Source organism: Nocardiopsis sp. NPDC006198, from assembly GCF_040613895.1.
Classification (GTDB): Bacteria; Actinomycetota; Actinomycetes; order Streptosporangiales; family Streptosporangiaceae; genus Nocardiopsis; species Nocardiopsis tropica.
This window is the reverse complement of the sequence record NZ_JBEXSY010000027.1, coordinates 1-57,409: the sequence shown is the minus strand read 5'-3', so window position 1 is coordinate 57,409 and position 57,409 is coordinate 1. Positions and strand designations below refer to the sequence as shown.

The following is a 57,409-nucleotide window of genomic DNA, read 5'->3' as shown; positions in this document are numbered from 1 at the left end:
GACCGCGACCCAGGCGGCGATCTGGCACTTCAGCAACGGCCTCGACCTGGAGGAGGTCCACCAGGGACCCGAACTGGAGGCCGGGGTCGTCGAGGGCGACGTCGTCCGGCTCTACGACCACCTCGTGGAGCACGCGGAGGAGACGCCCGACGAGCCGGGGTCGGCGCTGACCGTCAGCCCCGACCGCGGCTCCGGGCTGGCCGGCGGGACCGTCGGCGAGTTCACCGTGGAGACCAGCGCCGAGGAGGTCCCGGTGACCGTGGACGCCCCCGAGGGCGTGGAGCTGGTGGACCTCGGGAGCGGGGAGCCGGTGACCGGGGTCGGCGACGGCTCCACGGTCGGTTTCGCCGTTCCCGCGGACGCCGGGGCGGGCGAGGCGACCTTCACCCTGGAGGCCGAGGCGACCGTCCGGACCGGGCGCCTGTTCAGGGGCGAGTCGGACGAGCCCACCCAGACCCTGATCACCGCCCAGGACAGCGAGATCACCGTGTCGGACTCCGCCTCCGCGGCCTGGGACGCGCAGGGCGGGACCCCGCCTCCGATCGAGACCTCCGAGAGCCCCGCCGGGGCGGCCGGCGGCACGGACCCCGGGGACCGCGACGAGCGGCCGCTGGCCCTGACCGGCGGCGCGGTCGCCGCCCTGGTCGCGGCCGGTGCGCTCGTCCTGGGGGTCGGGGCGGTGCTCCTCCTCCTGGCCCGCAGGCGCAGGGCGGCGGCGGGGACGGGAACCGCCGACTAGGGCCGCGCGGCCGGAGCCGGAGACGCGTGTGCCCGCCGCCCCCGGGAGGGGCGGCGGGCACACGGGGCGCTGCCGTCCGGCCGCTAGGCGACCGCGTACGGGCTGCGGGCGATCAGGGCGCCGTCGCGCTCGGTGAGGGCGCGCTCGACGGCCGAGGCCACCCGGTAGGTCCGGTCGTCGGCCAGCGGCGGAGCCATGATCTGGAAGCCGACGGGCAGGCCGTCCTCGGGGGCCAGGCCGCACGGGACCGACAGCGACGCGTTCCCGGCCAGGTTGGACGGGATCGTGCACAGGTCGGCCAGGTACATGGCCATCGGGTCCTCGGAGCGCTCTCCGATCGGGAACGCCGTGGTCGGCGTGGTCGGCGAGACCAGCACGTCGACGCTCTCGAACGCGGCGTCGAAGTCGCGCTTGATCAGCGTGCGCACCTGCTGGGCGCTGCCGTAGTAGGCGTCGTAGTAGCCGCTCGACAGGGCGTAGGTGCCCAGCATGATGCGGCGCTTGACCTCGGGGCCGAAGCCCTGGGCCCGGGTCAGCGACATGACCTCCTCGGCGCTGCGCGTGCCGTCGTCGCCCACCCGCAGGCCGTACCGCATCGCGTCGAAGCGGGCGAGGTTGGACGAGCACTCGCTCGGGGCGATGAGGTAGTACGCCGAGAGGGCGGCGTCGAAGCTCGGGCAGGACAGCTCCACGATCTTCGCGCCCAGGGACTCCAGGAGCTCCAGGGTCTCGTGGAAGCGCCGGCGCACACCCGGCTGGAAGCCGTCGCTGTCCAGCTCCTTGACCACGCCGACGCGCAGGCCGTCGACGTCGCCCAGGCGGGCGGCGTCCACGACCGGCGGGACCGGGGCGTCGATCGAGGTGGAGTCGCGGGGGTCGTGGCCGGAGAACGCCTCGTGGAGGAGGGCGGCGTCGAGCACGTTGCGCGCGAACGGGCCGGGGGTGTCCAGGGACGAGGCGAACGCGATCATCCCGTAGCGGGACGCGCCCCCGTAGGTGGGCTTGGCCCCGACCAGTCCGCACACGGCGGCGGGCTGGCGGATGGAGCCGCCGGTGTCGGTCCCGGTGGCCAGGGGCGCCTCGAACGCGGCGACGGCCGCGGAGGAGCCGCCGGAGGAGCCGCCCGGGATGCGGTCGGTGTCCCACGGGTTGCGGGTGACCTTGTAGGCGGAGTTCTCCGTGGAGGAGCCCATCGCGAACTCGTCCATGTTGGTCTTGCCCAGGATGACCAGGCCGGCCTCGCGCAGGCGCGCGGTGACGGTGGCGTCGTAGGGCGGCTGCCAGCCCTCCAGGATCCTGGAGGCGGCCGTGGTGGGCATGTCCTTGGTGGTGAACACGTCCTTGTGGGCGACGGGCACGCCCGCGAGCGGTCCCAGTTCCTCGCCGGCGGCGCGGCGGGCGTCCACCGCGCGGGCCTGGTCGAGGGCGGTCTCGCGGCGCACGTGCAGGAAGGCGTTGATCTCGCCGTCGACCGCCTCGATGCGGTCCAGGTAGGCGGTGGTGGCCTCCTCGGAGGACACCTCGCCCCCCTTGATGGCCGAGCCGAGTTCGGCCGCGGTCAGGCTGATGACGTCGCTCATCGGCTACTCACCCTCTCCGAGGATCCGCGGGACCCGGAACCGCTGTTCCTCCACCGCCGGGGCCCCGGCCAGGGCCTGCTCGGGGGTGAGGCCGGGCCTGGCCTCGTCGGGGCGGTAGACGTTGGTCAGCGGCAGGGCGTGCGAGCTGGGCGGGATGTCGCCCTGGGCGACCTCCTGCACCTTGGCCACGGCGGTGAGGATGTCACCGAGCTGGGCGGCGAGCGTGTCGAGCTCGCCCTCGTCGAGCGCCAGCCGCGACAACCGGGCGAGGTGTGCGACCTCATCGCGGGTGATGGCGGTCATGAATGCGAACCGTTTCTTCGGCGGAAGGACTATCGGGTCAATCCTATGGCGTTTTCCGGGGGCGCCGCCCTCGGTGTCAGACGCGGCTGTCGGCCGGGGCCCCGCCCTCGTGGGCGGCCACCCAGGCGACGACCTCGCGGGCGGCCAGCGGGGGCGAGTAGTGGCTCCCCTGCGCGGCGTGGCACCCGGTGGACCGGGCCGCGAGGGCGAGGGCCCGGCTGCGCACGCCCCCGGCGGTCGCGCGCATGCCCAGAGCCCTGACCAGGGCGATGGCGGCCCGCACGACGGTGTGGCCGTTGTCGGGCCCGTCCACGAGGCGTGTGGTGAAGGACTCGTGGATCTTCACCTCGTCGAGGGGGAGCCCGGCGAGCTGGGCCAGGGTGAAGTGGCCGGTACCGAAGTCGTCGAGGGCCAGGCCGACGCCGAGCGCGCGGAGCCGGTGGACGGCGGCCGTGGCGGCGTCGGCGTCGGTGATGAGGGCGTGCTCGCCGATCTCCAGGACGAGCTGCTCGGGCGGCACCCCGTGCTCGCGCAGCGCGGCGGCCACGGTGGACGGGAGTTCGGGGTCGAGGAGTTCGCGGACCCCGAGGTTGACGGAGACGGGCAGGCGGATCCCCTCCCCGCGCCACTGGGCGACGCGGGCCAACGTGATGTCGAGGACCTGGCCGGTGAAGGCGCGGAACAGGTTGGACTGCTCGACCACCGGCATGAACTCCTCGGGGGCGAGCAGCCCCCGGGTGGGGTGGCGCCAGCGGGCGAGGGCCTCCAGGCCCACGGGCCGCTCGTCGTCGAGGGACACCTTGGGCTGGTAGTGCATCTCCAGCGCTCCCTCCGCCAGGCCCCGCCGGAGCTCGCTGTAGAGGCTGAGCCTGGCCGTGGAGTTGCGGTCCTTGCCGGGGTCGTAGCACTCGACCCCGGTGCGGGCGGCCTTGGCGACGTACATGGCGACGTCCGCGCGCTGCATGAGGAGCGGGAAGTCGGGCGCGTCCCGGGGGAAGAGCGCGATCCCGATGCTGGCCTCCAGGTCGAAGTCCATGCCGTCGAGGCGGACGGGCTCGGCGAGGGCGCCGCGCAGGCGGGCGGCGACCTCGCGGGCGGCGGAGGTGTCGCCGACCTGGGGCAGGAGCACCGCGAACTCGTCGCCGCCGAGCCGGGCCACGAGGTCGCCGGGGCGGACGCTGTGGGTGAGCCGGTAGGCGACGGTCTGGAGGAGGCGGTCGCCGGTGGGGTGGCCGAGGGTGTCGTTGACCTCCTTGAACCGGTCGAGGTCGAGCAGGAGGAGGCCGACCCCGCCTTCCCGCTGGTGGGCGTGGGCGATCTCCTGGCGGGACCGGTGGGTGAGGAGCTTGCGGTTGGCCAGCCCGGTGAGCTCGTCGTGGTTGGCCTGGTGGTCGCGCTTCACCGACAGCATGGCGCTGGTGTAGAGGGCTCCGAGAGGGAAGGCGAAGAGGGGGACGTAGAGAACCGAGTGCGCGGTGGCGACGACGACGAGCGGGGCGAGGCTGATGAGGACGCCGCTGACGTAGAACTGCTGGCCGATCCCCTTGAACATGACCTGTCTGAGCGGGACGCGTTCGTGCATGGCCACCGCGCAGACGACCAGGACGCGGTTGACGGCGAAGTAGGCGGCCCCGGCGAGGGCGACGGCCACGAGTTCCCCCGCCGCGGGGGCGGGGCCGTCGGCGACGAGGCCGGGCAGGGCGAGGCGCAGGACGGCGTCGGCGACCCCGAGGGAGAGCGTGTACTGGGCGGCGTTGAAGGCGGTGCGGTGGGGGGCGTGGCCGCGCGCGAAGCCGGCCACGGTCGTGGCGGCCGCCTGGACGAGGGCGGCGACGGGCAGGCCGAGGAGGAGGACGAGCGCGAAGGAGAACGGCAGCGACGTGGGGGCGCCGCTGCCGGGGGCCTGCCCGGGCATGGAGATGGGCCGCAGTTCGCCGAGGACGATCATGCAGAGCAGGACCCAGGTGAGGGGTTCGACCGCGAGGCCGCGGAGCTCGCCGAGGCCCAGGCCGAGGCTGGAGACGACGAGCAGGCCCGCGCCGGCGACCGTGGTGCCCAGCATGTAGAGCCAGAGCGGTGTCCCGGCACGGGGACCGATGTCCCTGGTGCTGATGGGGTCCTTCATCCGTGGTCCTCGCGAGGGGCCGTGGGCCGGCGGCGGCGCGGCGCCACCGGTCCCGCGCTCGGGGTTCCCGCGGTCCGGCCCCCCTCATGACCGAATCGCGGTTTTAGATGCGTCCACATCCAACGTGTCCGTGTCCAGCTTACGCGGCTTCGTCACCAACTGTCGCTTGCCCGGAACTATCAGTTAACCAAGGTGTGGGCCGCACGGGGTGGGGGACGCACAAAATGGAACCCGGACCCTCCGCGACCCCGGGTCGTGACCAGCCGGTTCACGGGGCCCGGACACGGGTTCGCCCCGGTCCGGCCTGCCCCCGCCGCCCCACCGCACGCGGGGGCGCGGGGCCGCTTTCCGGACCGGGGCGCGGAGCGCCGCCGCTAGGCGTCGGCCCCCTCCGCGGCGGGGGCCTCCGCCGCGTCGGCGGCGCCGTCCTCCGGCGAGCGGTTGATCCGCACGCCGACGGCGGCGTCGGCGCCCTCGTCCAGCAGCACCCGGAACCCCTGCTCGTCCAGCACGGGCACACCCAGCTTGACGGCCTTGTCGTACTTGGACCCGGGGCTGTCCCCCACCACCACGAAACCGGTCTTCTTGGACACCGACGCGGTCGCACGGCCGCCGCGCTCGGCGATCGCCTCCTTGGCGCCGTCGCGCGTGAACCCCTCCAGGGAGCCGGTCACCACGACGGTGACGCCCTCGAGGAAGCGCGAGCCGAACTCCGGCTCGTCGTCCTCCATGCGCACGCCCGCCTCCGCCCACTTGCGGACGATCTCGGTGTGCCAGTCCACGGAGAACCACTCGCGGATCGACGCGGCGATGGTCGGGCCGACGCCGTCGACCGAGGCCAGCTCCTCCTCGGTGGCCCCGCGGATGGCGTCCATGGAACGGAAGTGGCGGGCCAGGTCCTCGGCCGCGCGCGGGCCGACGTGCCGGATCGACAGTGCCACGAGGACCCGCCACAGCGGTTTGGCCTTGGCCTCCTCCAGCTGCTCGAACAGCTTCTCGACCGTCTTCTTGGGCTCGCCCCTGAGGTTGGCGAAGAAGGACACCACCTTGGGGTCGCCGGTCTTCGGGTCGGTCTTGGGCTCGGTGGTGTCCGGGTCGAGCACGTGGGTGCGGATGGGCAGCAGCTGGTCGACGGTCAGGTCGAACAGGTCCCCCTCGTCCCGCAGCGGGGCCTGTGCGGGCTCCAGCGGCTGCGTCAGGGCGGTGGCCGCCACGTAGCCGAGCGCCTCGATGTCCAGGGCCTTGCGGCTGGCGATGAAGGCGACCCGCTCCCGGAGCTGTCCGGGGCAGGAGCGGGCGTTGGGGCACCGCAGGTCGACGTCGCCCTCCTTCTGCTGGCCGAGCGGGGTGTCGCACTCGGGGCAGCGCTCGGGCATGACGAACTCGCGCTCGCTGCCGTCGCGGCGCTCCAGGACGGGGCCGACGATCTCGGGGATGACGTCGCCCGCCTTGCGCAGCACCACGGTGTCGCCGATGCGCACGCCCTTGCGGGCGACCTCCTGGGAGTTGTGCAGGGTGGCGAACTCGACCTCGGACCCGGCCACGACCACCGGCTCCATGACGCCGTACGGGGTGACGCGCCCGGTCCGGCCCACGCCCACCTTGATGTCGACGAGCCGGGTGGTGACCTCCTCCGGCGGGTACTTGTAGGCGATCGCCCAGCGCGGGGCGCGGCTCGTGGAGCCGAGCCTGCGCTGGAGCGCGAAGTCGTCGACCTTGACGACGATGCCGTCGATCTCGTAGGCGGGCTCGTGGCGGTGCGCCGCGTAGTACGCGACGTACTCACGGACCTCCTCCATGGTCCCCACGACCTTGTAGCGGTCGCTCAGCGGCAGGCCCCACTCCCCCAGCAGGGCGTAGGCCTGCGACTGGCTGGTGAAGGCGACGTCCTTCCCGCCGCCCGCGGGGGCGTACGCGCCCACCCCGTGCACGATCATCGACAGGGGGCGGGTCGCGGTGACCCGGGGGTCCTTCTGGCGCAGCGAGCCGGCGGCGGCGTTGCGGGGGTTGGCGAAGGGGGTGTGCTCGCCGGTCTCGGTGATGCGCTTGTTGAGGGCCTCGAAGTCCTCCACGGGGAGGAAGACCTCTCCGCGCACCTCCAGCAGCTCGGGTGCGGGGCGCACGTCCTCGCGCAGCCGCTCGGGGACGACCCCGATGGTGCGGACGTTGAGGGTGATGTCCTCGCCCACGCGGCCGTCGCCGCGGGTGGCGGCGCGCACGAGGCGGCCCTTCTCGTAGACCAGGTCGACCGCGAGGCCGTCGATCTTGAGCTCGCAGAGGTAGGCGCCGACCGGGACCTCGGCCGCGGAGCGCTCGCCCCAGGCGTTGAGCTCCCCGGTGTCGAACGCGTTGCCCAGGCTCTCCATCCGCACCAGGTGCTTGACCTCGGCGAAGTCGACGCTGATGGGGGCGCCGACCTTCTGGGTGGGCGAGTCCTGCGTGGCGAGGACGGGGTACCGGTCCTCGATGCCGCGCAGCTCGCCCATGAGGGTGTCGTACTCGGCGTCGGAGATGATCGGGTTGCCCAGGTAGTAGCGGTAGCTGTGGTCGTCCAGCTCCCGGCACAGCTCCTCGTGGCGGGCGCGTACCTCGTCGGGGATGTCGGTGGTGTTGTCGAGCGCGCTCACTCGCTGCCTTTCTGCTGCTCTCGTGCTCACCTGTCGCGGTCACGGACTTCTAGGACGCCTGTCTGCGGGGCTCGTCCCGCAGGACCCTGGCGCCGGCGCGCGCCGCCGTGAGGGCCGCGCGCGCGTGTCCCGGGGAGGCGCCCGCCAGTCCGCACGTGGGCGTGGTGACCACCGCGCGGGAGAGCAGGTCAGGGGTGATTCCCAACCGGTTCCAGAGGTCGCGAACAGGATCGACGGTAGCGGCGGGGTCGGACATTCGGGCGGTCTGCGCCGGGGTGGCGTCGGTCGTCGGGACCACCCCCAGGAGCAGCCCCGTGCCCGCCTCCACGGCCGTCCCGACCATCTCGTCGTGGTCGCGCGTGAGGAGGAGCGCGTCGAGGCTCAGGGCCTCGGCGCCGCTGCGCCGCAGGAGGTCCAGGGGCGCGCCGGGGTCGCAGCAGTGCGCCGCGGGGACGGCTCCGGCCCCGGAGATCCCGGAGAACAGGTTTCGCAGGACGTCCTCCGCGCGCACCCTGTCCACGGGTCGCAGGCGGCTGAGCCCGCTGGCGGTGGGCAGGGAGCCGAGCAGGACGGCGGGCAGGGAGGGTTCGTCGACCTGGACGAGGAGCCGCGCGCCGGGGACGCCCCCGCGGACCCGGTCGATGTGCGCGAGGACGCCTTCGAGGTGGGACTCGGCGAGATCGCGGCAGGCGCCGGGGTCGGAGACCAGGCGCTGGCCGTTGCGCAGCTCGACCGACGCGGCGAGGGTCCAGGGGCCGGCGACCTGGATCTTGAGTGTGCCGGTGAACGCGTGGGCGTGCTCGGTGAGGGCGTCGAGGTCGTAGGACATGAAGCCGGTCGCGCGGGCGAGGTCGCGCCCCGGGGTGTCGGCGACACGCCATCCGCTGGGCTGCACCTCGACGGGGAGGTCGACCAGGAGCCCGGCGGTGCGGCCGACCATGTCGGCCCCCACACCGCGTTCGGGGAGCTCGGGGAGGTGGGGGAGGGCGGGGAGTTCGCCGAGGATCGTGCGGACGGCCTCGTCGGGATCGTCTCCGGGCCAGGAGCCGACCCCGGTGGAGGAGGCGTTCGGCCAGGGGTAGGACTGCTGTTCGCTCACGTTGCCCAAGGTTAGGGCAACGGGAGGCGGGGGGTGTTACCGCCGACCCGCACGGGCGTGGTGCGGGTCGGCGGCCGGCACGGCGGTCACCGTCCGCCCCCGTGGTCCGGCGGGGACCCCCGGCGGGGGCTCCGTCCTTCCGCGGGGCGCGGTGGCGCGGTCATCGGTTGCCGCCGGGGCGGAAGTGCCGGCGGGGCCGGGGCGCCGGGCTCGGCCCGGGACGGTTCCGGTTCCGGTGGTCGGTCCTGGCGCCGGGGAGGCCCCGTCCGGCCGGACCGGGCCTCCCCCCGCCGGCGGGGGGCGCGGTGAGGGCGCCGAGCGGCAGGGGCGGAACGGCCACGGCGGGGGTGGCGGGGGTGGTGGTACGGGCTCGCACAGGTCTCCCTCTCGTACAGCTTTGTCTGTAGTACTCCAGCTGAAGTGCTTCGAATGTAGTACTACAGGCGGAGTGGTGTCAACGCCTTGGACGCGGGAACCGCCCGGACACGGCGAAAGGGGCCCGACCGCGCAGGTCGGGCCCCCGGGGAGGAGCTGTCGGGAGGGAGAGGCCTCAGGAGGGCCGTGCGGCGACGGCCTGCGCCGGGTCGGCGTCCTGCCCGTCGCGCGCGCCGGCGGCGTCCGGAGCGGTCCCGGAGACAGGGAGACCGTCGGCTCCCCCGTCCTCCGCCCCGCCCCCCGGGCGGGCGCGGGCACGGCGGCCCCGCACGACGAGGAGGGCCACCAGGGCGCAGGCGGCGGCCACGACGCCCAGGGCGGTCCACGGCGAGCTCAGGAAGAGCTCCAGCCAGGTGCCGACCACGCCGCCGATGATGACGCCCCACAGGCCCGCCCAGACGAGGCAGCCGACGAACATCGCCGCGAGGTAGCGCGGGAAGCGCATGCGCATGGCCCCTGCGGAGAGGTTGACGGCGGTCTGCACGCCCACGGTGCAGAAGCTCAGCGTCACCACGGGCGCGCCGTAGCGGTCGATGCGGCGCCGCGCCGCCTCCAGCCGCGGGCCGAGCGCGGCGCCCATGCGGCTCCGCGTCACGCCCGCCCCGAGCCCGCGGCCGATCCAGTACGTGGCCTGGGCGCGGCACAGGATCACGCCGAGCAGCGTGAAGTAGACGATCCAGAAGGGCTGGCCGTCGAGGAAACCGAATTCTGGCATGGGCGAGCTCCCTAACCTCGGCCAGTAACTATGCTATGCCTAACCTAACTTCGGCAAGGGGTCGCAGGTCACCCGTCGGGGCTCCGTCCCGCTCCGGCCGGGCGGGACCCTTCCGGGGCCGCCTCAGACGGAGGCCGCGGCCCGGGAGGTGGAGGAGATCGTCGCCGAGCCGAGCACGGTGTCCCCCTCGTAGACCACCACGGCCTGCCCCGTGGCCACGCCCGTGGCGGGCTCGGCCAGCCGGACGACCAGCTCAGCGCCCTCGGCCCCCTCGCGCTGCCACACCGTCGCCGGGTAGACCTCGCCGTGGGCGCGCAGCTGCACACGGCACTCGATCGGCTCCGCCGGAGGCAGGCTGCCGCTCCAGACGGGCCGCACCCCGGTCATCCCGTCGACGCGCAGGGACGCGCGCGGCCCCACCGTGACGGTGTTGCCCACCGGCTCGATCGAGAGCACGTAGCGCGGGTCGGGCGCGCCGCCCAGCCCCAGGCCCTTGCGCTGGCCGATCGTGAACGTGTGGGAGCCGTTGTGCGTGCCCACGACGTTGCCGTCCTCGTCCTGGATCGGGCCCGGCCTCTCGCCGATGCGCCGGTTGAGGAACCCCGCCGTGTCGCCGTCGGCGATGAAGCAGATGTCGTGGCTGTCGGGCTTGTCCGCCACGGACAGCCCCCGCCGCTCCGCCTCGGCCCGCACCTCGTCCTTGGTGCAGTCCCCGAGGGGGAACATCGCGTGCTCCAGCTGGCCGGCGTCGAGCACGCCCAGCACGTACGACTGGTCCTTGGCCCGGTCGACGCTGCGCACCAGGCGGCCGTCGACCTTGCGGACGTGGTGGCCGGTCGCCACGGCGTCGAAGCCCAGCGCGACCGCCCGGTCCAGCACCGCCTCGAACTTGATCTTCTCGTTGCAGCGCAGGCACGGGTTGGGCGTGTTGCCCGCCTCGTACTCGGCGACGAAGTCCTGCACGACCTCCCGGTCGAACTCCTCCGACATGTCCCACACGTAGAAGGGGATGCCGATGACGTCCGCCGCGCGGCGGGCGTCGTGGGAGTCCTCCACGGTGCAGCAGCCGCGCGCACCCGTTCGGTAGGACTGTGGGTTCTTGGAGAGCGCCAGGTGAACGCCGGTGACGTCGTGGCCCGCCTCGGCCACCCGGGCCGCGGCGACCGCGGAATCGACCCCGCCGGACATGGCGGCCAGTACACGCAAAGTCATAGTGGCTCCAGCGTATGCGCCCGCCGGGGGTCGCGGCCACGGGCGCCGGGGGACACCGGCCGCGCCGGGCGCGCGGCCCGCGGCGCCCGGCGGGCCCGGGCAGCACGCGGCGGGGCGCCGCCGGGGACGCGCCCGCCGGCGAGGGCGAGGGTGGTCGCCCGGTTCTGCGAAAATCGTGACATGGCTCTGTTCCGTCGTCGCCGCTCCGCCGACTCCACCACGTCCGTCACCGCGTTCTGGGACGCGTGGCCCTCCGTACGCGACGCCCTCGCGGGCGCGGCCGACGCGGACCGGCCCGCCCCTTCCGAGGTCTCCGAGCGCGTCACCGCGCTGGTCCGCGCGATCCACCCCGACCTGGACTGGGAGGTGGGCCCCGCGCCCAAACGGCAGGGGGGCCTGGACGACCTCGACCTGTCGGCGGACACCGACCCCGACAAGCTCCTGGAGCAGCTGGCGGCCCTGGACGACCCGTCCAAGCTGACCGACGGCCCCGCCCACGCCCTCACCCTGCGCCCCGGCGCGTCCGAGGAGGCGCGCATCCTGTCCGAGCGCTGGGCCCGGTCGGCCCCCGAGGACGCCGAGTGGCTGTTCCGGCCGGTGCGCCCCGCCGACCACGAGCGGCTGTCCTCCGTGGTCCGCTGGGACGACCACGAACTGGACCTGTCGCACGTGTCGGTGTCCATGCGCGTGAACCAGGGGACCGGGCGGATCGAGGTGGGCGTCTACCACCCGGACAACATGTTCCTGTCCCAGGAGACGCGCGAGGGCGTCGCCGAGCACGTGGCCCTGCTGGCGCTCGGCGAGGACGACCTGGTGCGGTGGATCGGCCTGACGGCGCCGCTGGACGAGCCTCCCCTGGACCCGCTGCCCCCCACGTCGATGCCTTCCGTGGTCCGGCAGATGGCCGACCTGCTCGGCGGCTCCGGCGGCTGGGCGACCCTGCACGGGCGCATCCCCATCCAGGGCGCGGTGGAGATCATGCTCCGCCACCCGCTGACCCGCCGCGACTTCCCGGCGTTCTCCCTGTTCGTGCAGGTCGTCGTGCCGTACACCCACGCGGACGAGGACAAGCTGCCCACCGGCGCCTCGGCCTCCGCCCTGGCCGACCTGGAGGCCCGTGTCTCGGACGTGCTCGGGGACAACGGGGCGCTGTTCATGCAGCAGACCGTCGGCGGCCGGCGCGACTACCGCTACTACCTGGACCCGGACTCGGGGGTGCTCCCGGACTTCGAGGCCGTCCTGAAGGACTGGCCGGAGGGCGAGGTGAAGCTGCGCAGCCAGCTGGACCCGTCCTGGTCCCAGTTCAACGCCGCGCGCCGGCCGTTCCGCCGCCAGCTCGGGGAGTAGGCCCCGCCGCGGGGAGGGGCCCGGCGCCCTCCCCGCGGCCGGGCGGCCCGGGAAGTGCGTCCCGCGGGGCCGGACCGCGCCCGCCGCGCCACTACCCTGGTTCGCCACGGCTCCCGAGGGTCTAGGGACGACTTTGACCGACTCCCCGTACGTACGCGCCAACGCCGGCCCCGACGCGCACCGCTGGCAGACCTTCGCCGACACGCCCGTGGTGCTGGCCCTGGCCCGCACGTTCACCTCCGCGGTGCGGGTCCTGGAGGGCCTCGCCGTGTTCCGCGGCGACACCCGGGTGCGGGTCGTGTTCGCGTTCGACGGCGGATCCGCGTTCAGCGCGGGCACAGAGCGCCTCCTGGCCGGCGCCGAGGTGGGCCTCGTCCCCTGGGAGTCGCGCCTGGACGTGCGGCCGCGCCTGGTGGTCACCGCCACCGAGAACGTCGACCTCGCCGAGTTCACGTGCCCCGTGGTCGTCCTCCCCCACGGCATCGGCTTCCAGAAGTACGTGCCCGACCACCGCACCGGCGGGGTACGCCTGTCCGGAGTGCCCCGCCACGAGTTCCACGACGCGCGGAACGTCCATCTCGTCCTGTCCCACCCCGCCCAGAGGGAACAGCTCCGGGCGGCCCGCGTCCCCCTGGCCGAACACGCACGGGTCGTCGGCGACCCCGCACGCGACCGGCTCGAGGCGGGGCGCCGGATGCGCGAGCGCTACCGGGCCGGGCTCGGCGTGGGCGCCGACCAGCGCCTGGTCGTCGCCACCTCCACCTGGGGCCCCGAGGGCCTGATCGGCAGCCGCCCCCGGCTGCCCGGCCGGCTCCTGGGCGCCCTCCCCCACGACGACTACCGGGTCGCCGCCGTCCTGCACCCCAACATCTGGTTCTCGCACAGCCCCTGGCAGGTGCGGCACATGCTCGCCGACGCCCTGGACTCCGGGCTCCTCCTCATCCCCCCGCACGCCGGGTGGGGCGCAGCGCTGGTCGCGGCGGACTGCGTCATCGGCGACCACGGGAGCGTGACGCTGTACGGCGCCGCGCTCGACCACCCCCTCCTGCTCGCCGCCCCCGGCGCCGAGTCCGTCCCCGGCACGGCCGTCGCCGAGCTCGCCCGGACCGCACCCCGGCTGGCCGACGAGGGCCTGCGTCCGCAGGTGGAGGCCGCCATCGACGGCCACCGCCCCGGCCGGCACAGCGGCGCCGCGGAACTGGCCTTCGCCCACCCGGGGGAGGGCGGGCGCCGCCTGGCGGAACTCCTCTACGGGCTGCTCGGACTCCGGCCCCAGGCCGGGGACGGCACCGACCGGGCCCTGCCCGCGCCCGAGCCCGACCCGGCGGGCCGCCCGCCGCGCTCCTTCGAGGTCCACGGGAGCGCCGAGGGGAACGGGGAGGTCTCCCTCGAACGCTTTCCGAGCGCCACCCGCCACGTGCCCGGCTCCCGGCCGGGAGCCGTCCGCCACCTCTCCGCCTACGAGACGGAGGAACGCCACGCCCTGGTCAACGCGGCGTCCGTGGTCTGCCGGGACCCGGCTTCCCGGAGCGACCCCGAACGGTGGTCGCGGACGGCGCTGGAGCAGCAGCCCGGGGCGCTCATGGCGGCGGCGGACACCGAGGAGGGCACCCGGGTGGCCGTCCGGGACGGCCGCAGGCTCCTGGTGCGCGCGGACCCGCGCCTCGATCCGGTCCTGGCCGCGGGCGCGGTGTACACGCTGCTCGCGTGCTCCCTCCCGGCCACCGGCCACCACAAGGTCAGGGCCGGTCCGGTGCCGCGCGACTGCGTGATCGAGGCCGCCGGCCCCCCGTGAGCCCCGGCGCCGCCGGGCCCGCGGCCGGTCCGGGCGGTCCTCAGTCCCCGGGCCCGGCGGGTTCCCGCGCGCGGTCGCGCTCCCCGGACGCACGCTCCTCCACGGCCTGGGCTCGGGGGCTGCCGACCTCCCGGAACAGCCGGAGCGCCTCCGCCCTGTGCCGCCGGGCGTCGCCCGCCGCGCCGAGCCCGTCCAGCACCTCGGCCAGGGCCTCGTGCGCCTCCGCCTCGTAGTAGCCGAGGTGCGCCGTGAGCGCGGAGAACCCCTCCACGGCCAGGTTCAGGGCCGCCACGGCCTCCCGGTCGCGCCCCGCCGCGTGGTAGGCGCGCCCCAGCGCCGTCCTGGCGCGGGCCGCCATCCGGTCGTCCGGCCCCTCCGGCAGGGCGAGCAGCCGCCCCACCGCGTCCTCGAGGTCGGCCACCGCCTCCTCCGGGCGCCGGGCCGCGAGCCGCGCAGCGCCCCGGAACAGGATCGCCAGCGCCGTGCCACGCACCGCGTGCGGGCTCCCGCTGGCCCGGTTGTGCCGGACCGACCGGTCGTAGGCCTCGATCGCGCCCGCCGGGTCGTCCTTCTCCAGGAAGCGGCCGTAGAACTCCCACACGGACCCGCGCAGCAGCTCGTCCTCCACGTCCTCGACCAGCTCGACGGCCCTGAGGATCCTCTCGCGGGCCAGGTCCTCCTTGTGGAGGTCACGCAGCGGCCGGGAGACGAGGGCGCCGAGCCGGGCCTCGGCCGCGGCGTTCCCGACCATCCTGGCGGCGTCCGCGCCCGCCGTGCCGGTGGCCTCCCAGTCGTGCAGGTACCGTTCCTCCAGGTACAGCGCGGTCGCGAGTTCGGCGAAGCGCCACGTGTGCTCGTGCAGTCCGGCGTCCGCGCAGCCGAGCACCACGGCCACCAGGGTGGGGCGCTCGCGGGACAGCCAGCCGCGCGCCAGCTCCGCGTCTCCCCCGAAGGGGTCCTCCTCGCCCTCCAGCAGCCGGTCCAGGTCCACCACCCTCAGCCTCTCCCCGCGGACGAGCCGTTCCGCGAAACCCAGAGAGGCCAGGTACGCGTCGAGCATGAGGCGCAGCCTCTCCCGGCGCCCGCGCTCGGGCTCCTCCTCCGCGAGCTCCCCCGCGTGGACGCGGAGGAGGTCGTGCTCGAAGCCCAGGCCGTCGCCGTCCTCCTTGACCAGGCGCGCCGTGACGAGTTCGCGAAGCGCCCCGGCGTCCCCCACCCGGGCCGCGATCCGGCGGTCGAACCGGGAGCCCGGCCAGGTGCCCAGGGCGCGGTACAGGGCCGCCGCCCGGGGTGACAGCCCCTCGTAGGCGGTCCGGAAGAACACGTCGAGGTTCCCCTGGTCGTCACCGATCGCCCTCAGCATCCGGCGGGCCCCGTCGACGCGCGCGACCAGGGCGGCCGCGCTCCCCGGCCCTCCCGCGTCGAGTTGGCCGCTGACCAGGACCAGCGCCAGCGGCAGCCCTCCGCACACCTCCAGCAGCCGCTCCAGGGCCCCGGGGTCCTCTTCGGCCAGGGGGTGCGCCACCAGCCGCTCCATGAGGACGAGGGACGCCGCGCGGTCGAGGGGCCGCAGGTCGGTCGTCCTCGCGTGGTCGGCCCACTTCAGCTCACGGAGGTCGGCGCCGTCGTTGGAGACGAGGACCAGGCTCCCGCGCCCGCTCGGGACCAGGGCGCGCACCTGCGCGGGCTCCCACGCCCCCTCGACCACGACGAGGAGCCGCCTGTCGTGGGTGTGCGTGCGGTACGCGCCCGGCCAGAGCCCGGGGTCCTCGGGCAGGGCCGACCTGTGCACCCCCAGGACCTGGAGGAACTGGGCGAGCGCCGCGGCGCCGTCCTCCTGCCTTCCCCGCGCGTACCTGAAGGTCAGCTGGCCGCCGGTGAAGTAGTCACCGGTGGTGTAGGAGATCATGCGCAGGAGTTCGGTCTTGCCGATCCCGCGGGGTCCCCCGTACACGACGACCTTGGGCGGCGCGTCGGGGTCCATGTGCCCGCGCGTCCAGCTCTGGCACTCCTCGTGGTTCACGAAGTACGGTGTCGGGGGCTCGACCTGCCGGGGCACCGGGGCCCGGTCCGGCGCGGAGTGGAAGTGCACCCCGCCGCCGATGCTGCCCGCCTGGACGGTCTGGCCGCGGTTGTCCCGTTGGGAGTTACGCGTCTCGTGAGGCCCGGGGGCGTCGGCGCTCATTCGTCTCCTGCGTGGGCGTGGTCACCGGTCGTGCGTCACCCTACCCAGCCGGACCCCGCCGCCACGCCCCGATGACCGCCTCCGGCCGCGCCGGGCGCCGCGCGGCCCGGGCGGGGGCCGGGGCGCGGACAGGGCACGGTCCGGCCGGAGGGCGGGCCCGGCCGCCTAGAGCCCCGGGGCGGGCTGCGCGGCGCCGCCCTCCCGGCCGAGGGGCTGTTCCGGGACGGGACCGCCGTCGCGCTCGACCAGCATCCGGTTGAGCCGCTCCACCTGCTGCCCCAGCTCCGTCAGACGGGCCATGACGGCCTCGTGCTGGACCTCCTCCATCTCCTGGTCCTCGACCCAGCGGCTCTCGTTCACCTCCTGCTCCATGGAGGTGACGATCACGCCGATCACCAGGTTCAGCATGATGAACGCCGTCAGCACGATGTACAGGACGAAGAAGATCCACGCCATCGGGTGCTCCTCCAGCACCGCGTCGGAGACGTCCGGCCAGTTCTCCGTCGTCATCAGCAGGAACATCGTGTAGAGCGACGTGCCGAGGTTCCCGAAGAACTCCGGCACCTCCTCGCCGAACAGCTGCTGGGCGATGATCCCCGAGGTGTAGATGACCACCAGGAGCAGGCCTATGACCGTCCCCATCCCCGGCACGGCCTTGAACAGGGCGGTGATGATGATCCGCATCTGCGGCACAGCGGTGATCACGCGGAGGATCCTGAGGACCCGCAGGATCCGGAGCACCGCGAACGGCCCGGTCGTCGGAACGAGGGAGACCGCGACGACGAAGAAGTCGAACCAGTTCCAGGGGTCGCGGAAGAAGTCACCCCTCCAGGCGTAGACCTTGAGGGTCATCTCGACGACGAACACGCCGATGACGACGCGCTCGGCGATGAGGAGATACGGAAGTGCGGAACTCCCATAAGTGGCCCATCCCAAAATCACGGCATTGATCAGGATCACCACGAGCATCACATTGGAGAACCACCGGCTCTCGACCATCCGGGTGACCTGATCACGCCGCAACGTCACTTCCCCCTCCGCAATTCCACCCCGAATTCGGACACTGAAGACCTGAATATATCGAAGTGGACTCGACAGTTTTCCCGCGCACCCTCCCGCGGGGCGGCGCCACCGAAGACGGTACGCCCCGAGGCGGCACGGAGCCCGCAACGGAGCACCGGCGGGGGTCGCGTGGAACATCCCACACACCGGACCGCGCCGCCGACCGCCCCGGAGGGCGCGCGACCGGGATCCCTTCCCCGGAGGGGGCTCCCGCTCCGTGCGGACGTCCCCTCCTGCCCGGCGGGGCGCCGGAGGGCCGGTGGTGATTCGGGGGGAGCGGCCGACCGCTGATATCTTCACAGCCGGCCACGGCAGGAGTCCGAGCCGTCGACGGCCCCGGCGCCCGCGACCCAGGAAGAGACATGGCGGAGCTGAAGTACTTCACCGGTTCGATGAACTCGGGCAAGAGCACGATGGCCCTCCAGGAGCACCACTCACGTGGTGGCGAAGGGGTGCTCTACACCAAGCAGGACCGGGCCGGAGCGGGCATCATCTCCTCCCGGCTCGGGCTGGAGTCCCCCGCGGTCGAGGTCGGGGACCACCTGGACCTGTACGACGACGTCGCCGACCGCAAGGCCCCGTACGTCATCTGCGACGAGGCCCAGTTCCTGTCCCACAAGCAGGTGGGCCAGCTGGCCGGCGTCGTGGACGGCATGGGGATCGACGTCTACTGCTACGGGATCCTCACCGACTTCCAGGGGCAGCTGTTCCCGGGCTCGAAGCGCCTGGTCGAGCTCGCCGACAAGATAGAGGTCCTGCCGGTCTCCGCCCGGTGCTGGTGCGGCGGCCGGGCCACCCACAACGCGCGCGTGGTGGACGGGGTCATGGTCTACGAGGGCGCCCAGGTGCACATCGGCGGCAACGAGTCCTACGCGACCCTGTGCCGCCACCACTTCATGGCCGGCGTCGCCTGACCGGTCGGCACCAGGATAGACACCTGGTCACGGGGTTGCCGGAACCCTACCTTGGAATCAGGTTTTGGAGGGCAATATCGAGATGACTTTCAAACTTTTCGACCTCATGCGAAAACTCAGCGGGAGTATTTTCATCCGCCGAGGACATGGAAAACTCAAGAACTGCACTCCTTTTGCGAGCCACAGCGACATATTCAGCACCGCCACCGACAGAAGCACCATAGACATAGTATGAACGGTCGAGAATATTTAGGTCACCGCCCTCCTGAAAGTTTCCCACTGATTCTTCAGCGCCACTCCTCCACGCATCCACTTCAGCATCTGCCATCTCATCCCTACTCCCTTCGGGAGCAAAAATGATCGCACGGTAGGAAAAGTTAAACTCCCAAGGAGTCGAGGTGGAAGCTGCCGGGTTCAGCACACCGGAACACTCACCCGAGCGAACGAGATCACCGTCTCTCGGATTCCCACCGTCAACCGCGGTATCGACCGGGGCGTCCATACCATCCTCAAGGATGAGACCCACACCCGAAATTGTGGGCAGTGAGATACGACAAAGGTCGAACTTGTCCGATTCAAACTCGTCTCTGGGCGAAGTCGTCTGTGCTGCACCCGCACCGATCTCTGCGTCACTCTGCTCCGGGCCGCCGATGCCGGACGACACAGTCGAGAGAAACGTACTGAGGAGGGCCACAACGACACCGAAGACCCCGAAAGCCGCCAGGCTTCCGCACCCGAACACCGCGGCGGCGGCCCTCCACCCGTGCAATCCCTGCTTCGCGGGCGGTGCCTTCTCGTCAACCACGGTTATCCTGCGCCTCCAACTGGGCTCTCACATCCGGGTGCTCGAGCGGCCGGGTGAATCCCACGATGTCCGAACGATTGGGGTCATCGTACTCGCGCACCGCGATCGGTCCACAGTTCGTGCACCAGGCCTCGACCATCAGCCCGTCGCCGATGACCATCGCCATATGCCCCGGTCCCGGCGGCTCCCCCGCGCGGGTCACGTCGAAGAAGACCAGGTCGCCGGGCTGCTCCTCCCCCATTGGGATCTCGGGCCCGAAGTTCCACTGGTCCTGAGAGACGCGGGGAATGGTGACGCCGATGCTCTCGTAGGCCTTCATGGTCAGTCCTGAGCAGTCGTAGCCGTCGGGACCGGTCCCGCCCCAGATGTAGGGCTTCCCCCGCTGGTCCAGGGCCCAGTCGACGACCGCCTGGGTCAGCTCGTCCGGGGCGCTTCCGATGAACTGCCCGTCCTGGTCCAGCTCGCACAGGACGGCTGTCCGGATGGAGCCGCTCGTGTCGAACTCCCCTCCCGCGTACTGCTCGGCCCACTCCAGCACGTCTTCCACGTACCACCAGGCGTGGTTGTAGCCGAAGATCGCCTGCCGGACGTCCTCCTCCAGGCCGTGTGCGATCAGGTAGTCGGCGGCGGCGGGGATGGCGTCCGCCGGGTCGTAGACGTTGACGATCCCGTCCCCGTTGCCGTCGACGCCGTACCCGTTCTCCGGGCGCTCCTCCACGGCCTGGACGGGTTCTCCCCCCCAGCTGTTTCCCGCCGCCGACCCGTCGAGGGAACCGAACTGCATCGGTCCGGCCGCCCCCCAGTCGTTGTGCCCCTCGGTGATCCCGGGCCCCTCCCAGCGCCCGTGGTGGGACTCCACCTGGCCGACCCCGGCGAGGATGTTCCAGGGGATGCCCTTCTCCTCCCCGACCTCCTGGTAGATCTCCAGGTAGTTCTCCGGGATGGAGTCCATGGCGTAGCCGCTCGCGTCGGGCTGCTCCGCGTCCGCGTTCGGCGTGCAGACGAGCCCGCTCGCCAGCAGGGAGCCGACCTGCTGGGTGGACGTCGTGATGACCGGGATCACGAACATCGCCAGCATGACCGTCAGTGCCACCGCGACCACCGCGGTCACGCCCACCCAGAGGCCGGCCGCGCCCCGGTCGGACCGGGCGGACGGAGAGGACTTGAAGAGGGGGGACACGTGGGCTACTCCTCCCCGAACTGGCCCGCGTCCGCGGGCTGGAAGTCGAAGACCTGCCAGGCGCCGCCCCCGCGGACGACGGTGATCGCGAACTCCCCGAGCTCCTCGTCGAACTCGGCGTCGGCGGTCTCGGTGATGGACTGGGCCGTCACGACGAAGGTGATGGAGTCGCTGCCGTAGGTGCGCACGGAGTCGACCTCCGCCCTGCCCTGCGCGACGGCCTCCACCTCGGACATCTCCTCCCAGAACGCCCCCGCCCTGCTCGCGTCCACGAGCACCCGGGCGTACTCGTCGGTCGCCAGGGCCTCCATCGAGGCGTAGTAGGACTCGGGGGAGCCCGTGTAGTCGATGGTCCCGTAGGCCTCGGCGAACGTCCGCGCCGTCGCCCCCGCCGCCCTCAGCTCCTCCTCGGTGAAGGGGAACCAGTCGAGGACGTCCACGTCCTCCTCGGCCGTGGTGTCGATGGGGCTGGGCTCCACCGTCGACAGCCCGCCGGGGGCCGCCGGATCGGTCGCTCCGCTCGGGGACGCCCCCGGCTCCTCCGGGGCGGCGGCGGGGCCCTCCTCGTCACCGCCCCCGAAACCGCCGAGGCTGAGGTACAGCCCGAACACGACCAGCACCGCTATCAGACCGATGAAGACAGCACGCTGAGCGCGTTCAGAGAGAGGGTTGGGCATGGTTCGGGGCCTTTGTCCGTCAGTCGTCGTTCAGCCAGAAGGGGACGTCGCGTTTGCGGTCCCGCGTGCCGGAACCCCGGCTCTCCCCCCAGAACGGGGTGATGGGCGCGTTGTCGCGGCGCTTGTCCGAACCGGTCAGCCAGCCGCCGTCGCCGTCCCCCCGGCCGCGCCCCTCGTTGGAGGGTGCGGGGCGCGCCGGACGCTGCGGCGCCTGCCGCTCGCGCCTCTCCCTGGGAGCGCCCCAACGGGATCCGCGCGCGTCCAGGCCGCCACGGGCCGGGGTGTCCTCGCGTCCGGCGAAGATGCCCCGGCCGGTGCTCGGCTCGGGCCGGTCGGAGCCGGCCGCCCGGCTGTTCCCGGAGACGGGGGAACCGCCGCCGAGAACGGAGCCTCCGCCACCGCCGCCGTCACGCCGGTCGGAGCCGCCCCGGCTGCCGTTCCCGGTGCCGAACACGCCCGCCCACCCGCTGTCGCCGGTGCCGGTGTAGCCGCCGCTCGGGCGGGGCGGGATCGATCCGGACCGCGCGCCGTCGAGGCTCGGCGCCTGGTTCCCGTCGCGCGCCCCGCCGGAGGGGCGCGGTCCCACCCCGCCGCTGTTGCTCCTGTTGACGTTCAGCGGCGGGGCGTCCCCGTCGCCCCGGACCCGCCCGTATCCGCCGCCGCGTGCTCGGACCCCGTCCGCACGCACCGGGACCCCGTCGGCCGGGACCTCGTCGCCGACGCCCGTCTCTGCGACGGCGGGGGGGACGCCCCCTCCGCCCGCGGGGACGCCGGCCGCTCCCGCGGCGATCTGCGGGGCCCGGCGCAGACCCCACGCCTGCGTCTTCAGGTTGGCGATCGGCGGGAGGACGACGGCGCTCCTGCTGAGCGCCTGACTCTGGGCGGCGTCGCTCACGATCCTCGAGGTGAACGTGTTCGCGTTGACCGAGGCGAAGAGGTAGACGAAGGGCTTGCGGTAGACGAACAGCGCCACGGTGAAGAGGGCGAGGAGGATCATCTGCAGTCCCCAGCCGAGGCTGGTGGACATGACCATCCCGTAGCACATGACCAGCAGGGAGATCAGGAGCACGACGAAGATCTGTTTGAGCAGGAACCCGATCATCAGCTCCACCCAGCGCAGCAGGACCATGCGCCCGTACCCGGGATGGATTCCGATGAGCAGGAACACCGGAGCGAACAGGAAGAGGATGAGGAAGGCGATCTTCAGGACGATGAGGGCCACGGAACCCGCGAGGATCAGCCCGCCGGCGAAGACCGACGCGAAGAGCGCGAGTGTCGCCACCCCCAGTCGGCTGCCCTGATCCTGGCCTGAGAAGAGCGGGTAGACGCTGGGGTAGTACTCCTGAACGTCTGCGGCGATCGCCTCGTAGGCCTCCTGCTTCTCCTCGACCAATGCGTTGGCGTCGATCTCTTCGTCTGTTATCTGCTGCTGCTCTATCCTGCTGACCCCCTGAGCAGCCATGAGATCGGTCGCATGGAACGACGCCGCAACCTCGCCCATGTCATTGTTACCGAACTGTCCCGCGACCCACGGCTGGCAGACCAGGCTCGACCAGAGCATGTCGGCGTTGCGCCGGACCTGGAAGTCCGACTCGGACTCCCAGTCGGCCCGTTCGGGCGCCTCTGCTCCCGGCGGACACGTCCCCGACCCTCCCCCGTAGGGCACCTGCCCCACGGTGCTGGTCACCAGCTGGCTGCCGGAGTTCACCAGTCCGCCGGCCATGCTCATGATCTGGGCCGGGTTGATCATGATCCACAGCCCGAGGGCCGTGGCCCCGATCATCCAGATCGTCGACTCGATGGTGAGGGTCATCCGCTTGCGGATGAGACCGAACCACCCGAGCCACAGTGCGCCCAGGATGACGACGGTGGGGATGAGGGGGCGCCAGATCCCCTCCCTGAGGGTGACGACCACGTTCTCGACGAGTTCGTTGAAGCTCGCGAGGAGACCGTCCGAGGTCGCCGCCTGGTAGACGGTGATCGTCGACTGGTTGATGGTCTTCGACAGGTCCCACGCGGTGTTGGCGAGCGTGGCCTGGGCCCCGTTGCTGATCCCGTCGACGCACGATTCGGTGATCATGTGCCACTGCTGGCCGGCGGTGCCGTACTGCCCGTACATGCTGGCGTCGGGCGGCAGCCCGTCGGGGGCCCCCGCGATGGCGGACTGCGATTGCGGGGGTACCAGGAGCCCGTCGGATCCGCTGCCTGCGGACTCGGGCAGCGGCGCGGGCTCCCCGGGGCAGAGCGGGTTGGCCTGGGCGCTGGTGAGCGGTAGCAGCAGGAAGCCGGAGAGCATCAGGAACGTCATCAGGAGGCGTCGCCATCCCCGCCGTCGGACGTTCTGATGCGTCATCTGCTGGCTCCTGCGTCGTGTGTTCGTGCGGGGACGATGGCAGACACAGGGTCCTGCCGGTGGTCGCACACGCACGCGTGCACAGCTCCGCGCGCGGCCGTGCGCGACCGCAGGACCCCCGCATGTCTTTACCCCATCTTCTATGGTGCGCCATCACCGGGCCGGGGGATGGGTACAACGCGACTGGATTTCCGATTCCCACCCTCCCGACACCCAGACCAGCGTGTACAAAAGTCACCATTCCGCATGTTTCCGCAGGTAGAAGACATGAACGGCCTTCCGAAACTCCCAAAAACCGCAAGGCCACAATTTTCTCTCCACCAGGCGACTATGAGGGGCATCACACTCGGCTTCTCGACCAGAAGTGGACACCCTGCCACCAATCGGACTGGCACCCGGTTCCACTCCGGTCTTCTGCGGGCCCCCGAGCCGTCATTGGCGCCCGGCCGAAACCACGCGCCCCACCGAACCGCCGAACCGGTCCACGGCTCCGCCGCCGGACGAATCCGCACCGACACGCACGGAGGACGCAGCATGACCGCTCCGCCACCAGGCCCGGCCGACCCGACCCGCGGCCCCGGAGGGCCCGCGGGACCGCCCCTCCCGGCGGGGAGCTCCGCCGTGCTCCTCGTGTGCGCCGTCCTGTACCCGCCGGCCGCCACGGGGGTCCTCCTCGTGGTGGGCGCCTTCGCCCTCTTCACGGCCACCACCGGCGCGGCGGCGTCCGCCGCCTGGGCCGGGGCCGGGATCGCGGGGCTCGCCGCGGCCCACGCCGCCCTGTACGCGGTGCTGCGCGGCACGGGGCTCCCCCGCCCCGGCGCCACCGCCGTCCTGCTGACGGCGTCCGTGGCGCTGGCGCTGGCCCAGACCGCTCTCATGTACCCCTGGTTCGGCGTCGGCCCGGTCTGGGGGCCGCCGCTCGCCGCCGCGGCCCAGGGGGCGGCCGCCGCACTCGTCCTGGTCTCCGTCCGCGGTCGCGCGGTCGCGTGGGCGGCGGCCGCCCTGTGCGCGGTGGCCCTGCTGCGCCTGCCGGTCGCGTGGGCGCCGGAACCGGCCGTTCCCCGCGCGGAGGCGGCGCACCACGAGCCGGCGGCCGTCGGCGTTCCGCACGGGGACCCGCGGGAGACGGCGGAACAGCCCCGAATTCATCACCATGAGTGAGGAAGAGTACCCCTGGGTGACGAAAAGAAAAGGGGGCGTGTATCGGAAGGAGCTCCGTTCCGAGGAGTTGCGGCGGGGAGCGCCCGGACGCCGAAACATGGCCAAGGTCAGTAATGGCCCTGACCAGGACGCTCTTGTGTTCGAGCGGCTCCTCTCCCCGGTCGGGGCCCGTTCGCCGATGATTCCGTCGCACCGCACCGGTACCGTGGTCACTGTCCCGGAAGGCCCCTGACCCCCTCCCCGGAACGACCCCCCTCGGCAGTGACCGCTTTCGGTCACCTGCCGTTCGCGCCCAGGGGTGGAGGGCCTTGCCGGATTACAGTGAGAAAGCTTCAGAAAACGGCGGCGAGCACCGCAAGGCGCGGCGGCAGGGCCTTTCTTGGATAGATTGGCCGCGCATCGTCCCCCACCGCCAGAAGGGATGCGCCCCTATGCCCACTCCCGGCCGTAGCACCGTCGGCCGTTACGAGCTGCGCGAACGACTCGGCGCGGGCGGAATGGGCACGGTGTGGCACGCCTGGGACCCCTCCCTCCAGCGCGACGTGGCCGTCAAGGAGGTCCTCCTCCCCGAGGGCATGGACCCGCAGGACCGCGCCGAGGCCCGTGCGCGCACACTGCGCGAGGCGCAGGCGACCGCCAGGATCACCAACACGTCGGTGGTCACCATCCACGACGTGCTCGAGCACGACGACAGCCCCTGGATCGTCATGGAGCTGCTGAGCGGCGCGTCGATGCAGCACCACCTGGACCGCCACGGTCCGATGCCGGTGGAGCAGGTCGAGGAGGCGGCGAGGTCGCTGCTCGGCGGCCTGAGGGCGGCGCACGCCGCGGGGGTCACCCACCGCGACGTCAAGCCCGCCAACATCATGCTCACCGACGACGGCCGTACGGTCCTGACGGACTTCGGTATCGCGAACGTCGACGGCAGCGCCGCCCTCACCCAGACCGGCGTGTACATCGGCTCGCCCGAGTACATGGCGCCGGAGCGGTTCGAGGGTGAGCGCGCCCTGCCCGCGTCCGACCTGTGGAGTCTGGGCGTCACCCTGTACTCCCTGCTCGAGGGGCACACCCCGTTCAAGCGGGACAGCATCACGGGGATCATCAGCGCGGTGCTGACCGCGCCGATGCCGCCGCCGCTGTCCGTGCCGGGATACGGCGAGGACCCGGCGAGCGCTCCGCTGAGGGCGCTCATCGGGGCGCTGCTCGACCGTGACCCGGCCCTGCGTCCCGACCCGGCGGAGGCCCTGGCTCTCCTGGCCCGGGAGAGACGGGCGTACACGGGCGGCGCGGACCCCGCCCCGGACACGGGTCCGCAGAGCGCCCCGGGCGACGGTCCCGCGCACGGCCCCGGCGGCGCCGGCGCGGGCGTGACCCGGTGGCAGGAGACCGGCCCGAGCGGCGCCTACCCGGCGCAGCGGCAGCCGACCGGCGGCCACGCGGCCTTCCCGGACACCCTGAGGCCCGGGGCCCCGGGCGGCCCCACGGTGCCCGGCGTGATGGGGATCCCGTCGGTGTCCGGTGGTTCGGGGCCGCAGGAGCCCCAGGGGCCGCCCGCGCACACGGGGGTGTCGGGCGGCCACCCGGCACACCGGCCGAACCCCGCGGGACCCGCCGCGCCCGGGGCTCACGACACCCCGCACCCCATGACGGCGCCCGGCCGCCCGTACCGGCAGCAGCCGGCCGGGCGGTACGGGGCGCAGGCCCCGCACGCGCCCGCGGCGCCGGGGACCGGGCACTTCACCCTGAACGGGAGGCCCGCCGCCCCCGGGCACGGCTCCGGCCGCGCCGGTTTCGCCCCGGGGTCCGGTGCGCCGCCGACGCCCGGGGGCCGGGAGGCGTGGGCGCACGGCGCGCCCGCGGCGGGCAGGCCGGTGCAGGTGCTCGTCGCGGCGGTGATGCTGGCGCTCAACGCCGCCTACCTGCTGTTCCTCACCGTGCTGTTCGCGGCCGAGGCCGTCAACGGGGGCCCCACGGGCTGGGGCACGGTACTCCTCCTGGGCCTGTGGGGGTCCTACTCGGTCATCGGGGCGGCCGGGGCGGTCCTGCGCTCGCGCCTCGTGTTCGGGGCGGTGGTGATCGTCCAGGGCATCGCGGCGATCGGGTTGTTCTTCGGCCTGTTCTCGGTGCTGATCTACAACCCGGAGCAACTGGCGTTCTACGTGCTGCTGCTGGTGTTCAACGTGGCGATCGGCGGCCTGCTGCTGCTCCCGCAGCGGGTGCGGTCCCACTTCGGGTTCGGCGGGGGCGTCGCCTGAGCGGGTCCGCGACCGCGCAACGCCTCATTCGGGGGCGGTGAGCAGCCTGTCGGCCGTGAGCATGCGCTCGACCCGCTCGTCGCGCACCCTGCGGGCCGACTCGGCGGTGGCGCACAGCTCGGACACGTCCGCCGAGGCGGTGCCGAGGAACCCGGCGGACACCCGGTGGTCGACGTAGTCGGCGGTGGAGTCCACCGCCTCCTGGCACTGCTCCCACTCCCGGTGGGCGGCCACCGCCTGCTCGACCAGGACCCCGTACGCGGTGATCTGGGCGACCCGGGCGCGGACCGCGTCCTCGACCGCGCCCAGGTGCTCCCGCTGGGGTCTGAGCGCGCCCCGGACCCTGGGCGACGACGCCCGCTGCCACCGGCGCGCGTGGGCGCGGCGTAGCTCCCGCTGCCGGGCGAGGAGGGAGGCGATCCGCCACTCCTGCTCGCGGAGGACCGCCAGCGCCCGGTCGGTGTCCAGCGCGTCCGCACCGAGGTCGGCCCGGGCGTCCGACACCAGGTCGATCGTGCGCTGCACCTCCGCGACCAGGGCGCGGTCGGCCTCGGTGAGGTCGTCGGACAGGACCACGAACTGCTGTCTGGGCCCCTCCACCGTCCGTCCGGCGCCCGACGTGAGGGCGTCGGCGGCGACCATGGCGACGAGGACGCCGAACAGCGCCCAGGGCATGCCCGGGAACGGGTCCTGCGGGACGACGTCCGTCAGCCACACCGGGGCGGCGGCGACGGCGCCGGCCCCGACGAGGGCCCCCGTGGCGCGCACCGCGGGGCGGGCGTCCCCGCGGCAGGCGAGGGCGGCGACGTAGGCGACCAGGCTGATGCTGACGATCACCATGCCCAGGTACCAGCCGGCGGTGAACAGGGCCAGTGCCGTGGTGAACCCGACCCCGAGCAGCTGGACGCCGCCCTCCCTCAGCCGGGCCCGGCGCCCTGCCGACCCGGTGTCGTACCGGCGCGGGAAGCGGTCGGGCGCGCGCGCCTGCCAGGTGACCTCCTCCCGCAGCTCCTCGGGCAGGGAGGGGTCGATGACGGGTCGCGGCCGGATGACGTCCTCACTCATGGGCGGTCCCTCGTGAGTGGTGGGTCTGTCGGGAGGCGGGGCGGGGGCGGGCACCCGGGGAGGAGCCCGACAAAATAGGAGATGCCCACCCCGGGGCCGCCCCGAACCTGCCGCCCGGGACGCCTTTGCCGCGCCCGGCGCCCGGTCCGCGGGGGGCCGCCGCCACCTGCGGGTCCCGTCCGCGACGCGGACCCGTCAGACCGGTTCGTCGTGTCCGGCCGCCACCAGGTCGTCCTCCTCCCCCGGGCGCTGCCGGGTGGGGTTGGTGTCGAGCCAGCGCAGCAGCCGGTCGGAGACGAGGTCGACGCCGATCCGCCCGGCCCGGCCGTCCAGGTCCCGGAACAGGCACTCGCCGTTGCCCAGGTTGCGCAGCACCGCGAGGTGGTCCTCGGTGGGGTCGACCCCGAGCAGGGCCATGACGCTCTCCACCTCGAAGCGCTCGCTGGAGCGGAACGCGAACACCGAGGAGAGGCAGTTGGTCACCTGCTCGTTCAGGAGGTCCCCGGCGTTCTGGGAGACGAGGATGAGCGCCGTGTTGCGGGAGCGGCCCATCCGGGAGACCTCGGGGACGAGCTTGGCGCCCTCGGGGGTGGAGGTGACCGCCCACGCCTCGTCCAGGAAGATCGCCTTGGGCAGGTGGCGGTCCAGGCCGTTCATCAGGCGGCGGGCGAACTGGGACACCAGGTAGAGCAGGGCGACGGAGAGCCTCTGCTCGTAGGAGTAGTCGTCGCGGCCCACACCGGAGTCGGGCAGGGTGAGCCCGCCCAGGGTGAACACGGTGGTCCAGCCCTCGGTGTCGATCTGCGTCTCGCCCTGCGGGTCGAAGCACAGCGAGGCGAGCCGCATCTCGGACATGGACTGCAGGACCGCGCCCAGGTTGCGGGAAGCGGCTCCGGGCGAGGAGACGAGGTGGTCGACGACCTTGGCGAGGGAGGGGCGGGGCTGGTTGGCGACGGCGGCCACCGCCTGGATCATGGCGGACTCGCGCTCCTCGCTCATGCGGGGCAGCAGGAGCCGCAGGGTCTCGGTGGCCATGGTCTTCTTGGCGGCGAGGTCGTCGCCGAAGGCGAACGGGTCGAGCAGCCCGGGCTGGGCCGATCCCAGCGACATGATCCTGGCCTTGCGGCCCCGGCGCCGGAGGAGCTCGACGAGCGACTCGGCGTCGCCCTTGGGGTCGATGGCGGCGACGGTGACGCCGCGCAGGGCCAGCTGGTAGATGAGCAGGAGCGCCAGGGTGGTCTTGCCGCCGCCGGGCTCGCCGGTGATGGCGATGGCGGTGGGGCGGTTGCGCGCGGCGGCGACCATCGGGTCGAAGTGCACGATGGAGCGGGCCCGGCCGATGCTCTCGCCGATGTAGGGGCCGACCCAGCCGCCCCCGCTGCGGTCGACGCGGTCCCCGACCTCGACGGTGGCGGTGGGCATGCCGCCCGCGATGGTGCGCAGGGGCTGGCGCTGGGCGTACGCCTGGAGCCGGATGCGGTCACCGGGCAGGGACTCGTTGAACAGCGAGAACTGGTCGCCGGTGGAGTTGATGACGTCGATGCCGATGTCGCGGTAGTGCTCGACGACGGCCTCGACCTGCTGGACGAGGAGGCGTTCGGTGGGCGCGGACACCATGAGCCGGTGCCAGCCGTAGACGAAGGGCAGCCGCTCCTTGGTGATGCCGTGCTCCAGCATGCGGGCGGCGTCGATCTGCTCGGCGAGTGCGATGGGCGCCTCCACCCCGGCCTCGCGGATGTGCGCGTCCATGTCGCGGGCGTGCGCGAGCTTGCGGCCGACGTCCTTGGAGGCCTTGGCCGGCGGGATGAGCTTCATCCGCAGGGACACCTCGACCGGGAAGGGGAGCGCGTCGGCGTGGTGCAGCCACGGTTCGCCGTCCGGGAAGGGCATCAGGTCGGGGAAGCGGGCGAACGACAGGAACGCGACGTAGGTGGAGCCGGAGGGCTGTTCGAGGCGGAGCATGGAGCGGCCGTTGTGGACGACCCCGTCCACCAGCGCCTCGATCTCGCCGCGCCCCCAGGTGCGGCGGCCGGCGGCGGAGGGCCTGACCTCCTCGGCGGAGCCGCTGACCGAGTGTCTGACGAGCCACGCGATCTCGTCGGAGGTGGCGTGGCGCGCGTGGAGGGAGCTGGCCGCCAGCGCGCGGCCGAGCCGCTCGGACTGGTCCGTCCAGCGGGCGATCTCCTTGTCGTCCACGGCGTCGTCGTTGATGCCGAGGACCTCCTCGGTGCGCTGGTAGGCGCCGAACACCTGGGAGAACAGGCCGAGGCCGGTGCCGGAGCCGCGCAGGCCGAGGCGGACGCCGAGGTAGACCTCCTTGGTCCAGAAGTCCTTGGCCCACACGTGCCGGTACATCTCGTCGAGGTAGTCGTACCAGCCGGGGCCGGAGTCGGAGGTCCCGTCCAGGCTGGTGGCCCACTGGGCGGCCGGGTAGGTGCGGTGGGCGACGCGCAGGTGGACCTCGGCGTCGTTCATGCGGATGGCGGCGAGGGCGATGGTGATGTTGGTGGCCAGGGCCTGGCGTTCCTCGGGGGTGGTGAACTCGTACGACACCGTCGGGAGCCGGAAGTAGGCCCAGGCCTCGCTGTCGCTGAAGAGCACGCGGTCGTCGAAGTAGCGGACCGTGAGGCGGGTCGCGCCGCGGGTCCCCCTGGTACCGGTCATCTCTGAGCCCTTCTGGTCGCGTCGCGTGTCGGGGTGCGCCCGGACGGCGGACGCACCCGGGCCTGCCGCCTGTGCCACCCTCCATAGTGGAGCATCGTGCCGGGGCCGTAGAAGCGGACGGGGTTACGGCGCGCCAGAATCCCCGCGAAAACGTGACTCGCGCCCGTACGGGAGGGGCCCGCCCCCCCGCGGCGGGGGGACGGGCCCGGGGACCGCGGTCACGCGGCGGCGGTCGCCGTTCAGCAGGCGGAGTCGAGGGTGCCCTGGATGGAGGACTTCTCCGCGGAGGTCACGGTGAGGTCGTACACGTACTTCACGTTGATCCAGGACTTGACGTAGTCGCAGTGGACGGAGGTGTTGGTCGGCATCCACTGGGACGGGTCCTTGTCGCCCTTGGAGCCGTTGCTGGACGGGGTGGCGAGCCACAGCTGCGAGCTGGTGACGTCGTTGGCGAAGTCGGCGCGCCGGGACGTGGACCAGTCGGCCGCGCCGGTCTTCCACGCCTCGCTCAGCGGCACCTGGTGGTCGACGCTGATGTCGGACGGCTCGTCGTACACCCAGGAGTCGTCGAAGGCGCTGTACCAGCTGCCGGAGGTCGGCTGGCAGTCGTCGTCGGTGACCACGTCGTGCCCGTCGCGGAGCAGGACGACCTGGCGGGCGGTACAGGGGCTGTCGACGACGTTCCAGTGCGGGAAGAGGCTGCGGTCGTAGCCGGTCTGGGGGCCCTTGGCCGCGACGGTCAGGGAGCCGAGCTGGGTACGGGCCTCGGAGGTGCTGGGGATGTTGGGCGGCAGGACGTGGTCCGCGGCGGCGGGCGAGGACCATCCGATGACGGCGGCGAGGGCCGCCGCGGCGGCGGCCGCGAGTACGCGCGGGACCGCGCGGGGGAAGGGGGTCACGTTTTTCTCCTCTTGAGCGGGTCGAGGAAACAAGGACCCCACTACTGTGGGGTAACGGCGCTTTCCGCGCCAGTCCCGGACAGGGAATTCGCACCTGTTCGGAAGTGACGTCCCCGCGTCCGCCCCCTTAATTTTGAACCATGCTCTGTACCATATACTTGTGAACCAGATCACAAGGAAATCGCCCTGGGTGACGGCGTGTTTCGTTGCCTGTGACGGCGACACGGCCACCTGCGCGGATGTCCGGGCATGCCGACCGGGGACACCGAGGGTGACGGAGGGCAGGTGGGCCCGGAGGATCCGAACGCCGGGGGCGGGCGGGGGACCGTGCCGGGGAGAGCGCGATTATGCGTTTCAGCCCATAAGTAAAACGGTCCTACCCGGAAATGTAAACGACAAACACGGGAGCCTTCGACCATTCAGGAAATCCGGGTCGATATTTGTTAAGTTCGCATGTCGTAGGGAACGCCGTCTACCTCAGAGAGGACGAACCCCACGGGGACAGGCCATGACTCTCCTGATAGACATACCGACCGCGGACGAGTACCCGACCCGCAAGGCCCACGAACCCGCACTCCTGTACCGCAGGTCCCCCACCGTGTGGGGGCCTGCCGACGGCGGGCCCTTCTCCGCGGAGGAGATCGCGGACTACGACCAACGCGGCTACACCCAGATCGACTCCCTCGTCAGCGGCGAGGAGGTCCAGGCCTACCGCGCCGAGCTGGAGCGGCTGTCGGCCGATCCCGGCCTCCGGGGGGACGACCGCGTGGTCGTCGACCCCGAGTCGGGCGGCGTCCGGTCGGTCTACGCGGTGCACGAGCTCAGCGACGTCTTCGCCGAGCTCGTCAACGACCCGCGCCTGGTCGAGCGCGCACGCCAGATCCTGGGATCGGACGTGTACGTGCACCAGAGCCGCGTCAACCACAAGCCCGGCTTCGGCGGCGGCTCGTTCTTCTGGCACTCCAACTTCGAGACGTGGCACGCCGAGGACGGCATGCCACGGATGCGGGCGGTGAGCTTCTCCGTCGCCCTGACCGAGAACCACCCCCACAACGGCGCCCTGATGGCCATCCCCGGCTCGCACCGCACGTTCGTCTCGTGCGTGGACCCGGCCCCGAGCCCGCACCACCGGACCCCGCCCAAGACGCGGGGCGTCGGCGTGCCCGACGAGAGCTCGCTCTCGCTGCTCGCCCACCAGCACGGCATCGAGGTGCTGACCGGTCCCGCGGGCGGGGCGACCGTCTTCGACGCCAACTGCATGCACGGCTCCGGCGACAACATCACGCCGCACCCGCGGTCGGACGTGTTCGTGGTGTTCAACAGCGTCGAGAACGCCTGCACCGCGCCGTTCGGCTCCTCGGGGCCGCGCCCGGAGCACATCGCCTCCCGGGACTTCACCCCCGTGGGCCGCTGAGCCACCGCCGCGCGGACGGGCCCCGCTCCTGCCCGCGCGGCGGTTCGCCCTGTCCCCGTGCCGTAGCGGCGCCCGGAGCCCGTCGAGGGCTCCGGGCGCCGTTCGTCTTCCGGCCGCTACCGGACGAGCGCGTTGACGAGGACGCCTCCGAGCGCACCGTGGGCGCGCTTGGTGGCCGGGCGCAGGGCCCCGACGTCGACCCTGGTGTAGGACGAGCCGAGGTGGTCGTCCCACGGGATGCGGACGATGGCCCGGCAGCGCCCGCGCGCGACCCGCTCGGCGGCGTCGACGTCCTTGAGGCTGCGCTTGCTGACCCCGTTGACGACGAGCACCGAATTGGCTCGCAGCGCGTTGTAGCCGTTGCCGTCCAGCCAGTCGAACGTCATCGAGACCGCCCGTTCGGCGTCGGCGTTGGCCGGGGCGACCAGTACCAGGCCGTCCGCGACCGGCAGCGCACGCGCGACGCCGGTGGCCGCGGGGTCCAGCAGGGTGATGCCGTAGAACGAGCCGAGCAGGGACGCGAGCTGGCCGTAGTCGCGGTCGTCCAGGGTCTGGACGTAGGGGTCGTCCAGGGTCTGGACGACCTCCAGGCCGGTGCCCGACCGGCTGGTGTAGCCGCTCATCCGGGCGTAGTCGCCGATCGCGTCCGCGTTGGCGAGCAGTGCGGTCAGGGTCTCCGGGGTCTGGGCCCCGACCCTGCGGGAGAGGCCGTTGGGTCCGGGGTTGACGTCGACCGCGACGACCAGGTCGTCGCGGTGCGCGGCCAGGGTGTGGCCGATCATCAGGGTGGTGACCGTCTGCCCCGCCCCACCGGTGCACCCCAGGACCACGAGGCTGCACGGGCCCTCCAGCGGGGTGCGCAGCCGCTCGATGTCGCTGGGGGGCAGGTCCGAGCGGACGGGTGCCGCCCCGCCGGTGACGACCTTGGCGAGGCGTCGCCAGCCCCGGGTGCCGCCGGACTCGCTGCCGCCCGGCTCGCCGCGGAGTGCCTCTTCCGGCTCCCTGACGGGCTCGGAGGGCCGGGGCCGCTGCGACGGGACGCCGTTGGGCGTGTCGCCCAGGCTCTCCTGCTCGCCCGTGCCGTGGTCGAGTTCCAGCTGGGGCCGGGGGTCCCGGGCGGACGGCTCGGGCTCGTCGCCCGGGACGGGCTGCCCGAAGAGCTGGCCGAGCTTGCGGGCGTTCTGGGCGACCCGGTGGAAGACGCCGTCACCGGGGTCGGCGCCGTCCGCGGACCCCGGGTCCGGGCGGGGGTCCTGCCCCGTGTCGGGCGCCCCGTCCCCGTCGCCGGCCTCCCGGGCCGCGTCGGCGGGCGCGGCGGTGCCGGTGCCGCCGGGTTCCCCCGTCTCCCGCGACCACAGGTCCTCGGATCCGGGGCCCTCCGCCGCGAGGGCGTCGGCCATGCTGGGGTTGCCCCTGGGGTCGCGGGCGGCGCTCTCGTGCCCGTCCGCGTCGGCGGGGGCGTCCCGCTGATCCGGTGCGGAGGTGTCCTCCCGGGCGGGCGGCACGCCCTCCGCCGCGCCGGTGGCGCGCATGGTCCACCTGGTCCGCGGGGCCGCCTCGGCGGCCTCCGCCCCGGAACCGGCCGCCTCGGAGCGGGCGATCTCGGAGCGGGTCCCCGCCGGGCGTACGCCGTCGGCGCGGCCGTCCTCCCCGCGCCCGGCGTCGCGGACCGCGGCCGCGCGGCGGCGGGCCAGGGCCGCGGCCTCGGCCTCCTCCAGGTCGGAGACCGTGCGCCGGCGCGCCGTTCCCGTGCCGGGGTCCGCGCGCACGTTGCGGTCGGCCCGCTCCGGTTCGTCGCGGACCTCGGCGAAGCTGACGAGCTCGCCGGTCCCGTGGTCGAGCTGGGTGGGCGGTTTGGCCCCCTCCTCCGGAGTGTCCGGATCCGGGACCGCCTCCGTCGGCCCGGCCGTCTCCGCCTCCTCCGGTTCCGGCGCGCGACGCACCCGCTCCGCAGCCTCCGTCCCGGCCGCCTCCGCGCCGGGGTCGTCGGCGGGTCCGGACACGGCGGCGCCGTCCTCGCGCAGCTCGCCGGCCGGGATGACCGGGTTGCCGCGGTCGCCGACCTTGGGCTGGTCCGGGTGGCGCTTCTTCCCGTCCTCGAACCACTCGCCGGGGTCGCGGGGGGCGTCCCGTTCGGTGGTGGGGACGGCGTCGGCGAACTTGGGACGGGGCGGCGCCGGGGTGTCCGCCGTGATGAGGTGCCGGTCGAGCACCGACATGTGCGCGTCCCACTCCGGTCCCCGGTCCTCCGGCTCCTCCTCCGGCCTCCGGGGCATGGCGTCCTGCTCGCCGGTGCCGTGGTCCAGTTCCGGGGCGGGGACCGCGCCCGCGGTGCGGGCCGCCCTGGCACCGTCCGCGGCGTCGGCCGCGGGCCCCGTTCCGCGAGGCTCCGGGGGGCGCGGGCTCCGGGTCTGCGCCTGCTCCCGTGCGACCGGGGCCTGCGGGGTCTGCGGGGCCTCGGTGACCGTGGCGGAGGCGGCCGGAGCCCCGGGTTCCGCGGTGTCGTGGGCGGCGTCGCCGGTGGCCCGCGCGTCCTGGCCGGAGGCCGGACCGGTCCCGTGTCCCGGCGCCTGCCCGGCGTCCACGCGGTCCGCCTCCGCCGGGGAGGCGGCGGCCGGGGGCAGCCACGGCACGGCGGTCTCCGCGGCGGGCCGACCGGTGGCGGCCGCGAAGCGGACCGCGTAGTCGGACAGGTCCGCGTGGTCGGCGGGGCCCTCCTCGGCCCGCTCCTCGTCCAGGTCCCACGGGGCGGCGTGCGGGCGTCCCCGGCGGCGCGGAACCCGGGGCCCCTCGGGGGCCCGGTCCCCTTCGCCGGGGGCGGGTGCGGTCCCCGCTTCGGGGAGGCCGACTCCCTGGGCCCGGACGGGGCGCTGCTCCTTGGGGCCCCGTTCGCGCACCTGCTCGGTGCGGCGCTCCTCCAGGTCCTTCGCGACCCGGATGCCCTGGGTGCGGCCGCGCAGGCGCCGCGCGGCGGGGGTGTCGTCCTGCGGTTCGGGGTCGGGGGCGGACATCACCTCCTCGGCACGGCGGCGCTCCCGTCCCGGTCCCCGGTTCCCGGCGACGGCGTCGGCGACCTCGTCCCGGCTGAGGGCGCCGGTGTCGCCGAGGGAGTAGGCGTTCTTGGAGGTGAGGCCGACGGGGGTCTCGCCGGAGGAGGCGCGCAGGTTGGCGAACCACGCGTCGCTGTCGCGCTGTTCGTCGTTCTCGGTCCGGTGGACCGGCTCCTCGTCGAACGCGTCCCGTTCGCCGTCGTCGCCGCTCCCGGCCGCCTCAGGGGCGGCGGGGCGCTCCGGTCGCAGGCCCCACCCGAAGTAGTTGAGCACGCGGCGGCCGACCCCCCGGCGCGGCCCGTCGGGGCCGTCCGGCGTGCCGGGGTCCCCGTGGGACCCCGCGGAGGCCTCGGACGCGTGGAACTCCTCGCCCCGGTCGTCCTCCGGAGCCCGGTCACCGGGTCGCGCGAGGGACGCGACGGCGACCGGTACGCGCTCCTCGCGCGCGGGGGCCCCGGCGTCCCCGGACTTCCCGGTCCGTTCCGGCGCGGTCCGCTCCACCGGGGACGCGGCCCGGGAGGGCGCGGCGGGCACGCTCACGGCGGAGGCCGGGAGCAGGGGCGCGGCGGAGACGCGGACCGGCTCGCGGTCCCCGCCCCCGGACCCCCTTCCCGCCGCGGCGGGCGCCGGCGCCTCCTCGACCGCCGGCGCGGACGCGGAGACGCGTTCGGCCAGGCCGGGCAGCGGGGGCGCGGCCGCGGGCACGGGGCGCACGGCCGTGGTCTCCTCGGCCGGGACCGCGGCGGGGGCGGCCTCCACCGCCCGGCGCCCGGCGCGGCGGCGCCTGGGCACGGCCAGGGGGCCCGCCTCGGGGTCGCGGTGCCACACGCGCACCGCCACGCGGACCTCGGAGGGCTCGTACTCGGGGGCCAGGCGGGTGTACACCCTGGCCTCGGCGAGGAAGCGCGCCTGGGAGATGAGCAGCTCGGTGAGCCGCTTGCCCTCGATGACCGGCCGCGTCGCCAGCACCGTGATCACCCCGGGAGGCACGACCCAGAGCACCAGGTGCCAGCCGTTGCCGAACGCGAAGGGCGCGTTGAGGATGCTGAGCAGGACCACCCAGAGCGCGAACACGCCCAGGGCGACCCCGAACGTGCCCACCGGGAGCGGCATGGGCAGCCGGAAATCGTAGAGCTTGTACAGCCGCTTCTCGATACGCCAGATGTTGGTGTACGTGGGCAGATCCACGTTCCCGGCCTCCCTCGCCTATTCCGTCGATACGCCCATCGCTCGGGCGAGCGCCACTGCGATGACCTCGATGATGCCGGGGACGTAGAACACGATCCCGATGAAGATCGCCAGGATGATGAACTGCGCGAACCGCGTGATCTCCCTCGTGAACAGGAAGAACACCGCCACGATGGACACGATGACGAGGAAGAGGGGCCCGAAGAAGCCGCGCAGGAAGTCGGCGAGGCCCCCGGTGTCGGGGGCGTTCTCCGTCGGGGTGGTCTCCACCGCGAGGGTCAGCAGGTCGGTGGCGCCGACGGCATGGAACACGTCAGGTGTGGATGACAGCAGGGGGAGCATGTCAGGCGCCGTCCTCCGCTGTCGTGACCGGTGTGCTCATGGTTCTTCTCGTCTCCTTGCCTACTGGCCCCGTCACCCGCCGAACGAGCGAGGGGCTCCCTGGATGTCGCGGACGTGCCACTCGGAACCGGAGTCGACGACCGTGACCAGGTAGTTCTGTGTCACCCGCCCGGCTTCGGCCCCGTCGGGGGCCGGAACGCTCCACGTGACCGTCGCCGCTACCTGTCGTACGTCATCATCCCCGTTCGGGGACTGTGATGGCACCGCCATATCGGACAGTTCGACGAATTCCAGGCTGTTCTCCGGAAGTGGGGCGATGGTGACGCCCGGTTCGACGTAGCGCTCCAGGTGCGCGGGCTCCCCCGCGTAGGCCTCGAAGAAGCCCGGCAGCACCTCCGTGAGCTGTTCGGCGGCCTGCGGGTCGGTCTCGAAGGAGGCGTCCTCCGGCAGGCTCGCCCGGCTGGGCGGGGCGAGGAAGGCCGGGGCGCCGGCCACCACCAGGGAGTCCCCGTCGGCGTAGACGGGCACGTCCAGGCGCATGGGTTCGCCGTTGACGTCGGCCCGCACGATGATGGAGGCGTTGTGGTCGTCGTGGACGTCCACGGCGACGACGGTGAGGTTGTCCCCGGTGAGGCTGTCGGCGGGGACCTCGAGTCCAGCCGCCTCGCCCTCGGGGACGAACGCCGCCAGGGCCGACAGGCGCGCCTCGGTGTCGGCGGTGTCGAGGTAGGCGTCGGCGAACCGGAGCCCGAAGGCCGCGGCCGCCGTCTCCGGGTAGACGGGCTCCTCCGCCTGCTCGGGTTCCTCGGACGCCGCGGGCAGGGCGAACCCCCCGCGCAGGGGGAACCAGATGCCGTTGAAGACGACGACGATGATGAACGCCCACAGGACGGCGCGTCCCACGCCGACCCACCAGCGCCCGCCCGACCCGGCACGGGGCCGTCGGGTTCGGGGGGCGTCGAACTCCATCTCGTCGCCCTCCCGGTCACGTACGGCGGTGCCGCGTCGTGACGCCTTCGCCATCCCCGCCTCCTGCACACAGTTCCGCGCCGCCCGCTTCGGACGGCGTATCCGCCACGCCCTTGTCTACCCCATCCCTATAGTGAGGCATTGTGGGGGTTGGGAGCGGCCTCCGTGACTCCGCGTTTCCCCGCCAACAGCGCATTGCGCGCAACGGTAGAACTTCCCAAAAGGTGCATACCACAGCAATGGTTCATGGAACTCAAGGTGGGGCTGTGCACGTCGGCGCAGTTTTGGTTGGACCGGAAAGCGATTAGTCACTCGGCAGGGAGCAAGTTCTGTCCTCCGGGGGCAGGAAACCGTTGACGGGATGTAACCGGGATCTCCTTCGGAAGGATCCGAACCCCCTCCGAGGTCCCCGGGGACGCCACCGCGGCCCCACCCCTCCCACCGCCCCCGCACGCACGGCGCCCCCGCGGCGGGCGCCCCGGGGCCTGCCCGGCACGGTGCGGTGCGGCGCCTAGGATGGCGCGATGCTCCCCCGCCGCCCCCTCGCACGGGCCCTGCTGGCCCTCTACGCCGCGCTGTCCGCCGTCCACCTCGTCGTCCAGTGGTACGGCGCCGACGGCTGGTCCCGCCCGACACAGGCGCTGCTGATGCCCGTCCTCGCCGCCGTCCTCCTCGCCGAGGCCCCCCGGCCGGGCGCACGCCTCGCGGTCCTGGCCGCGACCGCCCTCGGCCTCTCCTGGCTCGGCGACACCGCGCCCGCACTGGCCTCGGGCGACACGGCGTTCCTGCTGATGGTGGGGTTCTTCCTCGTCGCGCAGGTCGTGTACGCCGTCGCCTTCGCACCCCTGCGGTCGGACAGCGTCCTCCACCGCCGCCGGGTGCTCCTCGTCCCCTACGCCGGGGCCGTGGGGGCGCTGACCCTGGTCTGCGCCCCCGGCGCGGGAGACCTGCTGGTCCCGGTGCTCCTGTACGGACTCTGCCTGGGGGCGGCGGCGGTCCTCGCCACCGGGGTGCACCCGCTCGCGGGGGCCGGCGGGGCGCTGTTCCTCGTCTCCGACGGCCTGATCGCCCTCGGGGCGTTCGTCCCCGGGTTCGGCCTCCCCGGGGACGGCTTCTGGGTGATGCTCACCTACACCGCGGCGCAGGCGCTGCTCGTGCTCGGCGTCCTGGCCCGGCTGCGGACACCGGACCGGACCGCCCCCGTGCCGGGCGCGGCGCCCGCCGACAGCGCGTGAGGGGCCGCGCGCCGCCGCGGTCACGGCGGTGCGCGGCCCCTCACGGGTGCTGCGGGGCCACGGTTCCGGTCAGACGTTGAAGCGGAACTCGACCACGTCGCCGTCGGCCATCACGTACTCCTTGCCCTCCATGCGGACCTTGCCCGCGGCGCGGGCGGTCTGCATGTCGCCCGCGGCCACGAGGTCGTCGTAGGAGACCACCTCGGCCTTGATGAAGCCGCGCTGGAAGTCGGTGTGGATGACGCCCGCGGCCTCGGGGGCGGTCGCGCCCTTGCTGATCGTCCAGGCGCGGGCCTCCTTGGGCCCGGCGGTCAGGTAGGTCTGGAGCCCGAGGGTGTCGAAGCCGACCCGGGCGAGCTGAGCCAGGCCCGACTCGGACTGCCCCAGGGACTCCAGGAGCTCCTGTGCCTCGTCGTCGTCCAGCTCGGCCAGCTCCGCCTCGATCTTGGCGTCGAGGAAGATCGCCTCGGCGGGGGCGACGAGGGCCTGGAGCTTGCCGCGCAGCGCCTCGTCGGCGAGCTCGTCCGTGTCGAGGTTGAACACGTAGATGAACGGCTTGACCGTGAGCAGGCTCAGCTCGCGCAGCCGGTCCAGGTCGATGCCCTCGGCGGCGGACAGCGACGTGCCGCCGTCCAGGACCTCCTGGGCCTGCCGGGCGGCCTGGAGCAGCTCTTGGGCGCCCTTGTCCTTGGCGTTGCGCTTGGCGTCCTTCTCCAGGCGCGGGAGCGCCTTCTCCAGGGTCTGGAGATCGGCGAGGATCAGCTCGGTGTTGATGGTCTCGATGTCGCGGGAGGGCTCGACGTCGCCGTCGACGTGCGTGACGTCGGGGTCGTCGAAGGCCCGGATCACCTGGCAGATGGCGTCGCTCTCGCGGATGTTGGCGAGGAACTTGTTGCCCAGGCCCTCACCGGTGGAGGCGCCGCGCACGATGCCCGCGATGTCGACGAAGTCCACCGTCGCCGGGAGGACCTTGGCCGAGCCGAAGATCTCGGCCAGCTTCCCGAGCCGGCCGTCGGGCACGCCCACGACCCCGACGTTGGGCTCGATGGTCGCGAACGGGTAGTTCGCCGCCAGAGCGTCGTTCTTGGTCAGGGCGTTGAAGAGGGTGGACTTGCCGACGTTGGGCAGGCCGACGATCCCGATAGACAGACTCACAAGGCCCGAGTCTATGCGGACCGGCGGGTGGGACGGTCCCCCGCCGCCGGAAAGCGGCACCGATCACCGAAACACGCTGCACAGGGGACGCTGCTCACAGTAGGTTCGTTCAACGTCTCCGGGGACCGGGGGCGGAAACCGTCCGGGCGGCCGTGTGCCGCGCACCCGGGCACCCGCACCCCGCGTCCCCGGTCGAAACACGGCCGCTGACACGGGGGAGGCGGCATCCGGTGGACGTCCGGTCCGTGCCGGGCGGGGGCGACGAGGGCCACAGGGGCACGGTGGGCTCCTCGACCGACCCGGCGCAGCGGGCAGGCGGCACGTCCGGGGGTACCGCGCGGCGGCGCGGCCCCGCCGCGGGGGCGGCGGGGCCTTCCGCTCACCCTCCTCTGCCGCGGCCACGTTCCTGGGGGAGGACAACTGTGGTCACCGAACAACTCCGGGCGCTCGTGCGCCGCTACCCGCTCGTCCGCTTCGCGACACGGCAGATCCGCGTGCGCCTGCCCAGGCGGCTGGGCGGCCTGGACCCCGCGCACGTCCCGCCGTGGAGCCGCAGCTTCACCTTCGCCCTCCCGCGGCTGGCGTCGGACACCCGCGGGGCCGGACCGGACAGTCTCACCCTGCGGCTCCCCGGGGACCTGACGGTGCCCCGGCGCCTGGCCGCGTTCGGCCTGGCCCGCCACGAACCCGACAGCCTGGCCTGCTTCCTCGCCATGCTCGGCCACACCCGACCCGGGGCGGTGCTCGACGTCGGGTCGGGGGTGGGGGTCTACTCGGTGCTGGCCGCCGCGCGCAGCAGCCGGCCCGTGTTCGCGTTCGAGCCCACGCCCGAGATCGCCTCGGCCGCCCGCGCGGTGTCGTCCTCCGCGGACCTGGGGTTCTCGGTGGTGGAGCTGGCGCTGAGCAACCACAACGGCACCGCCCACCTGCGCCGGGCCAGGAACAACGACATGTGCAACACGCTGGTGCACGCCGCCCGGGGGGACCTGTCCCACATCACCGTGGGGGTGAGCACCCTGGCCCGGTGGAGCGAGACCGCGTCCGCCGCCCCGGCGGTCGTGAAGATCGACACGGTCGGCACGGAGCCCGACGTGGTCGCCGGGGGGCTGGAGGTGCTGCGCCGGTACCGGCCGTGGATGCTGGTCAAGGTCCGGCCGGACCGAGGGGTCGAGGAGCGCCTGATGGCGCTGCTCGACCCGTTGGAGTACACGTGGTACCCGGTGAGCGGGAGGCCGCCCTACCGGCCGCGTCCGGAGATCGCCGGACGGGCCTCACCCGCCACGGAGCGGATGTGGCTGTTCACGCCGCAGCCGGTCCCCGCCGGTTTCTGGACGTCGGTGGCCGGTTGGCGCGAAGCGCTCGGGGCCTGCTCCCCGGACTCCAGGAGCGCCTGAGGGGCGGGCGCGGCCCGCGCCGGGCCCCTCCCGGCCCGCGGCCCCGCGGCGGGGCCGCGGGCTGCCCGGGAGGGGCCCGGTCGGCTACAGCCGCGCCCGGGCCGCCCCGGCCACGGCCCTCCGGGGGGACGGCGCGCGGCCGCGCACCCAGCCGTCCAGGGCGTCGACCAGGGCCGCCGGTTCGTCGCGGTGGACGCAGTGGCCCGCCCCCTCCACGACCCGTACGGTGAAGCCGCGCTCGGCGAGCTCCCGTGCCGCCCGCGGGTCGACGGTGATGCCGTTCCCCGCACGCAGGACGAGGGAGGGAACGGCCGGCCTCTCCGGGAGGAAGTCCCTCCCGGCGACCTCCGAGGCGACGAAGTCGAAGAACGCCGGGTCGAAGGAGGCGAAGCCGCTGAGCTCCTTCTCGACGTCGGCGTCGCTCCACCTGGGGTTGAGCTGGCGCACGCCCTCGACGTCCGCGGTGGCGAACACCCTGCGCATGCGCTCACCGGCGTCGTCGGCCATGGGCGGGAGCCGGAACGCCGGGTCGACGTAGACCGCCCGGCGGGGCACGAGCCGCTCGACGGCCAGGGAGAGCGCGACCCCGCCCATCGAGTGGCCGACGACCGCGTCGAGCCCGGTGGGGAGGGAGTCCGCGAGATCGTCCCCGAGCGCCTCGACGCTGTAGGGGCCGCGCGGACTGCGCCCGTGGCCGCGCATGTCCACGCCGAGCACGCGGTGGCCGCGTGCTACGAGTTCGGCCTCGACGGCGTGCCAGGTCCCGTGGTGTGCCATGGCCCCGTGGACGAGGGCGATGGTGTGGTCTCCGGTACCGCTGCTGTAGGTCTCCAGTCGCATGGGAGGGGGCCTCCTCGGATAGGGGGACTGCGGGGATCGGGGCCGGTGCGGAGTTCCGGCCTTCGCGTTCGGACCTCCAGGGTCTCGAAAACTTTTGCACAAGGAAAGAGGATGTCCGGATGCGGACTCGGGTCCGCGACCTCCCACCTCTCCCCGGAGCCCCGGACGGCGCCGCCGCCTCCGGAACGGTCCTCCGGGCCGTGCGGCCGCACGGCCCCGGGCGGCGGACATGCCGGACTTGGTCGGCCTGCCCGCCGATGTCCTGCGTGGCGGGGAGACCGGGGCGCACGGCGGCTGGCACCATGTGCGCCATGGACGGTCTCGCACTCGTACTCATGCTCCTGGTCGGCCTGGCGATCGGCGTCGCCGTGGGATGGATCCTCGCCCGCGGGCGGGAGGCCGAGGCCCGGGCGGAGGCCCGGGCCGCCGAGGAGCGGGCGGCCTACGTCGAGGAGCAGCTCGGCGACCGGTTCCGCGCCCTGTCCGCGCAGGCCCTGGACCAGACCAACCAGCGCTTCCTGGAGCTCGCGGAGGGACGCCTGCGCACGGTCAGCGCCCAGGCCGGCGGCGACCTCGACGAGCGGCGGCGGGCGGTGGAGCGCATGGTGGAACCGCTGACCGAGACGCTGAACCGGGTGGAGCGGCAGCTCAGGGAGGTGGACGCGGGACGGGTGGCCGCCCACGCGGAGCTGGCCAAGCAGGTGGAGTACGTGCGCGAGGGGTCGGAGCGCCTGGGGGAGCAGACCCGGTCCCTGGTGACCGCGCTGCGGCGGCCCGAGGCGCGCGGCCGGTGGGGCGAGCTGCAGCTGCGCCGGGTGGCCGAGCTGGCGGGGATGGGCCCCCACTGCGACTTCGAGGAGCAGGCGGCGACACGGGACGGGTCTCAGCGCCCCGACATGGTGGTGCGCCTGGCCGGGGGCAAGAACATCGTCGTGGACTCCAAGGTGCCGCTCTCCGCGTACCTGGACGCCGTGGAGGCGGGCCGGGAGGAGGCCGCCGAGGAGCGCCTGCGCGCCCACGCGCGGCACCTCCGCACGCATGTCGACCAGCTGGCGGCCAAGTCGTACTGGGCGGCGTTCACCCCGGCGCCGGAGTTCGTGGTGCTGTTCATCCCCGGCGAGGCCTTCCTGGCCCCGGCCCTGGAGCACGACCCCGGCCTGTTGGAGCACGCGATGGCGCGACGGGTCCACATCGCCACGCCGACGACGCTGATCTCCCTGTTGCGGACGGCGCAGTACGCGTGGCAGCAGGAGGCGCTGAGCGAGAACGCGAGGGCGGTGTTCGACCTCGGCAAGCAGCTGCACGAACGGCTGGGCACGCTGGGCGGGCACGTGGAGGCCCTGGGCCGGGCGCTGACCCGGACCGTGGGCGCCTACAACCAGACGGTGGGGTCGCTGGAGAGCCGCGTGCTCGTGACCGCCCGGCGGTTCGGCGAGCTGGGCCTCGTGGACGGCGAGCTGGACCGGCCGACCGGCGTGGAGGAGCGCCCGCGCACGGTGGCCGCCCCCGAGCTGTCGGGGTACGGGGCGGAGGCGTTCGGTGAGGACGGGCACGCGCCCGGCGGACCGCTGCCGGACGGCCCCGCGGGGCGTGACGGGGTCCGCGGGGCGGCTCCCGGAGCGGGAGACCGGGAGGGCTCGGATTTCGACGGTATTCGGCATGTGGGTAACAAGAGCAATGGTTCGACCGGAAAAGAACCCCGAAAGAGCGTGCACGGGACATGAATCCGCAGGTCGGCGCAGGTCCGACAATCCGCCCGAGGACCACTCGGGCGAGCACCTCCGGAGCGACAGAACCGCCGTGCGCCATGCTGGTGTCCCACGAGTGGGGGGCGTGTTCGCGACGGAAGGGGCAAGTGACCGAAATGGCGACACGTTCCCCGGAAAAGACGCCCTACGCTTACTAGAAGTGACACACTAAACACCGTGAGTAACACACTTGGGAGGCGAACGGCTATGCCCCCGCGGAAGGCGGACGGTCCGGAGCCCGGGCACGCACCGTACTTCGTGCGGCCCGAGGGCCGCGGCCGGGGCGCGCGGAGCGCCCGGAGGAGAGCGGGCGCCGCCCCGGGCGCCCCGGAGGGGAACCCCGTGCGCCGGCCTCCCCGCCTGACCGGTCGGGGCGGCGTCCTGGTCATCGCCGTGCTGAGCTTCGCCGGGACCATGATCGCCCAGTGGTCGGGCACCCCCGCCGTGCCGGGCATCGCCTTCACGGTCGCCTGCCTGGCGACGGCGTCCGCGGTCCGCCCCGCCGACCTGCTCTCGCTGTCGGTCAGCCCGCCCCTGGGGTTCTTCGTGGCGGTGGCCGCCGCCGAGAGCGTGCTGGCCCTGGGCAACGAGGGGTTCGCGCGGGTCCTGCTCCTGGGCCTCGCCTCGCGGCTGGCCGAGGCGGCCCCCTGGCTCTTCCTGGGCACCGCGCTGGTCCTGGTCATCGGGGTCTTCCGCGGCCTGCCCGGCAACCTCCGCGACCTGGGCGACGAGCTCAACGGCCGCGGGTAGCGCCGGGCGCGCCCGGTCGCCCCCCGGGGGGGGCCGGGCCCCGCGCCCCCCGAGGCGCGCTCCCATCGCGCACCGGTCAGCCGCCGGGGCCCGCGCGGATCAGAAGGGCGCGTCCCCGTCCGCCGGGGGGTCGTCCTCCCGGCGCTCGTCCATGGCGGCGGCCATCTTGGCCCGGGCGCCCTCCAGCCACTGCTCGCACACGCGGGCCAGCTCCTCGCCCCGCTCCCACAGGGCCAGGGACTCCTTGAGGCTGAGCCCGCCCGACTCCAGTCGGCGGACCACCGTGTTGAGCTCTTCGCGGCTCTCCTCGTAGCTCAGCTCCGGCACTGCGGCCCCGCCGTCCTTGCCGTCGGTCTTCGTGCCCTTGGCGGCCATCTCTACTCCCCCTCGGTGGTGTCTTCGGTGTGGACGGACTCCACGGTGGCGGTCAGGCTGTCCTCGGCGAACCTCACCCGCAGGGACTCCCCCACGTCCGGTTCCGCCGCGGAGCGCACCACCGACCCGTCCGGACGCTGCACGACGGCGTACCCGCGTGCCAGCGTCGTGGCCGGGGACAGGGCGTGCAGACGCGCCCTCGTGTGGCCGAGGCCCTCGCCGGCCCGGTCGAGCGACAGGGTGAGGCTCCGGCGGGCCCGGTCGCGCATGTCCGCGACCTGCTCCGCGAGCCGGTCGATCTCCCGGACGGGGCTGGCCAGGACCGGACGGGACCGGATGCCCGACAGCCAGGAGAGCTCGCGCTCCAGCGCGCCCGTGAGGACCCTGCGCCCCCGGTCGCGCAGCTGCCTGATGATCTCCAGCTGCTCTCCCACGTCGGGGACGGTCTTCTTGGCCGCGTCGGTGGGCGTGGAGGCGCGCACGTCGGCGACTAGGTCCAGGAGCGGGGTGTCCTGTTCGTGGCCGATCGCGCTCACCACGGGCGTGCCCGCCGCCGCGACCGCCCGCACCAGCGCCTCGTCGGAGAACGGCAGCAGGTCCTCCAGGGAGCCGCCGCCCCGGGCGATCACGATGACGTCGACCTCCGGGTGCGAGTCCAGCTCCTTCAGGGCCTCCAGCACCTCGCGGACCGCACGGTCGCCCTGGACGGCGACCTGTCGCACCTCGAAGCGGACGGCGGGCCACCGGCGGCGGCCGTTCTCCAGCACGTCGCGCTCGGCCGCGGAGTCGCGTCCGCAGACCAGCCCCACCGTGGCGGGGAGGAAGGGCAGGGGCCGCTTGCGCCCCTCGTCGAACAGCCCCTCCGCCGCCAGGGTGCGCCGCAGCTGCTCCAGCCTGGCCAGGAGTTCTCCCAGGCCCACGTGGCGGATCTCCAGCGCGCGGAGCGAGAAGGTGCCGCGCACCTCGTAGAAGTCGGGTTTGGCGTGCACGACGACGCGCGCCCCCGCCTCGGGGGGCGGGCTCTGCGCGTCCAGCACCGAGGTCTGGCAGACCACCCGCACCGACACGTTCGCGACCGGGTCGCGCAGCGTGATGTAGGCCATCCGCCCCCGGCGGTTGAGCTCGGCGATCTGCCCCTCGACCCAGATCCGGCCCAGGCGGCCGATCCACTGGCCGACGGCGTTGAGGACGACTCGTACCGGTTGCGGCGCCTCGGCGGAACTCTCCATGCCCATGGCAACCGAGCCTAGGGGAGGCCGGGGACAGTTCCGGGCAGGCCGGTCGCCGGGCGCGGCCGCGCGCCGTGGCGGCCGCGCCCGGCTTCGGTCAGCCCTGCGCGTCCCCGCCCGCGGACACCGTGTTGTCGATGCCGATGTCGGTGATGTCGGGTTCGCCCTCGGCGTGGTGGACGGTGTTCTCGGCACCGGTCACGTGGATGGACTCGGCGCCGCCGACGTGGACGGTGAGGGAGTTGCCCGTGACGGTGACCGCGCCGCACTGGCCGTTGAGGACGACCTCCGCGCCGCTGGCGGTCACGTTGACGTCGCGGCCCTCGCAGTCCTCCGTGACGCTGCCCTCGACCGACGCGATGTTGATGTCGCCGGTCCCGTCGTCGATGGTCACGCCGCCGCCCTCGTCGAGGGTCACGTCGCCGTCCTGGTTCCCGACCGTGACGTCGCCGTCCGAGTCGACGGAGACCTCTCCGTCCTCGCTTCCGACGGAGACGCCGTCGGGGTCGACGCTGACCTCCTGGTCGGTGCCGGGGATGCCGACCGAGCAGCCGGTCAGCCAGAAGGCCGCCGCGGTGAGGAGCGCGGCGGTGGAAGTCGCGGGACGCATGGTCGTAGCCCTTCGAGCGGGAAGCGCCGTGGTGCGCTCGTCAGTAGGACGTTCCCCGCCCCCGTGTGGTTCCGCCGGGTCGCGGCACAGGCGCCTGCCGGGCCCGCCGGCTGCTACGCCCCGGCTTCCAGCTTGGCGATGCGGTTGTCGTACATCTTGATGAACTCGGTGCGCCCTCCGTGCGCGACCTCGTAGGCGCGCAGGTCGCGGACCTGCTCGATGGTGAGCTTGCGCAGGCGCGCGCGGACGGACGGGAGGGTGAGCTCGTCGTAGGTCGGCACGGCGAGGTCCTCGACGGCGGGTGCGGCCTCCTTGCGGACCTTCTCCAGCACCTCGTCGCTGGCGACGGTGGTGTGCGCCTCCGCGGCGGCCAGCTCCTCGGCGATGGCCGGGGCCTCCTCGGGGACGTCCTCGGTGGCCGGGACGACGGGCTCCGTGCGGACCTGGGCCCCCTCCTCCTCGGGGGTCTCCGCCTTCTCGGGGGTGGTCTTCTTCTCGGCGGTCCCGGACTCCGGAGCGGGGGTCGCCCCTGCCCCGGGGGCCTCCGCCGGCTCCGCGGCGGCGGGCTCGGGGGCGGTCGGCTCCGCGGCGGCGGACTCGGGGGCCGCGGCGGGCGCCTTCTCCCCGGCCTCCGGCTCCGCGTCGGCCGACGCCGCAGCGGCGGGCTCGGGGGGCGCGGCGGCGGGGGCCGGGCTCCCGGCGGCGGCCTTCTCCCCGGCCGCCTCGGCGGCGGACGGGGCGGCGGTGTCCGCGGGCTCGGCGGGGGCGGCCGGCTTCTTGCGCCCGAAGATTCCCTTGGCCAGGGTGATCAGTTTCGTGGCGATCGTCGGGTTCGACATAGGACGGGGGCTCCTGGGTGGTCTCGGCGGTGGGGTCGGCGGCACGCGTCCAGCAGACCGGGCAAGGCCGAGTCGGGGCGAACCGCCTGTGACAGATGCGATGGTGAACCAGGATAGAGGAGGGGGAACACCGCGAGCAGGGGATGGGCGAACGATTTCGCCACTTCGATCCACGACCGGACACATCCTGTTGCGATACCGTCACCTTGGCCCCGGTGGGGCGCGGATATCCCCGTAACGGTGCCATCGCCCACACCAGGGTCGTACACGGACCAAGCCACCTAGGATGTACGCATGACTGCGATGACGACTGCCACGAACCAACGCCGTGTGCTCCTCGCCAACCCCCGGGGTTACTGCGCCGGTGTCGACCGCGCGGTCATCACCGTCGAGAAGGCCCTGGAGCAGTACGGCGCCCCGATCTACGTGCGCAAGCAGATCGTGCACAACACCCACGTGGTGCGCACCCTGGAGGAGCGCGGCGCGATCTTCGTCGAGGAGACCGAGGAGGTGCCCGAGGGCGCCATCGTCGTGTTCTCCGCGCACGGCGTCTCCCCCGCCGTCCACGAGGAGGCGGGGAGGCGGCAGCTCAAGACGATCGACGCGACCTGCCCGCTCGTCACCAAGGTCCACAAGGAAGCCAAGCGCTTCGCGGCGGAGGATCGCGACATCATCCTCATCGGCCACATCGGCCATGAGGAGGTCGAGGGCACCAGCGGTGAGGCCCCGGAGCACATCCAGATCGTGGAGAGCCCGGACGAGGTCCACAAGGTCCGGGTCCGCAACCCGGACAACGTCTCCTGGCTGTCCCAGACCACCCTCTCGGTGGACGAGACCACCCAGACGGTCGACGCCCTGCGCGAGAGGTTCCCGAACCTGCTCGACCCGCCCAGCGACGACATCTGCTACGCCACCTCCAACCGCCAGGACGCCGTCAAGGCGATGGCGCCCGAGTGCGAGCTGGTCATCGTGGTCGGCTCCGACAACTCGTCGAACTCGGTCCGCCTGGTCGAGGTCGCCCTGGACGCGGGCGCCGACGCCTCCTACCTGATCGACAACGCGTCCCTCATGGACGAGGCCTGGCTGGAGGGCGTGACCACGGTCGGCGTCACCAGCGGCGCGTCCGTGCCGGACATCCTGGTGCGCGAGCTGCTCGACAAGCTCGCCGGGCACGGCTACGGCTCCGTCTCCCCGGTGACGACCGCCGACGAGACGCTGACCTTCTCGCTGCCCAAGGAGCTCCGCCGCGACCTGCGCGCCGAGTAGCCCCGGCCCCTGCATGCCGAACGCCCGGCGGGTGCGCCCGCCGGGCGTTCGCCGTGTCCGGGGCCGGGGCGACCCGCGGACCAGGGCCTAGCCCTCGGGGGACTCCGAGGGCTCCGCGTCCCCGCCGCCCTCCGCCGCGGGGAGGTCCTCCAGCCCCTCGGCCAGGTGGGCCAGTTCGTCGAGTTCGGCCGAACCGGAGACGACCAGGGTCACGCCCTCCTCCCGCAGGACCAGGGCGCCCCAGTCCTCGGAGTCGTAGTGCTCCCACTCGCGTCCGCCGACCGCGACCGTGCCGACCTGCTCGGCCTCCTTGACGCGCTCCGCGACGACCTGCTCGGGGTCGGCGTCGCTCTGGGTGAACATGGCGTGGCTGTCGGCCGCCGTGGCGAAACCGACGCTCCACTCGACCGGACCGCTCACGTTGAGGGTGGAGCTGGTGGGCGTCCACCCCTCGTCGGTCAGCTCGGCCGAGGGTGCCCTCACGGGGTAGTCGGCGGCCTCCCCCAGGACGTCGGCGTCCGGCCGGTAGTCCACGGTGGGGATGTGCTCGCCCGAGCGCGTGGAGACCACGAACGCCATGATCAGGACGATGCCCACGAGGATCCCGAGGGAGATGGCGTAGTTCTTGAAGGTCGCGCTGGACCGGCTGTACTCACTCATGACAGGGTCCAGCTTGCCGCAGGTCCGGGGCCTTTCCGACCCGGGGTGGGCTTAGCGGCGCGCACCCCCGGCCCCGCGGCGGCCCTGTCCGGCCACCGGGTCCGGCTGTGCGAGCGGGGTCGGCGCGGCGAGGGGCAGCCCGGCGGACGCGGGCCCGGAACGGTCCGCGGAAGACCGCCTAGGCCTCGGGGTCCGCGGTCCGGTGCCGTGGTTCGAGCCGGGTGAGCAGACCGGTGATGTCGTCGGCGAGCCTGCGCGCCTCGGCGTCGTCGCGGCGCACCACCTCGGCCACGGCCAGCAGCATGGCCCCGCTCACGACGATCAGGAGGGCCTCGTCCACCGGCTCGTCCGCCTTGCGGAACAGCGCCACGTTGCGGTCGGTCCACTGGGTGAGCCGTGACCGCAGCTGGTGGTCGAACCCGGGAGGGCCGTCACCGCTGAAGAACAGGCGGGTCGTGTCGCCCTCCTCGATGCATCCGAGGAGGTAGGCGTGCGCGGCGATGTTCATGAGCCGTGTGGGATCGCTCTCACCGCCCGCCCTGGCCTCCACGACCGCCTGGTGGGTCCGCTCCTGCTGGCGCTGCTGGAACTCCTCGTACAGGGCGAGGTAGAGGTCCGCCTTGCCGGTGAAGTGGTGGTAGAGGCTCCCGACGCTGGCCCCCGCCACCGAGACGACCTCGCTGACACCGGCCTTGGCGAAACCCACCGTGTGGAAGACCTGGGCCGCCGCCCTGAGCAGGGCGCTGCGGGTGGCCGCTCCGCGTGGGGAGACCCGCGCGGGCTTCACCAGCTTCTCCGGCTTGTCCGTCTTGTCCACTGTCACACCCTCACTCCAGTCCGGCCGCTCCGGTCCGGATCCCGCCAGAGTAGACCTTCGCGCCCTCCGGACGACCGGCTCGGGCGGCCGCGCGGGTACCCGGGGCCGCTCGGGGATCACGTCGGGTGACTACCCTAAGACCTGTCCCCCCGCCCTGTTCCCTGTCGGAAGGTGTCACGTCCATGTCGCAGCCCAGTAGCCCGTCCGCGCAGCCCGCGGCGCCCGACCGCAACCTCGCGCTGGAGCTGGTCCGCGTCACAGAGACCGCGGCGCTCGCCGCCGCCCGCTGGGTCGGCAAGGGCGACAAGATCGGCGCCGACGGCGCCGCCGTGCGCGGCATGCGGCACATGATCAGCACCGTGTCGATGAACGGCACGGTCGTGATCGGCGAGGGCGAGAAGGACAACGCCCCGATGCTCTACAACGGCGAGCGCGTGGGCGACGGCGGCGGCCACGACTGGGACGTGGCCGTCGACCCCGTCGACGGGACGACCCTGACCGCCATGGGCATGCCCAACGCCATCGCGGTGATCGCGATGAGCCCGCGCAACACCATGTTCGACCCGTCCGCGGTGTTCTACATGGAGAAGCTGGCCGCGGGCCCGGAGGCGGCGGACGTGGTGGACATCGCCGCCCCCGTCGCCGACAACGTCCGCGCGGTGGCCCGCGCCAAGGGCAAGTCGCCGCAGGACGTGACGGTGGTCATCCTCGACCGCCCCCGCCACAAGCAGCTCGTGCAGGACGTGCGCGACGCGGGCGCCCGCATCAAGTTCATCAGCGACGGCGATGTGGCCGGCGCGATCATGGCGGCCCGCGCCGGCACCGGCGTCGACCTGCTCCTGGGCATCGGCGGCACGCCGGAGGGCATCATCACGGCCTGCGCCATGAAGTGCCTGGGCGGCGTCATCCAGGGCCGCCTGTGGCCGAAGGACGACGACGAGCGCCGCAAGGCCCTCGACGCCGGGCACGACCTGGGCCGCGTGCTGTACACCGACGACCTGGTCTCGTCCGACGACGTGTTCTTCGCCGCGACGGGCATCACCGACGGCGAGCTGGTCGGCGGCGTGCGGTACGAGTCCTCGCGCGTCATCACCGACTCCCTCGTCATGCGCGGCCGCAGCGGCACCGTCCGCCAGGTGCTCAGCGAGCACCGCCTGAGCAAGCTGTCCGCGTACAGCGGCGTGGACCTCACCTCCGCGCCCTGACCCGGCCTCCCGGGCCCGGACACCCCTCGTCCGGCGCCCGGTGGCAGGATCCCGCCGCTCCCCCGGCCGGTGGGGGCGGCGCGGGCGCCCTCTCCCCGACCGGCCGTCCGAAAGTGGCGCGGAACGCGAACCACACCGGGGTGGACAGGCATCAGACCCGGCGTTGGCTGCGCGGTCGCGCGCGAAGAAATCCCCCGTCGGAGGTCCGATGTCCCACCCCGATCCCTCACAGCAGCCCCAGTGGCAGCATCAGCCGCCCGGGCGGCCCGGGCAGGGTTTCCCTCCGCCGCAGGGCCCCGTCCCCGGTCAGCAGTACGCCGCCCCGGGCGTTCCGGGCGGCGTGCCCGGCGCCCCGGGCGGCGGTGTCCCCGGGGGCCCGCCCCCCGGCCAGTACTCCGGCGGGTACGGCCCGCCTCCGGGCGGTGGCGGCGGGCGCAACCGCTGGCTGATCCCCGCCGCGGCGGGCGTGGCGCTCGTCGTGATGGGCGGAACCGTCTGGGCCACCGTCTCCCTGGTGAGCTTCGGCGGTCCGCAGCCCGAGTCCGTGCTCCCCGGCAGCTCCGTCGCGTTCGGCAAGGTCGACCTGTCGATCGACGGGTCCCAGGCCATGGAGCTGATCCGGTTCGTCGACCAGCTCCCGGCGGAGATGACCGAGGAGATGGACGAGCCCGACGGCGACATGACGGAGCTGTTCGCGGAGGTCTTCGTCGAGGCCTTCCCCGAGTCCCGCCAGGCCGACGTGGAGGAGTGGATCGGCCAGCGCGCCGGCGTCTCCGTGTGGCCGACCGCCGACGCCGCGGCCGAGGTCGACGAGGGCTCCGGCCTCGCGATGGCGCTGGCGCTGGCGGTCGAGGACGAGCGGCGCGCCGAGGAGGAGCTGGCCTCCCTCGCGAGCGGCGACGACACCCTCCACTTCGAGATGACCAACGGCTTCGCCCTGCTCTCCACCTCCCAAGCGGCGCTGGCCGACCGGGCCGCCCAGGTGGACGAGCACGGGTCCCTGGAGGACTCCGACGTCTACTCCGGCGACGTGGCCGACGTGCCCGGCGGAAGCCTGGCCGTGGGCTGGACGGACTTCACGCGCCTCATGGAGGTGGAGGGCGTCGCAGCGGAGATCCAGAGCGGGATGGCCGCCGAGACCGGTGAGGTGAGCGGCCGGGCCACCGCGTCGCTGCGGATCGACGGTGACTACCTGGAGGCGCGGGCGGACGTCTTCGACTTCGAGGTGGACAGCGCCGACCTGGCCTGGCTGGCCGAGACGCCGGGCGCGAGCGTGGCGGCGATGGAGTCGCTGCCGGAGAGCACCGTCATGGCGTTCGGCGCCAGCGGCCTGGACACGGCTCTGACCGACGCCTACGAGAGCGACGAGATCCCGTTCCTGAGCGGCAGCGGCGAGATGCAGGAGATGGAGCGCGAGTTCAACGCCATGGGCGCTCCGCTGCCGGAGGGCTTCACGAACCTGCTGGGCTCGTCCACGGCGTTCGGCGTCACCGGCATGGACCTGGACAGCTTCTTCGGCTCGGCCTACGGCGGCGGCGAGGAGTTCTCGTTCCAGTACCGCGCGGTCGGCGGCGACGAGGGCGTCCTGGGCGACTTCGTCGAGAACGTGGCCGCCTCCGACCCGTACGCCACCCCGCCGGGTGTGAGCACCGACGGGGACGCCGTCGTCGTGGCGAGCGGCAGCAGCGCCACCGGGCGCCTGGGCGACGACCCGGTGTTCCAGCAGACCATGCAGGAGATGGACGACGCCGTGGTCGCCGGCTACTTCGACATGCGCCAGGTGCTGACGGACACCGAGGTGCAGAACCCCGCCGAGTGGGGGGCGATGGGCCTGGCCGTGAACGTCACCGAGGAGGGCCGGCGCAGCGGCGTCGAACTGCGCTGGTCCCCCAGCGGCGGCGGCGAGTGAGCCGGCGCGCGACCCGGTAGGGCGCGCGGGGCGGCAGGACGGACGGCGCGGGAGCCCTTGGGGACGGCCCGCGCCGTCCGTGTGCCGCAGCCCCCGGGGGCGGCCCGCCCCGTCCGGGGTGTTCTCAGCCGACGACGCGCCGTCGCATCTGGAAGCCTGCCAGGAACCACATCAGCACGATGAACCCCAGCAGCACCCCGACGTGGAGGAGCGCCGCACCGGCGCCGAGCCCTCCGAACACCGAGCCGCGGATCAGCTCGACCGCGTGGTAGAGCGGGTTGGCCATGGCGGCGCTCTGCACCCAGGCGGGCAGCTCCGTGAGCGGGAAGAACGTGCCCGCGACCAGGAAAAGCGGAGTGAACAGGCCGCTGAACACGTAGTCCATGGACCGCACCGACGTGATCACAGCGGAGATCCAGATGCCGAAGAGCGCGAACGCGAACCCGGCCAGGAACGCGATGAACGGCACCAGGAGCATGCCCGGGCCGGGTCGGAGCCCGAAGCCGACGGCGACCAGCAGGGGGACGCAGCCGTACACGCCCGAGCGCATCGCCAGCCACAGGGCCTCGCCGGTGACCAGCTCGCGCACGTCCACCGGGGCGGCGAGGATGCCCTCGTAGGTGTGCAGGAAGCGCCGCTTGATGAAGGTGTTGATGACGGCGGGCATCATCGACTGGAACATCACGGACACCGCCACGATGCCGGTGCCGAGGAAGTCGATGTAGCTGAACCCGGCGAGGGTGCCGATGAGGGCGCCCATCCCGAATCCGAAGCAGAGCAGGTAGAGGGTCGGCTCGACGACGGCGGCGAACGTGGTGGCGCGCCAGGACTGGCCGTACAGGATCCACTCGCGGGCGACGACGCCGATCACGGCGTCGGCCTCGATCCGTCCGGGGCGCGCGTGGACCTCGGGCCGGGCGTCGTCCCTGGCCCGGTCGTGCTGGATGCTCATTCGACGCTCTCTCCGGTCAGGGTCACGAACACGTCCTCCAGGGTGCTGGCCCGGCGGTGGGGGGTCCCCAGCCGGTCGCGGAGGGAGTCGGGCAGCTCCTCGGCGCGCAGGACCGACAGGGTGACGCCGGTCCGGCGGGTGGTGAAGCCGTGCTCGCGGACGCGGCGTTCGAGGACGTCGGCGCCCTCGTCCCCCGGGGTGTACTCCTCGACGGTGGAGCCCGCGTACTTGGCGACGAGGTCGGCGGGGGTGCCGCGCTCGACCACCGCGCCCTTCGCCATGAGCGCCACCTCGTCGGAGAGGCGTTCGGCCTCCTCGATGTAGTGGGTGGACATCAGGACGGTGACGCCCTCGTCGCGCAGCGCGGAGATGACGCCCCACAGGTCCTGGCGCACCTGCGGGTCGAGGCCGACGGTGGGCTCGTCCATGAGGACGAGCTCGGGTCTGTGGAGGAGGGCGCGGACGATGAGGAGGCGGCGGCGCATGCCCCCGGACAGGTCGTCCACGAGCGTGTCGCCCCGGTCGCCGAGCTGGGCGAGGCGCATGGCGCGGGCGACCGCCTCCTTGCGCCGGGCGCGCGGGACCCGGTAGAGGAAGGAGAACATCCGCAGGTTCTGCTCGACGGTGAGCTCCTCGTCGAGGTTGTCGTGCTGGGGGACGACGCCCATGCGGGCGCGGGCCCACTTGGACTCGGCGGGGATCGGGTGACCGAGGATGCGGATCTCGCCCTCGTCCGCGAGGGACTGGGCGGTCAGCATCTTCATGGTCGTGGACTTGCCCGCGCCGTTGGGGCCGAGGAGTCCGAGGACGACGCCCTGGGGGACCTCCAGGTCGAGCCCGTCGACGGCGGTGAGCGTCCCGAAGCGCTTGACGACGCCGCGGAGCAGCAGTGCGGGCACGTCCGGCGGGGGTGCGTTGACGGGGGTGGAGGACGCGCTCCCGGGCAGGCGGCGGCCGGGCACAGGTGTGGTCATGGCCCAACCGTAGGCACCGGGTGCCCGGAATTCCAACGGGTTTACGCCCGCCGCGCGGCCACCGCACGGCCTGTTCGCGCGCCCCCGGAGGCCGGGCGCCACAGGCGGGGGGCCGCCCCGGCGACCCCCCGCGCCGCGCCCGCCCCGGGGGCCGCGGAAAACCCGTTGCGCCCGCTCGGAGCCCCTGCCTACCATCGTCACTTCCGGGCCGGGGAGCCCGGAACCGGAGACGATTCCCGGGGGCCGACGCCCCACGGGTCAAGGACAGGTGTTGATGAACCGGAACGCGCCGAGCGCGCCTCACATCCCTGCGGGCCCCCGCACCGTCTGACGCGGCGCCCCTTCCGTCGAGAAGCGCTCGGCCTGCTCCTGCTGCCTCGTACCACTTCCAGCAAGGAGTTCCGGGTGTCCACCACCGATTCACCGTACGAACCCAGTCCCACCCTGCGCACCAGCACCTTCACGTGCCTGCGCTGCGGCCTGTCCGTGTCCGCCCTCGCGCCCGGGGGAGAACGGCGCGACCACTGCCCGAGCTGCCTGACCTCGCGCCACGTCGTCGACCAGGTCCGGGGCGGCCGCTCCGACTGCGGCGGGCGCATGGTCCCCGTCTCCGTCGCGGTCGTGCGCGACGGGGCCTGGATGCTCGTCCACCGCTGCACGCTGTGCGACGAGCTGGCCGGGAGCTCCGTCTCCCGGGACGACAACCACCTCGTCCTCATGAGGATCGCGGTGCGGCCCCTCGCCGACCCGCCGTTCCCGCTCGACCTGTTCGGGGAGGTGTGAGCGTGGGAAGGCGCAACGTTCGTGACCGGCGGCCCCAGCGGGCGAAGACCGTCCGGCACGCCGCCGGCGAGTCCGGGTCGTTCCGGTGCGCGGGGTGCCGTCTGGAGGTCCCCCTCGCCGCGCCGGGGACCAGCCACCGGAACCACTGCCCGAACTGCCTGGCCAGCCTGCACGTGGACCGCCGGATTCCCGGCGACCGCGCCGCGGACTGCCGGGGCAGGATGGTCGCGCTGAGCCTCTCCTCGCGTCCCGACGGGGAGTGGATGCTCATCCACCGCTGCGTCCGCTGCGGCGAACTCGGCTCCAACCGCGTGGCCGGGGACGACAACCCCCGCGCCCTGGTCCGGTTGGCGGTCCGCCCGCTCGCGGCCGCCTCCGACGCGGTGGCGAGGCGGGTGCTGCTTCGCCTGTAGGGGCGGCGCCGACGGGGTTCCGGAGGCGCCGCGGGCGGGTCGGCCGAGGAGGGCGTCACCTTCTTCGACACCGCCGACGTCTACGGCGACGGCCG

General features: G+C 73.4%; 45 protein-coding genes (1 of these 45 cut by a window edge). 16 read left to right on the top strand and 29 right to left on the bottom strand.

The genetic code is table 11. The features are described from left to right. Positions 1–739, top strand: partial view of a thioester domain-containing protein gene (locus tag ABZ234_RS19490; protein ID WP_355013010.1) — the 3' portion only. 446 nt of this gene lie to the left of the window's left edge; only the last 739 of its 1,185 coding nucleotides appear in the window; its start codon lies beyond the left edge, outside the window; its stop codon occupies positions 737–739. A gap of 83 nt (positions 740–822) precedes the next feature. Here ABZ234_RS19490 and gatA read toward each other — a convergent pair whose 3' ends face one another. From gatA to mnmA, 7 genes are all read right to left on the bottom strand, one after another. Then, positions 823–2,319, bottom strand: coding sequence for an Asp-tRNA(Asn)/Glu-tRNA(Gln) amidotransferase subunit GatA (gatA, locus tag ABZ234_RS19485; RefSeq protein WP_267946503.1), 1,497 nt, complete (start codon positions 2,317–2,319; stop codon positions 823–825). Between the two features lie 3 nt (positions 2,320–2,322). Beyond that, positions 2,323–2,622: an Asp-tRNA(Asn)/Glu-tRNA(Gln) amidotransferase subunit GatC gene (gene gatC, locus ABZ234_RS19480; protein ID WP_267946504.1), complete on the bottom strand. Its 300-nt coding sequence runs from the start codon at positions 2,620–2,622 to the stop codon at positions 2,323–2,325. 76 nt (positions 2,623–2,698) lie between these two features. Then, the gene (locus ABZ234_RS19475) at positions 2,699–4,747 is read right to left on the bottom strand and encodes an EAL domain-containing protein (protein ID WP_355013009.1); all 2,049 of its coding nucleotides are present in this window, start codon (positions 4,745–4,747) and stop codon (positions 2,699–2,701) included. Positions 4,748–5,121: 374 nt separating this feature from the next. Beyond that, positions 5,122–7,374, bottom strand: a complete 2,253-nt coding sequence (gene ligA, locus ABZ234_RS19470) for an NAD-dependent DNA ligase LigA (protein WP_355013008.1) — start codon at positions 7,372–7,374, stop codon at positions 5,122–5,124. A gap of 49 nt (positions 7,375–7,423) precedes the next feature. Continuing rightward, entirely contained in the window at positions 7,424–8,473 is a 1,050-nt protein-coding gene (locus ABZ234_RS19465; protein ID WP_355013007.1) for a methionine synthase, read from the bottom strand. A gap of 550 nt (positions 8,474–9,023) precedes the next feature. Next, positions 9,024–9,623, bottom strand: coding sequence for a VTT domain-containing protein (locus tag ABZ234_RS19460; RefSeq protein ID WP_355013006.1), 600 nt, complete (start codon positions 9,621–9,623; stop codon positions 9,024–9,026). A gap of 123 nt (positions 9,624–9,746) precedes the next feature. Further along, positions 9,747–10,835: a tRNA 2-thiouridine(34) synthase MnmA gene (gene mnmA / locus ABZ234_RS19455; protein WP_355013005.1), complete on the bottom strand. Its 1,089-nt coding sequence runs from the start codon at positions 10,833–10,835 to the stop codon at positions 9,747–9,749. A gap of 180 nt (positions 10,836–11,015) precedes the next feature. On the opposite strand from mnmA, the gene ABZ234_RS19450 reads away from it, so the two are divergent. Both ABZ234_RS19450 and ABZ234_RS19445 read left to right on the top strand, forming a co-directional pair. Next, positions 11,016–12,182, top strand: a complete 1,167-nt coding sequence (locus ABZ234_RS19450) for a DUF695 domain-containing protein (RefSeq protein WP_267946510.1) — start codon at positions 11,016–11,018, stop codon at positions 12,180–12,182. Positions 12,183–12,315: 133 nt separating this feature from the next. Then, positions 12,316–13,977: a hypothetical protein gene (locus ABZ234_RS19445; RefSeq protein ID WP_355013004.1), complete on the top strand. Its 1,662-nt coding sequence runs from the start codon at positions 12,316–12,318 to the stop codon at positions 13,975–13,977. Between the two features lie 40 nt (positions 13,978–14,017). Here the strand turns inward: ABZ234_RS19445 and ABZ234_RS19440 are convergent, their stop codons facing one another. Both ABZ234_RS19440 and ABZ234_RS19435 read right to left on the bottom strand, forming a co-directional pair. Then, a complete protein-coding gene (locus ABZ234_RS19440) occupies positions 14,018–16,162 on the bottom strand; it encodes a hypothetical protein (RefSeq protein WP_355013003.1) in 2,145 nt (714 codons plus the stop codon). 165 nt (positions 16,163–16,327) lie between these two features. Then, on the bottom strand, positions 16,328–17,185 hold the full coding sequence (locus ABZ234_RS19435) for an ion transporter (protein ID WP_355013002.1): 858 nt from the start codon (positions 17,183–17,185) through the stop codon (positions 16,328–16,330). A gap of 401 nt (positions 17,186–17,586) precedes the next feature. Between ABZ234_RS19435 and ABZ234_RS19430 the strand changes: the two genes are divergently transcribed. Next, a complete protein-coding gene (locus ABZ234_RS19430; RefSeq protein ID WP_267946514.1) occupies positions 17,587–18,138 on the top strand; it encodes a thymidine kinase in 552 nt (183 codons plus the stop codon). 46 nt (positions 18,139–18,184) lie between these two features. On the opposite strand, the gene ABZ234_RS19425 is transcribed toward ABZ234_RS19430, so the two are convergent. From ABZ234_RS19425 to ABZ234_RS19410, 4 genes are all read right to left on the bottom strand, one after another. Continuing rightward, positions 18,185–18,943 (bottom strand): hypothetical protein, encoded by a 759-nt coding sequence (locus ABZ234_RS19425; RefSeq protein ID WP_355013001.1) that lies wholly within the window; start codon positions 18,941–18,943, stop codon positions 18,185–18,187. After that, positions 18,936–20,021, bottom strand: a complete 1,086-nt coding sequence (locus ABZ234_RS19420) for a C40 family peptidase (RefSeq protein ID WP_355013021.1) — start codon at positions 20,019–20,021, stop codon at positions 18,936–18,938. The genes ABZ234_RS19425 and ABZ234_RS19420 overlap by 8 nt, the downstream gene beginning before the upstream one ends. 107 nt (positions 20,022–20,128) lie before the next feature. After that, positions 20,129–20,800, bottom strand: coding sequence for a hypothetical protein (locus ABZ234_RS19415; protein ID WP_355013000.1), 672 nt, complete (start codon positions 20,798–20,800; stop codon positions 20,129–20,131). Between the two features lie 19 nt (positions 20,801–20,819). Then, complete coding sequence (locus tag ABZ234_RS19410) at positions 20,820–23,153, bottom strand: type IV secretion system protein (RefSeq protein WP_355012999.1); 2,334 nt, start codon at positions 23,151–23,153, stop codon at positions 20,820–20,822. Between the two features lie 621 nt (positions 23,154–23,774). Here ABZ234_RS19410 and ABZ234_RS19405 point away from each other — a divergent pair. Continuing rightward, entirely contained in the window at positions 23,775–24,314 is a 540-nt protein-coding gene (locus tag ABZ234_RS19405) for a hypothetical protein (protein ID WP_355012998.1), read from the top strand. Positions 24,315–24,745: 431 nt separating this feature from the next. Further along, positions 24,746–26,569 (top strand): protein kinase, encoded by a 1,824-nt coding sequence (locus ABZ234_RS19400; RefSeq protein ID WP_355012997.1) that lies wholly within the window; start codon positions 24,746–24,748, stop codon positions 26,567–26,569. Positions 26,570–26,593: 24 nt separating this feature from the next. Here ABZ234_RS19400 and ABZ234_RS19395 read toward each other — a convergent pair whose 3' ends face one another. The 3 genes from ABZ234_RS19395 to ABZ234_RS19385 form a co-directional block, all read right to left on the bottom strand. Beyond that, entirely contained in the window at positions 26,594–27,634 is a 1,041-nt protein-coding gene (locus ABZ234_RS19395; RefSeq protein WP_355012996.1) for a hypothetical protein, read from the bottom strand. Between the two features lie 195 nt (positions 27,635–27,829). Next, a complete protein-coding gene (locus ABZ234_RS19390) occupies positions 27,830–30,298 on the bottom strand; it encodes an ATP-binding protein (RefSeq protein WP_267946521.1) in 2,469 nt (822 codons plus the stop codon). A gap of 239 nt (positions 30,299–30,537) precedes the next feature. Continuing rightward, positions 30,538–31,197, bottom strand: coding sequence for a DUF1524 domain-containing protein (locus ABZ234_RS19385; RefSeq protein ID WP_267946522.1), 660 nt, complete (start codon positions 31,195–31,197; stop codon positions 30,538–30,540). Positions 31,198–31,705: 508 nt separating this feature from the next. Between ABZ234_RS19385 and thpD the strand changes: the two genes are divergently transcribed. After that, the gene (gene thpD / locus ABZ234_RS19380; protein ID WP_355012995.1) at positions 31,706–32,611 is read left to right on the top strand and encodes an ectoine hydroxylase; all 906 of its coding nucleotides are present in this window, start codon (positions 31,706–31,708) and stop codon (positions 32,609–32,611) included. 116 nt (positions 32,612–32,727) lie between these two features. Here the strand turns inward: thpD and ABZ234_RS19375 are convergent, their stop codons facing one another. The 3 genes from ABZ234_RS19375 to ABZ234_RS19365 form a co-directional block, all read right to left on the bottom strand. Then, positions 32,728–36,849 carry a TcpE family conjugal transfer membrane protein gene (locus ABZ234_RS19375; protein ID WP_355012994.1) on the bottom strand — a complete coding sequence of 1,374 codons (4,122 nt, stop codon included), beginning with the start codon at positions 36,847–36,849 and terminating at the stop codon, positions 32,728–32,730. Between the two features lie 18 nt (positions 36,850–36,867). Then, the gene (locus tag ABZ234_RS19370) at positions 36,868–37,191 is read right to left on the bottom strand and encodes a hypothetical protein (RefSeq protein WP_267946525.1); all 324 of its coding nucleotides are present in this window, start codon (positions 37,189–37,191) and stop codon (positions 36,868–36,870) included. 72 nt (positions 37,192–37,263) lie between these two features. Further along, positions 37,264–38,214, bottom strand: a complete 951-nt coding sequence (locus ABZ234_RS19365) for a conjugal transfer protein (RefSeq protein WP_355012993.1) — start codon at positions 38,212–38,214, stop codon at positions 37,264–37,266. 470 nt (positions 38,215–38,684) lie between these two features. Between ABZ234_RS19365 and ABZ234_RS19360 the strand changes: the two genes are divergently transcribed. Then, a complete protein-coding gene (locus ABZ234_RS19360) occupies positions 38,685–39,395 on the top strand; it encodes a lysoplasmalogenase (RefSeq protein WP_355012992.1) in 711 nt (236 codons plus the stop codon). Between the two features lie 69 nt (positions 39,396–39,464). On the opposite strand, the gene ychF is transcribed toward ABZ234_RS19360, so the two are convergent. Further along, a complete protein-coding gene (gene ychF / locus ABZ234_RS19355; protein ID WP_267946528.1) occupies positions 39,465–40,550 on the bottom strand; it encodes a redox-regulated ATPase YchF in 1,086 nt (361 codons plus the stop codon). Positions 40,551–40,972: 422 nt separating this feature from the next. Between ychF and ABZ234_RS19350 the strand changes: the two genes are divergently transcribed. After that, positions 40,973–41,944 carry an FkbM family methyltransferase gene (locus ABZ234_RS19350; RefSeq protein WP_344185333.1) on the top strand — a complete coding sequence of 324 codons (972 nt, stop codon included), beginning with the start codon at positions 40,973–40,975 and terminating at the stop codon, positions 41,942–41,944. Between the two features lie 84 nt (positions 41,945–42,028). On the opposite strand, the gene ABZ234_RS19345 is transcribed toward ABZ234_RS19350, so the two are convergent. After that, complete coding sequence (locus tag ABZ234_RS19345; protein WP_267946530.1) at positions 42,029–42,784, bottom strand: alpha/beta hydrolase; 756 nt, start codon at positions 42,782–42,784, stop codon at positions 42,029–42,031. Positions 42,785–43,095: 311 nt separating this feature from the next. Between ABZ234_RS19345 and ABZ234_RS19340 the strand changes: the two genes are divergently transcribed. Together ABZ234_RS19340 and ABZ234_RS19335 are read left to right on the top strand one after the other, a co-directional pair. Beyond that, on the top strand, positions 43,096–44,508 hold the full coding sequence (locus ABZ234_RS19340) for a DNA recombination protein RmuC (protein ID WP_355012991.1): 1,413 nt from the start codon (positions 43,096–43,098) through the stop codon (positions 44,506–44,508). A gap of 231 nt (positions 44,509–44,739) precedes the next feature. After that, a complete protein-coding gene (locus tag ABZ234_RS19335) occupies positions 44,740–45,282 on the top strand; it encodes a DUF6542 domain-containing protein (RefSeq protein WP_355012990.1) in 543 nt (180 codons plus the stop codon). 99 nt (positions 45,283–45,381) lie between these two features. Here ABZ234_RS19335 and ABZ234_RS19330 read toward each other — a convergent pair whose 3' ends face one another. The 4 genes from ABZ234_RS19330 to ABZ234_RS19315 all read right to left on the bottom strand — a co-directional run bounded on the left by ABZ234_RS19330 (position 45,382) and on the right by ABZ234_RS19315 (position 48,335). Then, positions 45,382–45,657, bottom strand: coding sequence for an exodeoxyribonuclease VII small subunit (locus tag ABZ234_RS19330; protein ID WP_355012989.1), 276 nt, complete (start codon positions 45,655–45,657; stop codon positions 45,382–45,384). A gap of 2 nt (positions 45,658–45,659) precedes the next feature. Continuing rightward, on the bottom strand, positions 45,660–46,892 hold the full coding sequence (gene xseA / locus ABZ234_RS19325) for an exodeoxyribonuclease VII large subunit (protein ID WP_330161757.1): 1,233 nt from the start codon (positions 46,890–46,892) through the stop codon (positions 45,660–45,662). A 91-nt stretch (positions 46,893–46,983) separates the two neighbouring features. Then, positions 46,984–47,496 (bottom strand): DUF3060 domain-containing protein, encoded by a 513-nt coding sequence (locus tag ABZ234_RS19320; RefSeq protein WP_267946535.1) that lies wholly within the window; start codon positions 47,494–47,496, stop codon positions 46,984–46,986. A gap of 113 nt (positions 47,497–47,609) precedes the next feature. Beyond that, positions 47,610–48,335 carry a hypothetical protein gene (locus tag ABZ234_RS19315; RefSeq protein WP_355012988.1) on the bottom strand — a complete coding sequence of 242 codons (726 nt, stop codon included), beginning with the start codon at positions 48,333–48,335 and terminating at the stop codon, positions 47,610–47,612. Between the two features lie 294 nt (positions 48,336–48,629). On the opposite strand from ABZ234_RS19315, the gene ABZ234_RS19310 reads away from it, so the two are divergent. Continuing rightward, on the top strand, positions 48,630–49,601 hold the full coding sequence (locus tag ABZ234_RS19310) for a 4-hydroxy-3-methylbut-2-enyl diphosphate reductase (RefSeq protein WP_267946537.1): 972 nt from the start codon (positions 48,630–48,632) through the stop codon (positions 49,599–49,601). A gap of 87 nt (positions 49,602–49,688) precedes the next feature. Here ABZ234_RS19310 and ABZ234_RS19305 read toward each other — a convergent pair whose 3' ends face one another. Next, positions 49,689–50,261 (bottom strand): DUF4245 domain-containing protein, encoded by a 573-nt coding sequence (locus ABZ234_RS19305; RefSeq protein WP_352984030.1) that lies wholly within the window; start codon positions 50,259–50,261, stop codon positions 49,689–49,691. Between the two features lie 178 nt (positions 50,262–50,439). Further along, positions 50,440–51,078 carry a TetR/AcrR family transcriptional regulator gene (locus ABZ234_RS19300; protein ID WP_355013020.1) on the bottom strand — a complete coding sequence of 213 codons (639 nt, stop codon included), beginning with the start codon at positions 51,076–51,078 and terminating at the stop codon, positions 50,440–50,442. 182 nt (positions 51,079–51,260) lie between these two features. Here ABZ234_RS19300 and glpX point away from each other — a divergent pair, with 182 nt between their 5' ends. Together glpX and ABZ234_RS19290 are read left to right on the top strand one after the other, a co-directional pair. Then, positions 51,261–52,283, top strand: a complete 1,023-nt coding sequence (glpX, locus tag ABZ234_RS19295) for a class II fructose-bisphosphatase (protein WP_267946539.1) — start codon at positions 51,261–51,263, stop codon at positions 52,281–52,283. A gap of 208 nt (positions 52,284–52,491) precedes the next feature. Beyond that, entirely contained in the window at positions 52,492–54,192 is a 1,701-nt protein-coding gene (locus ABZ234_RS19290) for a hypothetical protein (RefSeq protein WP_355012987.1), read from the top strand. A gap of 124 nt (positions 54,193–54,316) precedes the next feature. Here ABZ234_RS19290 and ABZ234_RS19285 read toward each other — a convergent pair whose 3' ends face one another. After that, entirely contained in the window at positions 54,317–55,144 is an 828-nt protein-coding gene (locus ABZ234_RS19285; protein ID WP_355012986.1) for an ABC transporter permease, read from the bottom strand. Beyond that, entirely contained in the window at positions 55,141–56,118 is a 978-nt protein-coding gene (locus tag ABZ234_RS19280) for an ABC transporter ATP-binding protein (protein ID WP_355012985.1), read from the bottom strand. Before ABZ234_RS19280 ends, ABZ234_RS19285 begins: the two co-directional genes overlap by 4 nt. A 405-nt stretch (positions 56,119–56,523) precedes the next feature. Here ABZ234_RS19280 and ABZ234_RS19275 point away from each other — a divergent pair, with 405 nt between their 5' ends. Both ABZ234_RS19275 and ABZ234_RS19270 read left to right on the top strand, forming a co-directional pair. Then, positions 56,524–56,901 carry an RNHCP domain-containing protein gene (locus ABZ234_RS19275; protein ID WP_267946543.1) on the top strand — a complete coding sequence of 126 codons (378 nt, stop codon included), beginning with the start codon at positions 56,524–56,526 and terminating at the stop codon, positions 56,899–56,901. Further along, complete coding sequence (locus ABZ234_RS19270) at positions 56,898–57,314, top strand: RNHCP domain-containing protein (protein ID WP_267946544.1); 417 nt, start codon at positions 56,898–56,900, stop codon at positions 57,312–57,314. Before ABZ234_RS19275 ends, ABZ234_RS19270 begins: the two co-directional genes overlap by 4 nt. Positions 57,315–57,409: the final 95 nt, after the last annotated feature.

What these genes read in the sequence shown, in the direction of transcription:
- ABZ234_RS19315 (WP_355012988.1), bottom strand. Translation starts at nt 48,335, where the DNA reads ATGTCGAACCCGACGATCGCCACGAAACTGATCACCCTGGCCAAGGGA.
- thpD (WP_355012995.1), top strand. Translation starts at nt 31,706, where the DNA reads ATGACTCTCCTGATAGACATACCGACCGCGGACGAGTACCCGACCCGC.
- ABZ234_RS19400 (WP_355012997.1), top strand. Translation starts at nt 24,746, where the DNA reads ATGCCCACTCCCGGCCGTAGCACCGTCGGCCGTTACGAGCTGCGCGAA.
- glpX (WP_267946539.1), top strand. Translation starts at nt 51,261, where the DNA reads ATGTCGCAGCCCAGTAGCCCGTCCGCGCAGCCCGCGGCGCCCGACCGC.
- ABZ234_RS19320 (WP_267946535.1), bottom strand. Translation starts at nt 47,496, where the DNA reads ATGCGTCCCGCGACTTCCACCGCCGCGCTCCTCACCGCGGCGGCCTTC.
- ABZ234_RS19420 (WP_355013021.1), bottom strand. Translation starts at nt 20,021, where the DNA reads ATGCTGGCGATGTTCGTGATCCCGGTCATCACGACGTCCACCCAGCAG.
- ABZ234_RS19280 (WP_355012985.1), bottom strand. Translation starts at nt 56,118, where the DNA reads ATGACCACACCTGTGCCCGGCCGCCGCCTGCCCGGGAGCGCGTCCTCC.
- ABZ234_RS19370 (WP_267946525.1), bottom strand. Translation starts at nt 37,191, where the DNA reads ATGCTCCCCCTGCTGTCATCCACACCTGACGTGTTCCATGCCGTCGGC.
- ABZ234_RS19285 (WP_355012986.1), bottom strand. Translation starts at nt 55,144, where the DNA reads ATGAGCATCCAGCACGACCGGGCCAGGGACGACGCCCGGCCCGAGGTC.
- ABZ234_RS19305 (WP_352984030.1), bottom strand. Translation starts at nt 50,261, where the DNA reads ATGAGTGAGTACAGCCGGTCCAGCGCGACCTTCAAGAACTACGCCATC.
- ABZ234_RS19395 (WP_355012996.1), bottom strand. Translation starts at nt 27,634, where the DNA reads ATGAGTGAGGACGTCATCCGGCCGCGACCCGTCATCGACCCCTCCCTG.
- ABZ234_RS19360 (WP_355012992.1), top strand. Translation starts at nt 38,685, where the DNA reads ATGCTCCCCCGCCGCCCCCTCGCACGGGCCCTGCTGGCCCTCTACGCC.
- ABZ234_RS19340 (WP_355012991.1), top strand. Translation starts at nt 43,096, where the DNA reads ATGGACGGTCTCGCACTCGTACTCATGCTCCTGGTCGGCCTGGCGATC.
- ABZ234_RS19310 (WP_267946537.1), top strand. Translation starts at nt 48,630, where the DNA reads ATGACTGCGATGACGACTGCCACGAACCAACGCCGTGTGCTCCTCGCC.
- ABZ234_RS19430 (WP_267946514.1), top strand. Translation starts at nt 17,587, where the DNA reads ATGGCGGAGCTGAAGTACTTCACCGGTTCGATGAACTCGGGCAAGAGC.
- ABZ234_RS19415 (WP_355013000.1), bottom strand. Translation starts at nt 20,800, where the DNA reads ATGCCCAACCCTCTCTCTGAACGCGCTCAGCGTGCTGTCTTCATCGGT.
- mnmA (WP_355013005.1), bottom strand. Translation starts at nt 10,835, where the DNA reads ATGACTTTGCGTGTACTGGCCGCCATGTCCGGCGGGGTCGATTCCGCG.
- ABZ234_RS19345 (WP_267946530.1), bottom strand. Translation starts at nt 42,784, where the DNA reads ATGCGACTGGAGACCTACAGCAGCGGTACCGGAGACCACACCATCGCC.
- ABZ234_RS19365 (WP_355012993.1), bottom strand. Translation starts at nt 38,214, where the DNA reads ATGGCGAAGGCGTCACGACGCGGCACCGCCGTACGTGACCGGGAGGGC.
- gatA (WP_267946503.1), bottom strand. Translation starts at nt 2,319, where the DNA reads ATGAGCGACGTCATCAGCCTGACCGCGGCCGAACTCGGCTCGGCCATC.
- ABZ234_RS19460 (WP_355013006.1), bottom strand. Translation starts at nt 9,623, where the DNA reads ATGCCAGAATTCGGTTTCCTCGACGGCCAGCCCTTCTGGATCGTCTAC.
- gatC (WP_267946504.1), bottom strand. Translation starts at nt 2,622, where the DNA reads ATGACCGCCATCACCCGCGATGAGGTCGCACACCTCGCCCGGTTGTCG.
- ABZ234_RS19475 (WP_355013009.1), bottom strand. Translation starts at nt 4,747, where the DNA reads ATGAAGGACCCCATCAGCACCAGGGACATCGGTCCCCGTGCCGGGACA.
- ABZ234_RS19290 (WP_355012987.1), top strand. Translation starts at nt 52,492, where the DNA reads ATGTCCCACCCCGATCCCTCACAGCAGCCCCAGTGGCAGCATCAGCCG.
- ABZ234_RS19335 (WP_355012990.1), top strand. Translation starts at nt 44,740, where the DNA reads ATGCCCCCGCGGAAGGCGGACGGTCCGGAGCCCGGGCACGCACCGTAC.
- ABZ234_RS19390 (WP_267946521.1), bottom strand. Translation starts at nt 30,298, where the DNA reads ATGACCGGTACCAGGGGGACCCGCGGCGCGACCCGCCTCACGGTCCGC.
- ABZ234_RS19410 (WP_355012999.1), bottom strand. Translation starts at nt 23,153, where the DNA reads ATGACGCATCAGAACGTCCGACGGCGGGGATGGCGACGCCTCCTGATG.
- xseA (WP_330161757.1), bottom strand. Translation starts at nt 46,892, where the DNA reads ATGGGCATGGAGAGTTCCGCCGAGGCGCCGCAACCGGTACGAGTCGTC.
- ABZ234_RS19440 (WP_355013003.1), bottom strand. Translation starts at nt 16,162, where the DNA reads ATGAGCGCCGACGCCCCCGGGCCTCACGAGACGCGTAACTCCCAACGG.
- ABZ234_RS19330 (WP_355012989.1), bottom strand. Translation starts at nt 45,657, where the DNA reads ATGGCCGCCAAGGGCACGAAGACCGACGGCAAGGACGGCGGGGCCGCA.
- ABZ234_RS19450 (WP_267946510.1), top strand. Translation starts at nt 11,016, where the DNA reads ATGGCTCTGTTCCGTCGTCGCCGCTCCGCCGACTCCACCACGTCCGTC.